The sequence below is a fragment of the Nonomuraea sp. NPDC050404 genome (assembly GCF_040655495.1).
In the GTDB taxonomy this organism is placed as follows: Bacteria; Actinomycetota; Actinomycetes; order Streptosporangiales; family Streptosporangiaceae; genus Nonomuraea.
This window is the reverse complement of record NZ_JBFAKB010000011.1, coordinates 1-53131: the sequence shown is the minus strand read 5'-3', so window position 1 is coordinate 53131 and position 53131 is coordinate 1. Positions and strand designations below refer to the sequence as shown.

61 protein-coding genes and 4 tRNA genes are annotated in these 53131 nt (G+C 71.6%); 24 read left to right on the top strand and 41 right to left on the bottom strand.

Annotation, left to right across the window (positions count from 1 at the left end):
- Window positions 1–111 precede the first annotated feature (111 nt).
- Window positions 112–957 (bottom strand): PHP domain-containing protein, encoded by an 846-nt coding sequence (locus AB0I81_RS29285; protein ID WP_360662926.1) that lies wholly within the window; start codon window positions 955–957, stop codon window positions 112–114.
- A 161-nt stretch (window positions 958–1118) separates the two neighbouring features.
- Here AB0I81_RS29285 and AB0I81_RS29280 point away from each other — a divergent pair, with 161 nt between their 5' ends.
- Window positions 1119–1832 (top strand): helix-turn-helix domain-containing protein, encoded by a 714-nt coding sequence (locus AB0I81_RS29280; protein ID WP_360662924.1) that lies wholly within the window; start codon window positions 1119–1121, stop codon window positions 1830–1832.
- 119 nt (window positions 1833–1951) lie between these two features.
- Complete coding sequence (locus AB0I81_RS29275) at window positions 1952–2656, top strand: hypothetical protein (RefSeq protein ID WP_360662922.1); 705 nt, start codon at window positions 1952–1954, stop codon at window positions 2654–2656.
- A gap of 12 nt (window positions 2657–2668) precedes the next feature.
- Here the strand turns inward: AB0I81_RS29275 and AB0I81_RS29270 are convergent, their stop codons facing one another.
- From AB0I81_RS29270 to AB0I81_RS29260, 3 genes are read right to left on the bottom strand one after another with little or no spacing between them, the layout of a single operon-like run.
- Entirely contained in the window at window positions 2669–3313 is a 645-nt protein-coding gene (locus AB0I81_RS29270; protein ID WP_360662920.1) for a response regulator transcription factor, read from the bottom strand.
- Window positions 3304–4407, bottom strand: a complete 1104-nt coding sequence (locus AB0I81_RS29265; RefSeq protein WP_360662918.1) for a histidine kinase — start codon at window positions 4405–4407, stop codon at window positions 3304–3306. The genes AB0I81_RS29270 and AB0I81_RS29265 overlap by 10 nt, the downstream gene beginning before the upstream one ends.
- Window positions 4391–5008 (bottom strand): DedA family protein, encoded by a 618-nt coding sequence (locus AB0I81_RS29260; RefSeq protein ID WP_360662916.1) that lies wholly within the window; start codon window positions 5006–5008, stop codon window positions 4391–4393. Before AB0I81_RS29260 ends, AB0I81_RS29265 begins: the two co-directional genes overlap by 17 nt.
- Before the next feature lie 103 nt (window positions 5009–5111).
- Here AB0I81_RS29260 and AB0I81_RS29255 point away from each other — a divergent pair, with 103 nt between their 5' ends.
- The 4 genes from AB0I81_RS29255 to AB0I81_RS29240 all read left to right on the top strand — a co-directional run bounded on the left by AB0I81_RS29255 (window position 5112) and on the right by AB0I81_RS29240 (window position 11459).
- Window positions 5112–7877, top strand: a complete 2766-nt coding sequence (locus AB0I81_RS29255) for a DEAD/DEAH box helicase (protein WP_360662914.1) — start codon at window positions 5112–5114, stop codon at window positions 7875–7877.
- Window positions 7878–7893: 16 nt separating this feature from the next.
- Window positions 7894–9012: a hypothetical protein gene (locus AB0I81_RS29250; protein ID WP_360662912.1), complete on the top strand. Its 1119-nt coding sequence runs from the start codon at window positions 7894–7896 to the stop codon at window positions 9010–9012.
- A gap of 167 nt (window positions 9013–9179) precedes the next feature.
- Window positions 9180–9977: an alpha/beta hydrolase gene (locus tag AB0I81_RS29245; protein WP_360662910.1), complete on the top strand. Its 798-nt coding sequence runs from the start codon at window positions 9180–9182 to the stop codon at window positions 9975–9977.
- Between the two features lie 261 nt (window positions 9978–10238).
- A complete protein-coding gene (locus AB0I81_RS29240; protein ID WP_360662908.1) occupies window positions 10239–11459 on the top strand; it encodes an FAD-dependent oxidoreductase in 1221 nt (406 codons plus the stop codon).
- Window positions 11460–11474: 15 nt separating this feature from the next.
- Here AB0I81_RS29240 and AB0I81_RS29235 read toward each other — a convergent pair whose 3' ends face one another.
- Entirely contained in the window at window positions 11475–12926 is a 1452-nt protein-coding gene (locus AB0I81_RS29235; protein ID WP_360662906.1) for an amidase, read from the bottom strand.
- 267 nt (window positions 12927–13193) lie between these two features.
- On the bottom strand, window positions 13194–13832 hold the full coding sequence (locus AB0I81_RS29230; protein ID WP_360662904.1) for an NAD(P)H-binding protein: 639 nt from the start codon (window positions 13830–13832) through the stop codon (window positions 13194–13196).
- Between the two features lie 200 nt (window positions 13833–14032).
- On the opposite strand from AB0I81_RS29230, the gene AB0I81_RS29225 reads away from it, so the two are divergent.
- Window positions 14033–14752, top strand: coding sequence for a GAF and ANTAR domain-containing protein (locus tag AB0I81_RS29225; protein ID WP_360662902.1), 720 nt, complete (start codon window positions 14033–14035; stop codon window positions 14750–14752).
- Window positions 14753–14816: 64 nt separating this feature from the next.
- The gene (locus tag AB0I81_RS29220) at window positions 14817–15590 is read left to right on the top strand and encodes a GAF and ANTAR domain-containing protein (protein ID WP_360662900.1); all 774 of its coding nucleotides are present in this window, start codon (window positions 14817–14819) and stop codon (window positions 15588–15590) included.
- A 31-nt stretch (window positions 15591–15621) separates the two neighbouring features.
- Here AB0I81_RS29220 and AB0I81_RS29215 read toward each other — a convergent pair whose 3' ends face one another.
- Together AB0I81_RS29215 and AB0I81_RS29210 are read right to left on the bottom strand one after the other, a co-directional pair.
- Window positions 15622–16062 (bottom strand): ATP-binding protein, encoded by a 441-nt coding sequence (locus AB0I81_RS29215; protein ID WP_360662898.1) that lies wholly within the window; start codon window positions 16060–16062, stop codon window positions 15622–15624.
- A 490-nt stretch (window positions 16063–16552) separates the two neighbouring features.
- Window positions 16553–16753: a hypothetical protein gene (locus tag AB0I81_RS29210; RefSeq protein ID WP_360662897.1), complete on the bottom strand. Its 201-nt coding sequence runs from the start codon at window positions 16751–16753 to the stop codon at window positions 16553–16555.
- Here AB0I81_RS29210 and AB0I81_RS29205 point away from each other — a divergent pair.
- Together AB0I81_RS29205 and AB0I81_RS29200 are read left to right on the top strand one after the other, a co-directional pair.
- Complete coding sequence (locus AB0I81_RS29205; RefSeq protein WP_360662896.1) at window positions 16724–16888, top strand: hypothetical protein; 165 nt, start codon at window positions 16724–16726, stop codon at window positions 16886–16888. The genes AB0I81_RS29210 and AB0I81_RS29205 overlap by 30 nt on opposite strands.
- A gap of 142 nt (window positions 16889–17030) precedes the next feature.
- The gene (locus tag AB0I81_RS29200) at window positions 17031–17153 is read left to right on the top strand and encodes a hypothetical protein (protein WP_360662894.1); all 123 of its coding nucleotides are present in this window, start codon (window positions 17031–17033) and stop codon (window positions 17151–17153) included.
- A 73-nt stretch (window positions 17154–17226) separates the two neighbouring features.
- Here the strand turns inward: AB0I81_RS29200 and AB0I81_RS29195 are convergent, their stop codons facing one another.
- Both AB0I81_RS29195 and AB0I81_RS29190 read right to left on the bottom strand, forming a co-directional pair.
- Entirely contained in the window at window positions 17227–18684 is a 1458-nt protein-coding gene (locus AB0I81_RS29195) for an MFS transporter (RefSeq protein ID WP_360662892.1), read from the bottom strand.
- Between the two features lie 484 nt (window positions 18685–19168).
- Window positions 19169–20047 carry a hypothetical protein gene (locus tag AB0I81_RS29190; protein WP_360662890.1) on the bottom strand — a complete coding sequence of 293 codons (879 nt, stop codon included), beginning with the start codon at window positions 20045–20047 and terminating at the stop codon, window positions 19169–19171.
- A gap of 347 nt (window positions 20048–20394) precedes the next feature.
- Here AB0I81_RS29190 and AB0I81_RS29185 point away from each other — a divergent pair, with 347 nt between their 5' ends.
- The 3 genes from AB0I81_RS29185 to AB0I81_RS29175 are packed head-to-tail and all read left to right on the top strand — an operon-like array spanning window position 20395 to window position 21960.
- Window positions 20395–20838, top strand: a complete 444-nt coding sequence (locus AB0I81_RS29185) for a hypothetical protein (RefSeq protein ID WP_360662888.1) — start codon at window positions 20395–20397, stop codon at window positions 20836–20838.
- A complete protein-coding gene (locus AB0I81_RS29180; RefSeq protein ID WP_360662886.1) occupies window positions 20835–21182 on the top strand; it encodes a transcriptional regulator in 348 nt (115 codons plus the stop codon). Before AB0I81_RS29185 ends, AB0I81_RS29180 begins: the two co-directional genes overlap by 4 nt.
- A 31-nt stretch (window positions 21183–21213) precedes the next feature.
- On the top strand, window positions 21214–21960 hold the full coding sequence (locus AB0I81_RS29175; protein WP_360662884.1) for a Clp protease N-terminal domain-containing protein: 747 nt from the start codon (window positions 21214–21216) through the stop codon (window positions 21958–21960).
- Here the strand turns inward: AB0I81_RS29175 and AB0I81_RS29170 are convergent.
- Both AB0I81_RS29170 and AB0I81_RS29165 read right to left on the bottom strand, forming a co-directional pair.
- A complete protein-coding gene (locus tag AB0I81_RS29170; protein WP_360662882.1) occupies window positions 21930–22550 on the bottom strand; it encodes an SRPBCC family protein in 621 nt (206 codons plus the stop codon). The genes AB0I81_RS29175 and AB0I81_RS29170 overlap by 31 nt on opposite strands.
- Complete coding sequence (locus tag AB0I81_RS29165; RefSeq protein WP_360662880.1) at window positions 22547–22900, bottom strand: metalloregulator ArsR/SmtB family transcription factor; 354 nt, start codon at window positions 22898–22900, stop codon at window positions 22547–22549. The genes AB0I81_RS29170 and AB0I81_RS29165 overlap by 4 nt, the downstream gene beginning before the upstream one ends.
- Before the next feature lie 86 nt (window positions 22901–22986).
- On the opposite strand from AB0I81_RS29165, the gene AB0I81_RS29160 reads away from it, so the two are divergent.
- Window positions 22987–23277, top strand: coding sequence for a hypothetical protein (locus tag AB0I81_RS29160; protein WP_360662878.1), 291 nt, complete (start codon window positions 22987–22989; stop codon window positions 23275–23277).
- Window positions 23277–24731, top strand: a complete 1455-nt coding sequence (locus tag AB0I81_RS29155) for a M14 family zinc carboxypeptidase (protein ID WP_360662876.1) — start codon at window positions 23277–23279, stop codon at window positions 24729–24731. The genes AB0I81_RS29160 and AB0I81_RS29155 overlap by 1 nt, the downstream gene beginning before the upstream one ends.
- Before the next feature lie 9 nt (window positions 24732–24740).
- Here AB0I81_RS29155 and AB0I81_RS29150 read toward each other — a convergent pair whose 3' ends face one another.
- The 7 genes from AB0I81_RS29150 to thrC form a co-directional block, all read right to left on the bottom strand.
- Window positions 24741–25346 carry an energy-coupling factor transporter transmembrane protein EcfT gene (locus AB0I81_RS29150; protein WP_360662874.1) on the bottom strand — a complete coding sequence of 202 codons (606 nt, stop codon included), beginning with the start codon at window positions 25344–25346 and terminating at the stop codon, window positions 24741–24743.
- Window positions 25343–26020, bottom strand: coding sequence for an ABC transporter ATP-binding protein (locus AB0I81_RS29145; RefSeq protein WP_360662872.1), 678 nt, complete (start codon window positions 26018–26020; stop codon window positions 25343–25345). Before AB0I81_RS29145 ends, AB0I81_RS29150 begins: the two co-directional genes overlap by 4 nt.
- A gap of 1 nt (window position 26021) precedes the next feature.
- Window positions 26022–27152: a thiolase family protein gene (locus tag AB0I81_RS29140; RefSeq protein ID WP_360662869.1), complete on the bottom strand. Its 1131-nt coding sequence runs from the start codon at window positions 27150–27152 to the stop codon at window positions 26022–26024.
- Between the two features lies 1 nt (window position 27153).
- Window positions 27154–28512, bottom strand: a complete 1359-nt coding sequence (locus tag AB0I81_RS29135) for a class I adenylate-forming enzyme family protein (protein ID WP_360662867.1) — start codon at window positions 28510–28512, stop codon at window positions 27154–27156.
- A gap of 7 nt (window positions 28513–28519) precedes the next feature.
- Window positions 28520–29128 carry a biotin transporter BioY gene (locus AB0I81_RS29130; RefSeq protein ID WP_360662865.1) on the bottom strand — a complete coding sequence of 203 codons (609 nt, stop codon included), beginning with the start codon at window positions 29126–29128 and terminating at the stop codon, window positions 28520–28522.
- Window positions 29129–29219: 91 nt separating this feature from the next.
- Window positions 29220–29849 (bottom strand): DNA/RNA non-specific endonuclease, encoded by a 630-nt coding sequence (locus AB0I81_RS29125; RefSeq protein WP_360662863.1) that lies wholly within the window; start codon window positions 29847–29849, stop codon window positions 29220–29222.
- 160 nt (window positions 29850–30009) lie between these two features.
- Complete coding sequence (thrC, locus tag AB0I81_RS29120) at window positions 30010–31074, bottom strand: threonine synthase (protein WP_360662861.1); 1065 nt, start codon at window positions 31072–31074, stop codon at window positions 30010–30012.
- A gap of 64 nt (window positions 31075–31138) precedes the next feature.
- Here thrC and AB0I81_RS29115 point away from each other — a divergent pair, with 64 nt between their 5' ends.
- Window positions 31139–31957 (top strand): MurR/RpiR family transcriptional regulator, encoded by an 819-nt coding sequence (locus tag AB0I81_RS29115; protein WP_360662859.1) that lies wholly within the window; start codon window positions 31139–31141, stop codon window positions 31955–31957.
- Window positions 31958–31975: 18 nt separating this feature from the next.
- On the opposite strand, the gene AB0I81_RS29110 is transcribed toward AB0I81_RS29115, so the two are convergent.
- The 5 genes from AB0I81_RS29110 to AB0I81_RS29090 all read right to left on the bottom strand — a co-directional run bounded on the left by AB0I81_RS29110 (window position 31976) and on the right by AB0I81_RS29090 (window position 34286).
- Window positions 31976–32509 carry a GNAT family N-acetyltransferase gene (locus tag AB0I81_RS29110; RefSeq protein WP_360662857.1) on the bottom strand — a complete coding sequence of 178 codons (534 nt, stop codon included), beginning with the start codon at window positions 32507–32509 and terminating at the stop codon, window positions 31976–31978.
- Window positions 32510–32530: 21 nt separating this feature from the next.
- Window positions 32531–33097, bottom strand: coding sequence for an XRE family transcriptional regulator (locus tag AB0I81_RS29105; protein ID WP_360662855.1), 567 nt, complete (start codon window positions 33095–33097; stop codon window positions 32531–32533).
- A gap of 37 nt (window positions 33098–33134) precedes the next feature.
- Window positions 33135–33278, bottom strand: coding sequence for a hypothetical protein (locus AB0I81_RS29100; RefSeq protein ID WP_360662853.1), 144 nt, complete (start codon window positions 33276–33278; stop codon window positions 33135–33137).
- A gap of 71 nt (window positions 33279–33349) precedes the next feature.
- The gene (locus AB0I81_RS29095) at window positions 33350–33643 is read right to left on the bottom strand and encodes a DUF6204 family protein (RefSeq protein ID WP_360662851.1); all 294 of its coding nucleotides are present in this window, start codon (window positions 33641–33643) and stop codon (window positions 33350–33352) included.
- A 4-nt stretch (window positions 33644–33647) separates the two neighbouring features.
- Window positions 33648–34286, bottom strand: coding sequence for a TetR/AcrR family transcriptional regulator (locus AB0I81_RS29090; RefSeq protein ID WP_360662849.1), 639 nt, complete (start codon window positions 34284–34286; stop codon window positions 33648–33650).
- Between the two features lie 67 nt (window positions 34287–34353).
- Here AB0I81_RS29090 and AB0I81_RS29085 point away from each other — a divergent pair, with 67 nt between their 5' ends.
- Window positions 34354–35133 (top strand): ATP-binding cassette domain-containing protein, encoded by a 780-nt coding sequence (locus AB0I81_RS29085; protein WP_360662847.1) that lies wholly within the window; start codon window positions 34354–34356, stop codon window positions 35131–35133.
- Window positions 35134–35148: 15 nt separating this feature from the next.
- Window positions 35149–35904 carry an ABC transporter permease gene (locus AB0I81_RS29080; protein WP_360662845.1) on the top strand — a complete coding sequence of 252 codons (756 nt, stop codon included), beginning with the start codon at window positions 35149–35151 and terminating at the stop codon, window positions 35902–35904.
- Between the two features lie 82 nt (window positions 35905–35986).
- Here the strand turns inward: AB0I81_RS29080 and AB0I81_RS29075 are convergent, their stop codons facing one another.
- The gene (locus AB0I81_RS29075; protein WP_360662843.1) at window positions 35987–37222 is read right to left on the bottom strand and encodes a serine hydrolase domain-containing protein; all 1236 of its coding nucleotides are present in this window, start codon (window positions 37220–37222) and stop codon (window positions 35987–35989) included.
- Window positions 37223–37368: 146 nt separating this feature from the next.
- On the opposite strand from AB0I81_RS29075, the gene AB0I81_RS29070 reads away from it, so the two are divergent.
- Window positions 37369–37911 (top strand): MOSC domain-containing protein, encoded by a 543-nt coding sequence (locus AB0I81_RS29070; protein ID WP_360662841.1) that lies wholly within the window; start codon window positions 37369–37371, stop codon window positions 37909–37911.
- A 4-nt stretch (window positions 37912–37915) separates the two neighbouring features.
- Here AB0I81_RS29070 and AB0I81_RS29065 read toward each other — a convergent pair whose 3' ends face one another.
- The 3 genes from AB0I81_RS29065 to AB0I81_RS29055 all read right to left on the bottom strand — a co-directional run bounded on the left by AB0I81_RS29065 (window position 37916) and on the right by AB0I81_RS29055 (window position 39347).
- Complete coding sequence (locus AB0I81_RS29065; protein WP_360662839.1) at window positions 37916–38152, bottom strand: hypothetical protein; 237 nt, start codon at window positions 38150–38152, stop codon at window positions 37916–37918.
- A gap of 83 nt (window positions 38153–38235) precedes the next feature.
- Window positions 38236–38712 carry a GDSL-type esterase/lipase family protein gene (locus tag AB0I81_RS29060; protein ID WP_360662837.1) on the bottom strand — a complete coding sequence of 159 codons (477 nt, stop codon included), beginning with the start codon at window positions 38710–38712 and terminating at the stop codon, window positions 38236–38238.
- A gap of 2 nt (window positions 38713–38714) precedes the next feature.
- Window positions 38715–39347, bottom strand: coding sequence for an SDR family oxidoreductase (locus tag AB0I81_RS29055; RefSeq protein WP_360662835.1), 633 nt, complete (start codon window positions 39345–39347; stop codon window positions 38715–38717).
- 90 nt (window positions 39348–39437) lie between these two features.
- Here AB0I81_RS29055 and AB0I81_RS29050 point away from each other — a divergent pair, with 90 nt between their 5' ends.
- Entirely contained in the window at window positions 39438–40019 is a 582-nt protein-coding gene (locus AB0I81_RS29050; RefSeq protein ID WP_360662833.1) for a helix-turn-helix domain-containing protein, read from the top strand.
- Here the strand turns inward: AB0I81_RS29050 and AB0I81_RS29045 are convergent.
- A complete protein-coding gene (locus AB0I81_RS29045) occupies window positions 40016–41662 on the bottom strand; it encodes a serine hydrolase (protein ID WP_360662831.1) in 1647 nt (548 codons plus the stop codon). The two genes, AB0I81_RS29050 and AB0I81_RS29045, sit on opposite strands and share 4 nt — an antisense overlap.
- Before the next feature lie 187 nt (window positions 41663–41849).
- On the opposite strand from AB0I81_RS29045, the gene AB0I81_RS29040 reads away from it, so the two are divergent.
- Window positions 41850–42767 carry a helix-turn-helix domain-containing protein gene (locus AB0I81_RS29040; RefSeq protein ID WP_360662829.1) on the top strand — a complete coding sequence of 306 codons (918 nt, stop codon included), beginning with the start codon at window positions 41850–41852 and terminating at the stop codon, window positions 42765–42767.
- 124 nt (window positions 42768–42891) lie between these two features.
- Here the strand turns inward: AB0I81_RS29040 and AB0I81_RS29035 are convergent, their stop codons facing one another.
- The 4 genes from AB0I81_RS29035 to AB0I81_RS29020 form a co-directional block, all read right to left on the bottom strand.
- On the bottom strand, window positions 42892–43659 hold the full coding sequence (locus AB0I81_RS29035; RefSeq protein ID WP_360662827.1) for an rRNA methyltransferase: 768 nt from the start codon (window positions 43657–43659) through the stop codon (window positions 42892–42894).
- Window positions 43659–44492: a TrmH family RNA methyltransferase gene (locus tag AB0I81_RS29030; protein WP_360662825.1), complete on the bottom strand. Its 834-nt coding sequence runs from the start codon at window positions 44490–44492 to the stop codon at window positions 43659–43661. Before AB0I81_RS29030 ends, AB0I81_RS29035 begins: the two co-directional genes overlap by 1 nt.
- Window positions 44493–44677: 185 nt before the next feature.
- Window positions 44678–45079, bottom strand: coding sequence for a VOC family protein (locus AB0I81_RS29025; protein WP_360662823.1), 402 nt, complete (start codon window positions 45077–45079; stop codon window positions 44678–44680).
- 45 nt (window positions 45080–45124) lie between these two features.
- On the bottom strand, window positions 45125–45667 hold the full coding sequence (locus tag AB0I81_RS29020) for a GNAT family N-acetyltransferase (protein ID WP_360662821.1): 543 nt from the start codon (window positions 45665–45667) through the stop codon (window positions 45125–45127).
- Window positions 45668–45746: 79 nt separating this feature from the next.
- Between AB0I81_RS29020 and AB0I81_RS29015 the strand changes: the two genes are divergently transcribed.
- Window positions 45747–46244 (top strand): MarR family transcriptional regulator, encoded by a 498-nt coding sequence (locus AB0I81_RS29015; protein WP_360662819.1) that lies wholly within the window; start codon window positions 45747–45749, stop codon window positions 46242–46244.
- A 76-nt stretch (window positions 46245–46320) separates the two neighbouring features.
- Here AB0I81_RS29015 and AB0I81_RS29010 read toward each other — a convergent pair whose 3' ends face one another.
- Entirely contained in the window at window positions 46321–46749 is a 429-nt protein-coding gene (locus tag AB0I81_RS29010) for a MerR family transcriptional regulator (RefSeq protein WP_360662817.1), read from the bottom strand.
- Window positions 46750–46810: 61 nt separating this feature from the next.
- On the opposite strand from AB0I81_RS29010, the gene AB0I81_RS29005 reads away from it, so the two are divergent.
- Together AB0I81_RS29005 and AB0I81_RS29000 are read left to right on the top strand one after the other, a co-directional pair.
- Window positions 46811–47755: an NAD(P)/FAD-dependent oxidoreductase gene (locus AB0I81_RS29005; protein WP_360662815.1), complete on the top strand. Its 945-nt coding sequence runs from the start codon at window positions 46811–46813 to the stop codon at window positions 47753–47755.
- Between the two features lie 5 nt (window positions 47756–47760).
- Entirely contained in the window at window positions 47761–49200 is a 1440-nt protein-coding gene (locus tag AB0I81_RS29000) for an MDR family MFS transporter (protein WP_360662813.1), read from the top strand.
- On the opposite strand, the gene AB0I81_RS28995 is transcribed toward AB0I81_RS29000, so the two are convergent.
- The 7 genes from AB0I81_RS28995 to AB0I81_RS28965 form a co-directional block, all read right to left on the bottom strand.
- Window positions 49190–50236: a LacI family DNA-binding transcriptional regulator gene (locus AB0I81_RS28995; RefSeq protein WP_360662811.1), complete on the bottom strand. Its 1047-nt coding sequence runs from the start codon at window positions 50234–50236 to the stop codon at window positions 49190–49192. The genes AB0I81_RS29000 and AB0I81_RS28995 overlap by 11 nt on opposite strands.
- A 93-nt stretch (window positions 50237–50329) precedes the next feature.
- Window positions 50330–51427 carry a hypothetical protein gene (locus tag AB0I81_RS28990; protein WP_360662809.1) on the bottom strand — a complete coding sequence of 366 codons (1098 nt, stop codon included), beginning with the start codon at window positions 51425–51427 and terminating at the stop codon, window positions 50330–50332.
- A 215-nt stretch (window positions 51428–51642) separates the two neighbouring features.
- Complete coding sequence (locus AB0I81_RS28985; protein WP_360662807.1) at window positions 51643–52461, bottom strand: nitroreductase/quinone reductase family protein; 819 nt, start codon at window positions 52459–52461, stop codon at window positions 51643–51645.
- A gap of 277 nt (window positions 52462–52738) precedes the next feature.
- Window positions 52739–52811 (bottom strand) — tRNA-Cys (locus tag AB0I81_RS28980).
- Between the two features lie 4 nt (window positions 52812–52815).
- Window positions 52816–52890: transfer RNA gene (locus AB0I81_RS28975), tRNA-Arg, on the bottom strand.
- Between the two features lie 9 nt (window positions 52891–52899).
- Window positions 52900–52972 (bottom strand) — tRNA-Glu (locus tag AB0I81_RS28970).
- A gap of 8 nt (window positions 52973–52980) precedes the next feature.
- Window positions 52981–53052: transfer RNA gene (locus AB0I81_RS28965), tRNA-Leu, on the bottom strand.
- Window positions 53053–53131 lie beyond the last annotated feature (79 nt).

Below are 53131 nucleotides of genomic sequence, written 5' to 3'. Positions count from 1 at the left end.
CGGCGGGAAGCAGGCACTTCGAGGTGCGTAAGACACCCGCGGGTCAGTCCGTGCGGGGCACCGGCCTGCGGCTGCACGAGCCCGTGGCCGACGCGGTAAGACACCCGCGGGTCAGTCCGTGCGGGCCCAGAAGTCGTACGGATCGCTCCCCGGCCGGAATCCGCAGGCCCCGGCCATGGCCGCCGCCTCCCGGAATCCGTGGGCGACCAGGTCGGGCGCGTGGGCGTCGCTGCCGAACGCGACCGCCTCCCCGCCCTCCTCGTGCCACCACCGCAGGATGGCCGGATCCAGCGGCAGCCTCGTGTTGATCTCCAGGACCCGGCCGGAGCGGGCGGTCGCCCGCAGCGCGGCCCGGAACTCCTCCTCAAAAGCCCGCGGCTCGAACGGCCCGGCCGTCCGCTCCGGCCAGGACCGCACCGGGTAGTCGATGTGGGCCAGCACGGCGAACACCTCGCTCTGCGCGACGAGCGTGACGATCTCGGCCAGATACTCCCGCACGACCTCGGCCGCGGCCCGCCGCCCGTACTGGCCGGGTGGTTCGGCGAAGCCATCACCTGAGGGGAACGGCAGGCAGTGCAGGGAGCCGAGCACCCGATCGAAACGTCCCGCGCCGAGCAGTTTGGCCACGGCCTCGGCGTGCCAGTGCGGCTCGCCCACCTCCATCCCGCTCAAGATGCGCAGGTCGGGGAAACGTTCGCGGCACCTCTCGATCGCCTCCAGATAGCCGCTCGCGTCGAACGCCGGAGGGGTCAGCAGCCCTCCGGAGGTGAAGGACGCCAGGTGCGCGTCGCCGAGGACGTCGGGGGTGACGGACCAGACCGTGTGATCCACGTGCTCGGTGAAGGCGATCGACGGCAGCCCGAGCTCCCGCGCCCGCGCGCAGGAACGCTCCATCGCGCCCACCGGAGTGTCCCAGGACCACTCGCTGTGCACGTGGCCGTCCGAAGGTAACGTCACCGATCCTCCATCGTCTCCGGTACGCGTTGATCATCCCGTCCCTGGTCATGCCCGCCTCGGGCCCCGCCCATTCCGGGCCTTCCTCTCGGGTGGCGCGTTCGCCTGACATGTGGCGCGAAGATGATGACGCGAAGATGATGACACTGGCCAAAGGAGGTGCGATGGCGCTGGAGAACGAGAACCGGACGTCGGACTCGCCGTACATCGAGCGGGTCTACCGCAGTGAGGGCGCCATCACGGCCGCGCGGATGCGTTCGGTCGCGAACCCGAACTGGGAGCTGGTGATCTGGGAGGATCGCGGGCGCGTGCACGCCGCGATCCGGGGGCCGGAGACCAGGCCGACCACGGTGGGGTACATCCCCGAGGGGCGCACGTTCGGCATCGTCTTCGCCCATGGCACGTCCATGCCCCACCTGCCGGTCCCGCGCCTGGTCGACTCGGCCGTACTGGCCCGGCACGCCACCTCGGACCTGCTGGTGCTGCGCGGCCAGGAGTGGGAGCTGCCGGACTACGGCAACGCCGAGGACTTCGTGGAACATATCGTGCGCGCCGGGATCCTGGTGCGCGACCCGCTGGTGAGCGACGTGGTCGCGGGCGATGACGTGCCCAAACCGAGCGCCCGCTCGGTGCAGCGCCGCGTGGTCGCCGCGACCGGGCTGACGCAGGGGGCGATCCGGCAGATCGAGCGCGCCCGGCAGGCGGCCGTGCTGCTCGCGGAGGGCGTGCCGGCGCTGGAGGTGGTGCACCGGCTCGGATACTACGACCAGCCGCACCTGGCCCGCTCACTCACCCGCTTCCTCGGCCGCACCGCCACCGAACTGCAGCGCCCGGATCCTGACGAGCCGCTGTCGCTGCTGTACGAGAACCTCCCGTAGAGGGGTTCAATGCCCGGCCGTGGCCGGTAATCAACGGGGGTCATCGCGCCACGCCTGGTGGGTCATCGTGGGCCGGTCTATCCAGGTCGCAGAGTCACGCGACCGATGAGGAGCCGACCATGAACCCCATCTCCCGCCTCGCCCGGCGCAGGCGCCCGCTGGCGATCGCCGCCGCCGTCACCGTCATCGGCGGCGGCTTCCTGGCCGTCCACCCCGCCCTGGCCGATCGGTGCGAACCGGAACAGGAGATCGTCTGCCCCGACGAGGGATCCGAACCCGTCTGGGAGGAGACCGGCGGCACAGAGCCGGAGGAGGAGCCCACCGTCGAAGAGCCCACTGCCGAAGATTCTCCCGGGGACTACGATTCCGTCCTGGACGCCGCCCCCGCCGTCCAGGACGAGCCGGGCCCGTGGGGGCCGAAGATCCGCGCCGCGATCAACCTCACCGGCTGGGCGCTGGAGAACAGGCGCGAATGCGACGACGCCGTGAGCGGCCGCGCGGGCCGCGCATCCACCGTCTTCGCCGCCCTGGTCGAAGACCGGCGCATCCTCAACTACACCGATCGCACCAACAGCGAACGCCCGGGAAGCCCGGCGAGCGCGGCCGGAAGGGGCACCGGCGGCACCATCTACCTCTTCCGCCCGTGGCTGTCGGCGCAGGCGGCCACGGACTTCCACCGCGGCTCGGGCGTCAGGCTGAACGACGACGGCTGGCGCGCGGTGATCCTGCTGCACGAACTGGGCCACCTGACCCGCGGGCTCGCCTCCGACCACTCCAACATGCGCACGTGGGAGCCCCGGGCCCTGGCCAGGTGCCTGCTGTAAAACCTGCGGGTCTCAGGACTCCAGGAAGTGCAGGACGGCCAGCACCCGGCGGCTGTAGCCGGACGCGTGCGACAGGTTCAGCTTGTCGAACAGGGAGTTGACGTGCTTCTCCACCGCGCTCTGCGACACGTGCAGCGCCTGCGCGATCGAGGCGTTGGTCAGCCCCTGGGCCATGCGTTCCAGCACCTCACGCTCGCGCGCCGTCAACCGGGCCAGCGGGTCCACCTGCGTCGTACGCGCCAGCAACTGCCGCACCACCTCCGGGTCGAACGCCGCCCCGCCCGCGCCCACCCGCTCCAGCGCGTCCAGGAAGTCGCCGACCTGCCCGACCCGGTCCTTCAGCAGGTAGCCCACGCCTTCGACGTCGGAGCTGATCAGCTCGGTGGCGTAGCGTTTCTCGACGTACTGCGACAGGACCAGCACCTTGACCGCCGGCCAGCGGCGCCGGATCTCCAGCGCCGCCCGCAGCCCTTCGTCGGTGTGGGTCGGCGGCATGCGCACGTCCACCACCACGATGTCCGGCTCGTGCTCGGCCACCGCCGCGACCAGTGCCTGCCCGTCGCTGACGGCGGCGGGCACCTGGTGGCCCTCCTCCAGCAGCAGCCGTACCAGGCCCTCGCGCAGCAGCGTGGAGTCCTCGGCGAGGATCACCCGCACGGCAGCACCGCCGTGATCGTCGTGGGCCCGCCGGCCGGGCTGTCCACCGCGAAGCTGCCGTCCAAGGCCGCAGCCCGCCCGGCCAGCCCCGACAGGCCGCTCCCGCTCGCGCGGGCGCCGCCCACGCCGTCGTCGCGCACCCGTACGAGCACCGCCGCGTCCTCCTCGTGCACCTCGACCGTGATGAGCGTGGCGCCGGAGTGTTTGGCCGCGTTCGTCACCGCCTCGCACACCACGAAGTAGGCCGCCGTCTCCACCGCCATCGGCGGCCGCCCCTGGAGCCGGCAATCCACCCTGACCGGCACGCCGGAGCGTTCCGCCACCCCGGCCAGCGCCTCGGCCAGGCCGAGCGAGTCCAGCCCGCTCGGGTAGGCGCGCCAGGCCACCTCGCGCAGCTCGGCCAGCGCCCGCTGGGCCTCCTCGTGGGCCTGTTCCAGCAGTTCCGGCCGGCCGCGCCGGGAGCGGCCGATCAGCATCGACAGCGCCACCAGCCGCTGCTGCAGCCCGTCGTGCAGGTCACGCTCGATCCTGCGCCGCTCGGAGTCCACGGCGGCGACGATCCCGGCCCGGCTCTCCGCCAGTTCGGTGATGCGGCGCTGCAGCGCCTCGGTGGGGTCGGGGCCGAGCATGCGCAGCGCCAGCAGGCGTTCCAGCGCGTGCACCCCGACCAGGCCGGACAGGACCAGGAACAGCGCCACGACGCCGGTGATGCCCAGGTAGGCGGCCAGCGGCGCCGAGGGCGCCATCCCGTCGTACGGCAGGCCCTGCCCCCAGGCGAGCGTGAAGCGCACCCCGGTCCAGATCCCGAACCCCAGCACCGTGAGCACCAGGCCGCCCAGCACCCCGACGGGCGCCCGCGCGGCCAGGTACCCGGTCGCCCGGTGGCCGCGCCCCTCCGCCAGCGCGTCCAGCGCCGTCAGGTCCAGGCGCAGGCGGCGGGCCTCCAGGCGGGCCAGCCGCCGGGCGGAGGCCCGCACGTTCGGGTTGCCCAGGAAGGGCAGGGTGAGCAGCAGGTACACCAGGTCGACCAGTGCGGTGAGTGCGCCCAGCGCCACCGCGCCGGCCAGGCGCAGCCCCTCAGCGGCGGTGCGCATGCCTCCCCTTGCGCCGCTCGGCCAGACGAACCACGACGAAGATCACGACCGCGAGCACCACCAGGCCGAGCACCACCTTGCTGCCGACGCCGACGTAGGTCTCCACCAGGTGCCACTGCTCGCCGAGCAGGTAGCCGGCCATCACGAAGATGGTGTTCCAGATGAGGCTTCCGGCGGTCGTGAGCAGCGTGAACATGGGCAGCGGCATCCGTTCCACCCCCGCGGGGATGGAGATGAGGCTGCGGAAGATGGGGATCATCCGGCCGAAGAAGACGGTCTTACCGCCGTGACGGTGGAAGAACGCCTCCGTCTTCTCGATGTCGGAGAGCTTGATGAGGGGGAGCTTACCGGCGATGGCCAGCGTGCGTTCGCGCCCGAGCAGGGCGCCGACCCAGTACAACGCCAGCGCTCCGATCACGGAGCCCAGCGTGGTGAAGATGAGCACCTCGACCAGGTCCATCTCGCCCTGGCTCGCGGTGAAGCCGGCGAGCGGCAGGATCACCTCGCTGGGCAGGGGCGGGAACAGGTTCTCCAGCGCGATCGCGAGACCCGCCCCGGGTGCCCCGAGGCTCTCCATTAGTCCAACCAGCCAATCAGTCATGAGATCAAGGCTATGGAAGATCCTGGAAAATGCGGAATGAAGCTACTGCCCGATATAGCACTGTGGTAAACCACACCCCCCATGTACCGTACACTGTACGGCCGTGAGCTCTTCAACGGATCTGGTACGGCATGCGGCAGTGTTCCAACCCGGCGACCCACCCAGGTCAGGGCACATCGCCTTCCTCAACACCGACAGAGGTCCCGGCGGAGGTCCCGGCGGCGACGGGCGGGTCACGATAGCCGAAGAACACGACGGCCGGATCATCGTCCGGCCCGCGGCAGCCACCCTCGTCCCGATCGCCGACGCGGTCGCCGCGCTGGCCAGAGCCCGGATGGATCCGGCGGCCCACCCAGCCGCCCGTTTCTGGGGCGCGGCGGCGCTCATCGCGCTGCAACTCGTGACCCGGGGCCGCATCCTGCCGGGGGTGACGCCGGGCGGGCACGACTCGTGGCGCGCGGGGCCGCTGGACGCCGCCGACGCCCAGCGCGTACGCGAACTGGCCGCCGCCATGCCCGCCACCGCCCGCGCCATCCCCCTCGACCCCGCACCGGCCCCCGACGACCTGCTGCTGCCGGACGCCGAGACCCTGCTGCGCGCCTTCCTGGACGCCGTGGCCGACGCCATGCCGCGCTCCCCCGGCGCCGTGCGCGCCACCGGCACCACCGCCTTCGCCGCCGTCAAACCCGTCAAGGTCCCCCACCTACGCCGCTGGGCCGAGGAGGTCTCGGCCGGGCTCGACGCCGGCGTGCGGCTGTCGCTGCGCCTGGAGGCGGAGTTCGGGGAGGGCGGCCCCGACACCGAGTTCCGTGCCGTCGCCCAGTTCCACAGCCTGGCCGACCCCTCCCTCGTCGTGGACGCGGCCGACCTGTGGCAGGGCCGCGACCCCGGCCTCGGTGCCCGCGCCAGGATCGAGGCCACCCTCGCCGTACGCCGCGCCGCCCGCGCCTGGCCCCGCCTGGAACGGCTGCTCGACAGCGCCGTGCCCGACGAGCTCACCCTCACCGACGCCGACGTCGAAGACCTCCTGGCCGGCGCCGCCGACCGGCTGGCCGCCGCCGGCGTGGACGTGCACTGGCCCAAGTCCCTCGTACGCGGCCTCAGCGCCCGCGCCGTCGTCGGCGAGCGCGACGCCGCACCCTCCGACCTGCCCTCCTTCCTCGGCGGCCAGCACCTGACCAGCTTCGACTGGCAGCTCGCCCTCGGCGGCGAACGCCTGACCGCCGAGGAGATGGACCGCCTCGCCGAGGCCCACCGCCCCGTCGTACGGCTGCGCGACCAGTGGCTGCTCATCGACCCCGACCTGGCCCGCAAGGCCCGCCGGCGCGACCTCAAGCCGCTGACCGGCATCGAGGCCCTCGGCGCCGCGCTGACCGGCACGGTCGAGGTCGAGGGCGAGCAGGTGCCCGTCGAGCCCACCGCCTGGCTGCGGGACCTGCGCGAACGCCTGGCCGAGCCCGCCGACGTCGGCCCGCCGCCGGGCCTGGCCGCCACCCTGCGCGACTACCAGCTCGCCGGGCTGCGCTGGCTGGCCAGGATGACCTCGCTCGGTTTGGGCGCCTGCCTGGCCGACGACATGGGCCTGGGCAAGACGATCACGCTGATCGCGCTGCAGCTGCACCGCGCCGCCGAGGGGGCCGGGCCCGCGCTCGTGGTCTGTCCCGCCTCGCTGCTGGGCAACTGGGAGCGCGAGATCACCAGGTTCGCGCCGGGGGTGCCGGTACGCCGCTACCACGGCAGCAGCCGCGAACCGGCCGCCGAGGGCTTCGTGCTCACCACGTACGCCACCATGCGCCTGGACGCGGCCCGCCTGGCCGCCCACCCGTGGGGGCTGCTGGTCGCCGACGAGGCGCAGCACGTCAAGAACCCCGCCTCCGGCACCGCCAAGGCGCTGCGCGAGATCCCCGCCGCCGCCCGCGTCGCCCTGACCGGCACCCCCGTGGAGAACAACCTGTCGGAGCTGTGGGCCATCCTCGACTGGACCACGCCGGGCCTGCTCGGCCCGCTGGCCAGGTTCAGGTCGCGGTGGGCCAAACCCGTCGAGTCCGGCGACGGCGAGACGGCCGGGCGGCTGTCGCGGCTGGTCGGGCCGTTCCTGCTGCGCCGCCGCAAGAGCGACCCCGGCATCGCCCCCGAACTGCCGCCCAAGACCGAGACCGACCGGCCCGTCGCGCTCACCACCGAGCAGGCCGGCCTGTACGAGGCCGTCGTACGCGAGATCATGACCCAGATCGCCTCCGCGAGCGGCATGGCCAGGCGCGGCCTGATCGTCAAGCTGCTGACCGGCCTCAAACAGATCTGCAACCACCCCGCCCAGTATCTGCACGAGAGCGGCCCGCGCCTGCCCGGCCGCTCGGGCAAGCTCGAACTGCTCGACGAGCTGATCGACACCATCGTGGCCGAGGACGGCGCCGTGCTGGTCTTCACCCAGTACGTCGCCATGGCCCGCCTGCTGGAACGCCACCTGGCCGAGCGCGGCGTGACCACCCAGCTCCTGCACGGCGGCACCCCCGTGCCCCGCCGCGAGGAGATGGTCCAGCGCTTCCAGGACGGCCGCGTCCCGGTGTTCCTGCTGTCGCTCAAGGCCGCCGGCACCGGGCTGAACCTCACCCGCGCCGACCACGTCATCCACTACGACCGCTGGTGGAACCCGGCCGTGGAGGACCAGGCCACCGACCGCGCCTACCGCATCGGCCAGACCAGGCCCGTGCAGGTGCACCGCCTCATCGCCGAGGGCACGATCGAGGACCGCATCGCCGAGATGCTGGTCGCCAAGCGTTCGCTCGCCGACGCCGTGCTGGCCTCGGGCGAGGCGGCGCTCACCGAGCTGACCGACGCCGAACTCGCCGCCCTGGTGGAGCTGCGATGACCCCCCTGGAGCCCCGATGACCGACGCCCGCGGATTCGCCGCCTTCCCCCGCCAGCGCGCCGGCGCCCGTTTCGCCACCTCCTGGTGGGGACGCGCCTGGGTGCAGGCCATGGAGGACACCTCCCTGGACCACAACCTGCTGCGCAAGGGCCGCGCGTACGCCAAGACCGGCCGGCTCGGCCCCATCACCGTCAGCCCCGGCCGCATCGCCGCCGTCGCCGAGACCGAGTACGACGTCGTGGTCCGCGTCGAGCAGCTCACCGAAGCCGCCTGGGAACGCTTCCTGGATCAGGTGGCCGCCAAGGCCGGGCACATCGCCGCGCTGCTCGACCGGGACATGCCGCACGAACTGGTCGAGGCCGCCGAGGACGCCGCCGTGCCGCTGTTGCCCGCCGTCGGCGACCTGGAGCCCGAATGTCCCTGCCCCGACTGGGGGCACCCGTGCGAGCACGCCGCCGCCCTGTGCTATCAGGCGTCGTGGCTGCTGGACGCCGACCCGTTCGTGCTGCTGCTGATGCGCGGACGCGGCGAGCGCGACCTCATCGACGCCCTCCAGCTACGCCAGGCCCCCGCCGCCGAACCGGCCGGGGTGCCGGTCGTGCCGGCGTATGCGGTGGGGGTGCCGCCGCTGCCCGGGCCGCCCCCGTACGACGTCGCCTACACCCCACCCGCCCTGGAACCGTCCCTTTCCACGAACGCCGCTGTGGACGTCGCGGCCCTGGCCGTGCTGGCCGCCTCGGCCGCCGCCCGGGCCCGCGACCTGCTGCTGCGCGGCGAACTGCCGGACCTGACCGAACACCAGGACCACATCAGGCTGGCCGCCGACCACGACCTCGCCACCGGCCCCGAGCAGGCCGTCCAGGCGTGGCGGTACGGCGGCGCCGACGGCCTGGACGCCCTCGAACGCGCCTGGACCCCGCCCCGCCGCGACCTGGCCAGGGCGCAGGCGCTGCTGGAGTCCGGCTGGGAGGGCGAGAGCCCGCCACGGGTGGAGGCGTGGCGCAACCGCTGGACCCTCGGCCCCCTGCAACTGCGCTACGGCCGCGACGGCCGCTGGTACCCCTTCACGCTGCGCGAGGGCGAGTGGTGCCCGTCGGGCCCGCCGGAACGCGACCCCTCGGCCCTGCTCACCTGACCGGAACCGCCCCGGGAGCGGCCAGGACGCGCCGCTCACCCGGGGCGGGGACCCTGGTCAGGGCGATGGCCGCCTCATACGCTCAGGGTCCGGCGGAAGGGGCGGAGGTGACCGGCAGCGGCCTGCAAGGTGATCCCGCCCATCTGGCCACCCGATTAGGAGCAGCCATGAAACCCGACACGATCGTCCTGATCCACGGCTTCTGGGTCACCCCACGGAGCTGGGAGCACTGGATCACCCGCTACGAGGCCAGGGGCTTCCGTGTCCTGGCCCCCGCCTACCCCGGCTTCGAGGTCGAGGTGGAAGCGCTCAACGCCGACCCCTCGCCGATCGAGCGGGTCACCGTGCCGCAGATCATCGAGTCCCTGGAGACGTTGATTCGCGGTCTGGAGAACCCGCCGATCATCATGGGCCACTCCGCCGGGGGCGTGTTCACCCAGATCCTGCTCGACCACGGCTTCGGGGCCGCCGGGGTGGCCATCAACTCCGCACCGACCGAAGGCGTGCAGGTGATCCCGCTGTCGCAGATCAAGGCCACCTTCCCGGTGCTGAAGAACCCGGCCAACCGGCACAAGGCGGTCGGCTTCACCTACGACCAGTGGCGTTACGCCTTCACCAACACCTTCCCCGAGGAGGAGGCTCGCGCCACCTACGAGCGCTACCACATCCCGGCCTCCGGGCACATCTTCTGGGGCAGCGCTCTGGCCAACATCCACCCGGGCAAGGACGACAACTGGGTCAACTACCACAACGACCAGCGCAAGCCGCTGCTGTTCATCGCCGGCGAGCACGACAACCTCATGCCGCCCAAGATCCAGCGGTCCAACGCCAAGCACTACAAGGCGGCCGGCACGCTCACCGAGGTGGTCGAGTATCCGGGCCGGGCGCACCTCATGCCCGCCGAGAAGGGCTGGGAGGAGATCGCCGACCACGCCCTGGACTGGGCGCTCAAACACGCCGGCTGAGTGAGCGGGAGGTCCGGCGCGGCCCTGCCGCCCCGCCGGACCTCCGCCCATGCCCGGGACCCGGGGGCGCTGCGCGACAGCCTGCGCCGGCTCCCCGCAGGCGTCCCCGCAGGCGTCGCCGTGTGGCCACCGTCCGCCGAGTTCCGGGCACAGTCGGCGTGTGACCGTCGGCCGCCGAATCCCGGTCACATCTGCCCCCGCCCGCGTGTCTCCCTGTCGGACCCCCCATGTTGACCGGGGGCGAGACTGAGAGGGCAGGACATGGCACACGTTGTGATCATCGGAGGCGGTTTCGCGGGCGTGTGGAGCGCGGCGGGGGCGGCCCTGGCCCGCGCGAAAGCGGAAACCGAAGCGGAAGCGGCGCGGCGCCACGGAGACGCCGCAGCCGCCCGGGCCGCGTCGGCTCGCGCAGGCGCTGACCTGCGCATCACGCTCATCGCGCCGAACGAGCACCTGGTGCTCCGGCCCCGCCTGTACGAGCCGGAACCCGACCAGGCCAAGGTGGACCTCCGCAGAATCCTCGGACCGATCGGCGTCGAGCACCTGCGGGCCTCGGTGAGCACGATCGACACCGGCCGCCGGGTGGTGGTGGCCGGTGGCGAGGAGATCGCCTACGACCGCCTGGTGCTGGCGGCGGGCAGCAAGCTGGCGCGCCCCCGCGCCCTGCCCGGCGCCGAACGGCTCTTCGACATCGACACCCTGGACGGAGCCCGGCGGCTCACCGACCACCTGCGCGACCGGGAGGGCTACTCCGCCGTGGTCGTCGGCGCCGGATTCACCGGCCTGGAGGCGGCGACCGCGCTGGCCGCACGCGGCCGGGTGCTGCTGGTGGACCGCTCGCGGGTGGTCGGCGCGCAACTCGGTCCCGGCCCGCGCGAGGAGATCGAGGCGGCGCTGGACGAGCTGGGCATCGAACGCCGCCTCGGGACGACGGTGACGGAGGTGGGCGACGGGTACGCCCTGCTCTCCGACGGAACCCGGGCCGAGGCGGACGTGGTGGTCTGGTCGGCGGGCATGCGGGCCAGCGAGCTCACCCGGCAGATCTCCGCCGAAGCCGGACTCGACCACCTCGGCCGGGTGCCGGTGGACCGCCACCTGCGCGCCCTCCCCGGCGTGTTCGCCGCCGGGGACACCGCCGCGGCGGCGTTCGACGCCGAGCACACGGTCATGCAGGCGTGCCAGCACGCCACCCCGCTCGGCAAGGTCGCCGGGTACAACGCGGCGGCCGACCTGCTCGGCGTGCCGCCGCGCGACTTCACCCCCGGCCCGTACGTCACCTGCCTGGACCTGGGCGGCGCCGGCGCGGTCTTCACCCGGGGCTGGGACCGCAGGGTGATGGCCTCGGGGGCGGCGGGCGCGGACATCAAGAAGCTGGTCAACCAGTACATCCATCCGCCGGTGGACGACGCCTCGCAGATCCTCGCCGCCGCCGATCGGGTCAGCATCGAGCTGCCGTTCTTCCCCCGTTCCGAAGCCGCTTGAAGAACGGGGAACAGGCTAGTTCGGTGCCCGGAAGCCGCCGATCCGCTGCTCGAGCAGTTCGGCCAGCCGCAGCGGGGTGCGGTCCTCGAACATCGGGCCGATGAGCTGCACGCCGACCGGCAGGCCCTCGGGGGACCGATCCGCGGGTATGGCGGTGGCGGGCAGGCCGGGCATGGTGGCCAGGCCGGCCCAGGCGAGCTGGTCGAAGTACGGGTACCCGGCGCCGTCGATGTCGAGCCGCCGCTCCATGGGATTGGGGCTGTGGTCGTGCGGGAACGCGGGTGTCGGCGTGATCGGGCACACCACGGCGTCGAACTCGGCGAACAACTGCCGCCAGCCGTGGCGGTGGGCCTCACGGCGGTTGTCCGCCTCCATCCAGTCGCGGTGGCTGAAGACCAGGGCGCGCTGCCGTACGGCGTCAAGGCTCTGGTCGTCCGCGCTCAGTGCGGCGGCGCGGGTCCGTAGCCGCTCGTACGAATCGATGGGAAAACGCGCGACGGAGCCGGAGATCAGCAACCGCATGTAGAGCGTCGCGGCTTCGGCCAGATCGGGCAGCAGCGGACTGTGCCGTTCGACGCGGGCGCCGCCATCGGCGAGCGCGGCGGCCACCCGGTTCACGCCCGCCCGCACGGCGGAGCCGGTCGGCAGGAGCGGATGCTCGTCGAGGATCAGGACCCGGAAGTCGCGCAGCCGTTCGTGACGGGCGGGCGGCAGCGCCAGACGGTGCGCCATGCCGTGCGTCAGCGGGTCCGGTCCGGCCATGACGTCGAGCAGGAGCGTGAGGTCGCGGGCGGTGCGCGCCATCGGGCCGACGACGGCGAGGTCGAGGTCGACCGGCCATGCCGGTTCCGACGGCGCGACCATACCGCGGGTGGCCGCCAGTCCGAGCGTCGGCTTGTGGGCGTACACGCCGCAGAAATGCGCGGGGGTGCGCAGCGAGCCGGCGAGGTCGGAGCCGATGGACAGCGCGCCGAACCCGGACGCCAGGGCCGCCGCCGACCCGCCGGAGGATCCGCCCGCCGTGCGCCCGTGGTCCCACGGGTTGGCGGTGGTGCCGTAGATCTCGTTGAAGCTCTGGATGTCCTGCAGCCCCAGCGGCACATTGGTCTTGCCGAGCACCACCGCGCCCGCGGCCTTGAGCCGCGACACCTGTACGGCGTCCTCGGCCGGCATGTAGTCCCGGTGCGCCGGCATGCCCCAGGTCGTGGGCAGGCCTGCGATGTTGTACGACTCCTTGACCGTCACCGGGATGCCGAGCAGCGGCCGGTCCTCACCACGCGCGCGGGCCCGGTCGGCCTGGTGTGCGGCGGCCCGCGCACGGTCGAAGTCCGGCACGCAGATCGCGTTGATCGCCTCGTCGTCCCGCTCGATACGGGCGATCGCCCCCTCGGTCAGTTCGACCGAGCTCACTTCACCGGTACGCAATGCGGCCGCGAGATCTTCGGCCGCCTTGAAATCCCATTCCATGAAGTGGACTCTAACGGCCTGCCTTAAGTCGCCCGAATCCCCCGGAAAGTCGAAACGGCTGCCTTCACCGGCCGAGACCACCCACCAATTTTGCATAACCCCAGCTCAGCGAGTCAAACGCATGGGCAAGGGCATGAAACCCCGCTTCGCGCAACGAGATGAACGTCTCTTTCTCTCCGGCCATCGACTATTCGCTTGGCCATAGCGCGCGAGGATTGTCCAGTAAGCGGGGTGAAGAGTTTTGAATTTCTTCTGCCTTTCGGGGCGTCAGGAGGCGACGGAGATGACGTGCCGGATGGAGGCGCGGTCGCCCATCAACGCCAGCATGCAGTCGGCCAGGTCGGCGCGGGTCGTGCTCAGCCCGCCCCGCACGGCGAGGTCCCTGGCCGTGCGGTAGCGGTTCGTCCGGCCCGCGTCGGTCAGGCGCGCCGGCCGCACGATCGTCCAGTCGGCGCCGCTGGCCCGCAGCAGCCCCTCCGCCCTGGCCAGGTCGGCGTAGGAGTGGCGGAACAGGCGCTGGATGAGGAAGGGCTTGAGCACGTACCGGGTGAAGGGGCCGTCGCCCGCGTCCGCCTCCAGGCCGCCGGCGCTGACCAGCAGCAGACGGCGGCAGCCCGCCCCGTCCATGGCGGCCAGGATGGCGGCGGTGCTGGCCGAGTGCACGGTGGTGGGGCCGCTGTCGCGGGCGCCCATCGCGCTCAGCACCGCGTCGCGGCCCCGTACGGCCGGCGCGATGGCCTCGGGGTCCATCACGTCGGCCTCGACGACGTCGAGACGGTCGCGCAGTTCGGCGGGCAGGCGGGCGGCGTCGCGTACGACGGCGGTGACCTCGTGGGCCAGGTCCAGCCCCTGCCGCAGGAGCTCCAGGCCGGTGCCGCCGGTCGCTCCGAAGACCGTGATCCTCACGGGTCTGCTCCCTCCAGGACAAGACAGGTAAGTGATCGCTCACCCTATCCGGCGGGTAAGCCGGTCCTTCCTCCGGGCGGCAGGCCGGATCAGGGCGGGGGAAGCCGTCGCACGCTCTGCGGGCCGCTCCGGGCGGGCGTAGGGTGAGGGGAGTACGCGTCCTCGGGATGCGAGGGTTGCGAGGCGGGTGGTCATGGCCGGTGAGCGATGAACGAGCGCTGCGGGTCTGGACGCTGATCGGCGAAGCCGCGGCGGACCGCCATGGCACGGTCGCGGTGCAGGACGCCTGCGTGGCGTGCGTACGGGCGCTGCGGGTGAGCGGGGCCGGGTTGTCGGCGGTCAGCGGCGTACCCGGGCTGCGGCTGGAGCCGGTGCACGTGGTCGGTGAGCTGAGCCGCGGTCTGGCGGAGGCGGAGCTGACCAGCGGGGACGGGCCGTGCGTGGACGCGGTCAGCGAGCGCCGGCCGGTGCTGGTGGCCGACCTGCTCACGGTGGAGGCACAGGCGCGCTGGCCCCTGTTCACCACCCTGGGGCAGGCCGCGCGGGTGCGCGCGGTGTTCGCCTTCCCGTTGCTGGCCGGCACGGTCGTGGCCGGGATATTGGTGTTGTGCCAGGACCGGCCGCGGATGCTGGATGAGGCCGAACAGGCGCGGGCCGGGCTTTTCGCCTCGGCGGCGCTGGCCCTGCTGCTGAGCATGGTCACCATGGACGGCGACGGCGAGGTGCTGGCCGTCGCGGCGCTGGCGCTGGGCCCGCAGATCCACCAGGCCAGCGGCATCGTCGCGATCCAGGCCGACTGCACCGTGGAGCAGGCGCTGCTGCGGCTGCGTGCGTACGCGCTGGCCGCCGACGAGCCGCTGACCGAGGTGGCGCGCCGGGTGGTCGCGCACAGGCTGCGGTTCTCCCCGGCCGGCGGCTGAGGTACGGCGGGCCGACCATTCCCCCCTCTACTTCACGGCGGGAGGGCGGCGTAGGCTGCCGAAGGTGGAAAGTTCCGTGGCTCGCGGCCCGGAACGCCAGGTGGCCGAGGCGTTCATCGCCCTGGCCGACACGCTGGTAACCGGGTTCGACATCATCGAGTTCATGCACAGCCTCGCCGAGCGGTGCGTCGGCCTGCTCGGCGTGAACGCCGCCGGCCTGCTGCTCACCGATCAGCACGACCACCTGCGACTGATGGGCGCCTCCAGCGAGCAGACCCGGCTGCTGGAGCTGTTCCAGCTGCAAAACGACCAAGGGCCGTGCCTGGACTGCTTCCGCACCGGCCGGGCGGTGCACTGCGCCGACCTGACCAGCCCGCCGGCCACGCCCTGGCCGCAGTTCGCCGAACAAGCGGACCGGGCGGGTTTTCGCGCGGTCAGCGCGCTGCCGATGCGGCTGCGCGGCCAGGTCATCGGCGCGATGAACCTGTTCCGCGCCGAGCCCGGCGAGCTGGATGCCGGCACCGCCGCGCTGGCGCAGGCGATGGCCGACATCGCCACCATCGGCCTGTTGCAGGAACGCGCCATCCGCGAGGGCCAGATGTTGTCCGAGCAGCTGCAGCGCGCGCTGTCCAGCCGGGTGGTCATCGAGCAGGCCAAGGGCATGCTCGGCGAGCGGCACACGCTGCCCCTGGAAGATGCCTTCGCGTTGCTGCGCCGGCACGCCCGCAGCCACCGCCTGAACCTGACCGAGCTGGCCCAGGCCGTGGTGGCGCGCACCGCCGACCCGCCGCCGGACGCGGGCGGCAGTCCCGCTCCCCCATCCGCGCAGGGCCCCTGACCCGGCAGTCCGGCGCCCCGCGGTGGCCTGATCAGTGCGGCAACAGGAAGGCCAGCTGCACGATCGTGCCGTGAGGGCCACTGGACAGGCTGCTGTCATCGGCCAACCGGCCGATCAGCCACAGGCCGCGCCCGCCGGTCTCGCGGGGTTCCGGCCGACGGCCGATCGGCCCGCGCAGCCGCGCCCATCTGCGGTATGCCGGCAGCCCCGGCCCGTCGTCGCTGATCTGACAGCACAACAACGTCCGGGTACGCCACAGCCGCACCCGGCCGGACCCGCCGCCATGGTCAACGGCATTGACCGCGCCCTCGTGCACGGCCAGCACGAAATCGTCTCCACGCGCGCCGACCAGTCCGGCCCGCGCGGCCTGCCCGGCCACCGCGTCCCGCAGGCCGGCCAGTTCGTCGAGGGTGAAGTCGCAGGCCAGCAACGCGTGCCGGTCACTGTGGGAAAAAACGGACCAAATGGTCATGTTCCACCACCCTCACATCGGCAGGTCGCCGACGACCCAAGCGTGCCCGCCACAATGCCCACCACAATGCCCGCCACAATGCCCGCCACGGGGTCGCGCCCGGGAGGGGAGACGGCGCATGTCCGTCAACTGGGCCTCGGCGCCGGCCGGCGGCATGGCGACACACCGCGCCGACGCCATCGGCGAGCAGAAAGCAAGAGGGTCGGCTGGCCACCACGCTCACGGTCTTTCGCTGGACAAGGATGAGAGACCGCCGGGGTCTGGGGCAGCCGGACTCCAAGTTCTGCTTCTACCCCTGCCGGCAGAGGCAGCACGCACCGCCAAGTCAGATTTGCCTGACCGTGCGGTCACACGAGGCGACGGCGGCTGGGCGGGGCGGTGGGATCGCGCGCCGGCGGGCTGCTCACCGGCATCGTGCTGCCCGGCGTGCTCATCACCGGCGGGATGGGCCTGCGCCGATCGCCATGGTCGCCACGGCCGGGGTCGGCCCTCAGGCCAGGGTGCCGGCTATCAGGGTGGTCACCAGCGCCCGCAGGGCGGGGGCGAAGTCCATCTTCATCGCGGCCAGCGTCGGGTCGGCCGCGTAGGCGGCGAGCATGGCCGCCGAGGGCCGGGCGTGCGTCCACACGGCGCCGATCACCATGATCACCGATGCGGCCAGTTGCTCGCTGCGCTCACCGAGCTCGGGCACCTGCCGGCGGGCCAGTACGGCGAGGGCGCCGCCGCCAACTCCGCCGACCCGGCCCGGATCGCGCAGATCATCGGCGACCTCGCCGGCCGCGACGACGCGCCCACCCGGATCCTGCTCGGGCGCGACGCCCTGTAGTACTGGGACGCCGCCGGCGCCGCCCAGGCCGACTCCGACGCCAAGTGGCGCGAGGTCTCCGAGTCAGCCTGGGCCTGACCTCTCCCCGGTGCCGCCCGACCCACCCCAGCCCGCCCCGTCATCAGGCCGGCGATGTAGCAGCTTGTTCGCGGCCGCCAACGACGTCCGGCCGCGCCTCGAACGCCTGTCGCTGGAGCAGGCCGGCCTCGCGGTGCGCCGGCTGCGCGAAGGACGGGCCCGCTACCGGGTCGTGCTGGAGCCCTGATCCCGATTTGCACGATCGGGATCTTTCCTTCGAGGCGCCCAGGGCCCGAACTTGCGCGAATCGGATGAGTGGCTCAGTCGGCCTGTTTGGGCAGGCAGAACATGAGGGCCCACATCAGGGCGAGGGGGCTGCCGACCCACCACAGCACGGTGATGAACGCGTCGCGGTTGAGTCCGGCGTCGGGTGAGCCGCCGGTGGTGGTGAAGAACAGCAGGACGGTCAGCGCGGTACCGAGGGCGATGCCCAGGTGCATGACGGCGTTGAACAGGCCCGAGGCGGCCCCGGCGGCCTGATGCGGGATCCTGGCCAGCGACATGTCGGCGAGCGGGCCGCCCACCATGCCGAGGCCGAAGCCGATCAGTACCACCGGGGCGGTCATCGCCGGCAGGGTCAGGCCGGCCTGGCCTGCGTCGGCCTGGAGCCCGTAGGCGGCCATCGAGGCGAGCGTGATGAGGGCTCCGGCCTGGGGCAGGCGGCGGGCGAAGCGCCCGGCGCTCTTCGCCGCGACCGTCGCGCCGGCCAGCTCTCCGAGGGAGAGCAGCACGAAGGCCAGGGCCGCGTGGAAGGGGCTCATGCCCAGCCCGTGCTGGAGGTAGAGGGTCCAGGTCATGAAGAACAGCCCGCACAGCAGGCCGTGCATCAGCTGCGCGGCCATGCCGCCGGAGAACTGCCGGCTCCGGAAGAGGGACAGGGGCACGAGTGGGGCGTTGCCCTGCTTGCGCTGCTGGTGGCGCAGGAAGACGCCGAGGATGAGGAGGCCCGCGGTGAGCAGGGCGAAGCACCACAGCGGCCAGTGATGGAGGTGCCCCTCGGTGAGCGGGAAGACGATCAGGACGATGGCCGGCGCGGACAGCAGCACGCCGGTCAGGTCGAGCCGGTCGGCCTTCCGAGCGGTCGACTCGGGGATGTACCTGCGTCCCAGGAGGATGACGGCGAGGCCGACGGGCACGTTGACCAGGAAGATCGGCCGCCAGGACAGCCCGAACAGGTCTGCCTGGGTCAGCAGGCCGCCCATCACCGGGCCCAGGACGTTGGCGAGTGACATGACGGCCCCGTACAGACCGAACACCTTGCTGCGGTTCTGTCCCTCGAAGGTGACATGGAGGGTGGCCAGGATCTGCGGGATCATCAGGGCCGCTCCCAGGCCCTGGAGCGCGCGGGCGGCGATCAGCGCGCCCGGCCCGGTGGCCAGGCCGCACAGCAGCGAGGCCGTGGTGAACACGGCGGTGCCGATGAGCAGGATCCTGCGTCTGCCGTAGAGGTCGCCGAGGCGTCCGCCGGTGATCAGCCCGAGGGCGATGGGCAGTGAGTAGCCGGTGGTCAGCCACTGCACCGCGTCCGGTCCGGCGCCGGTCGACTCCTGGATCGCGGGCAGGGCGGTCAGGACGACCGACTGGTCGATCATGTCCATCAGCTCGGCGCCCAGCAGCACCAGGAGGGCGATCCAGGCCGCCAGGCCCATCTTCGACAGCCCAGGTGCCGGGGGCTGGGTGGTGTGGTGCGGCTCGTTGCCGAGCGCGGAGGAAGACACGACAGGGGACTCCTGATCCAAAGAAATCGGGGGGCCCTGCCGGCAGCCGTACCGGGGCCGGAGAACACGAAACCCGGGGCAGATGGCAGAGCTGCACCCGGGAAGGAAACTGCGGGGAAGGGTGACGCAACTCAGGCCGGCGCGACGTCCGCCCCCGGACACGTGCGACAAAGCAGCACGTGGGGAACGCGGACGACTACATGGCCTGGTTAATAGGACGTCACCTCAAGATCGACGCAGATGGAGCAGGAGATCCGGTCACTGCCACCGACGCCTCGGCACAGGAACCCGTCCACGATACAACACCCTCGGGGTGAGCCAGCGGGACGCCCGTTTTGTGGTGCCAGTCCAAGAAGCGCTGGGCGGCGCCGTCCGTTCCGGCAGACGCCGGGCGCCGCAAGGAGAGCGCCGACGAGACCCGCGCGGTGGCCAAGACCACCATCCACCGGGCCGGGTAGCCGGGCAGGTGCTCCCAGCCCGGTTCTCAGGTCTCGGCCGAGCGATCGTTCGCGAGCTCGATGTTCTGCTTCAGGTGTCTGGCCCGGCGGCAGTTCGCCGCCGCCTTCTCGCGGATCTGCCTGGCGCGCCGGATACTGGCCGCCACGTCCTCGCGGGTGTCGCGCACTCCTGCGAGGAACTCGGCCTGCCAGCCGCCCCAGCTCGCGTCGCCGGCCTCCGGCAGGGGCAGCCTCACCAGCTGGTGTTCGATGTCGGCCTGCTCCCGATCGGCCACGACCGCCTCCCGATCATGCCCGGCAGCGGCCCGATCGGCCGCGGCCGCCTGGCGGTCCACCCGCGCCTGCAGCCGATCCTGATGAGCGGCCTCCTCATCGGCCTGGGCCGCCGCCCGCTCCCGGCGTACCGTCCCCCATTCCTGGCGCAGCGCCGCACGATCCTTGCGGCCCTGTTCGCGGGCGTCGTGCCATTGTTGTTCCAGTACGCCGAAGCCCCGGTCGCCATCCGGCTCGCCGGTGTCCTCTCGCCGGCCGCCGGCTTGATCACGCAGTTCGGCCTCCCACAACACGTCGTGGAAGGCCCGATCAGCAGCCTCAGCCGCCGTTCGGCCCTGCTGCGCCTGCACGCCCCGCTCGACGGCGGCGCTGTCACGCTGCTCGGCCGTCAGATCACGCAGATCGGCGGCATGGTCGCGCCGCTCGGCCGCCTGCTCCCGGGCAGCCGCCTTGTCCTGGCGGGCCTCGGCGCTCTCACCGGGCACCACCCCGTCCCGTCCGCCGCCGGCGAGGCGCTCACGCAGCGCCCTGGCCATCCGCCGGGCATCATTGCTCAGCCGGTCGTCCCCGACCTGGTCGGCCAGGTCCCGCAACAGTGCCGCGAGCGCCGCCATCTCCTGCTCATCCAGCATCTCCAGACACCTCCCCGGCGGGTAGGGGCCGCCATGGCTGGAGCTTATGCGGCGGATCCCCAGGGACACAGCTGTCTCGGCTGGTCAACCGGCTGTTTTTCTTGACAACCCAGGATAACGATGACGCCATGGGCGGGCTGCCGGCCGGACCGCGCCCGCTACTTCGCCAGAAGTTCACCGCGCCGGGCTCCCGATCGGGGAGTCCGGCCGTCGCCGGTGGACAGCGGGTGGTCCTTCACGCCGGCCTGAAAAGCGCAAGCTCACAGAAACTGCCCGGTCACCCCTAGACACTTGAACGAGAGTTGAGTACTCTCGTGAGAGTAAACAAAATGAGCAGGAGGAAATTCATGTCGGATCACGACCGGATGTCAGCGGAAGCCGCCCTTCGTGAGATGGACCGCGCGCAGGACGCCGTCCGCCAGTCCAGCAAGTGGGGCGCGCGCTTCTATGTGGGGATGTGGCTCGGGGTCACCGTCTTCTGGCTGATCACGTTCCTCGGCACGGACACGGCCAGGAACTACGCGATGCTGGGCCTGCTCGCCCTGAGCGTGGCCGGCATGGTCTACATCTCCCGTCAGCGGGCCTACAACCGGCTGCAGTTCCGGCTCTCCTCCCCCATCGCCGCGACATTCGTGGGGGCGACCGTGCTCGGGGCGCTCTATAACGGACTCCTGCGCCCGCAGCAGCCTGGCCCGCTGTGGCTGGTGGCCGACGTGCTGGTCGCGCTGGCCGCGTCCGCGCCCCTGCTGTACGGCGCGCTACGCATTCACCGCGCAGCCGGTGACCGATGAGCCATCCACGGCACGGGCTCGACGACATCATCCACGCTCCGGTGCGGCTGTCGATCATGGCGATGCTCGCGGCGACGGAGACGGTCGAGTTCCGCTTCCTGAAGGACACGATCGAGGTCAGCGACTCGTTGTTGTCCAAACACATCCTGACGCTGGAGAACGCGGGCTACGTACGGGTGACGAAGGTCTTCGTCGGCAAACGCCCCCGGACCTGGCTGGCGCTGACCGACGAGGGGCGCGACGCCTTCCGGACCTACACCGCCACACTCCGGCAGATCACCGAGGGACTCCATGCACCCGCGACGGAAGGCTCCGCTCACGATGAGTCGTCAACCAAGGGTTGACGGTGCCCATGCGTCAACTTATGGTTGACGCATGGAAAAGACCGTACGCCTTGACGACCTCATCACCGCGATCAAGAGCCGCAACCCCGACAACGACCCGCTCAACCAGCTCACCGACGCCGTCACGCTGGCCGAGCACATCGGCGAGGTGGCCGACCACCTCATCGGCCACTTCGTCGACCAGGCCAGACGCTCCGGCGCCTCCTGGACCGACATCGGCCGCAGCATGGGCGTCACCAAGCAGGCGGCGCAGAAGCGCTTCGTGCCCAAGAACGGCGGCAGCTCGCTCGACGTCGATCTGCAGACCTTCGCCCGCTACACCGACCGCGCACGCAGCGCCGTCGTGCACGCGCAGGAGGAGGCCCGTGCGGGCGGGCACGGCCACATCGAGGTCGGCCACCTGGTGCTGGGGCTGCTGCACGAGCCCGAGGCGCTGGCCGCCACGACCATGGTGGCGCTGGGCGTCCCGTTGCGGAACGTCAGGGACGCGGTCGCCGCCGAGCTCGGCCCCGGCGGCGGGCGGCACGGCCAGCTGACGCCGTTCTCGGCGCAGAGCAAGAAGGCGCTGGACCTGGCCACGCGCGAGTCACTGCGGCTGGGGCACGACTTCCTCGGCACCGAGCACATCCTGCTGGGCGTCCTGTCGCTGGACGACGTGCCGGTGGTGCGGACGCTGGCCGGGCTCGGCGTGGTCAAGCAGCCGGCCGAGCAGCGGATCGTGACCGCGCTGGCGGAGATCCTGCGGCGTCAGGAGCCTTCCCCCTCCTCCGAGGTGTAGAAGGCGGTGTTCGCGGCGACGATGGCGGCGGCCTGCTCGGGGGTGGCGCCGGCGGCCTCGTACACCTCTCCCCAGGCGCGGGCGCTGGCGAAGACGAAGTCCCGGCCCTCCTCGGTGTGGATGAAGTCGGCGTCGTCGGGCTTCTCGCCGCCGCGCAGGTGCAGGCCCAGGCCCAGCAGCGACAGGTCCCAGCCCACGCCGACCGCGCCGGGGCCGAACTGCGACCAGAACTCCGGCGGCACCTCGGCCGTGTGGATCAGCTCGAACAGGGTGCCGCCGTCCTTGGCGCTCAGGCGTACCTCGACCTCCGAGAAGCCGGGGTCAGGGCCGTAGAGCCAGCTCACCCGCAGCAGGCTCGGCGGCTCGCAGCGCAGGATCTCCCCGCCCGCGTTGCCTTCGAGCTGGTACTTCCCGCCCAGCTTGAGGTCGCCGGAGACGGGCAGGAACCAGCGGCTGAGCCGGTCGCCGTCGGTGCAGGCCTGCCAGACGTCGTCCACCTCGGCGTCGTAGTGACGCCGCAGCGTCACGGTCTTGCGGGTCCCGTCGAGCAGTTCGCGGTGCGCCTGGTTGAGATCGTCAACGAATGTCATGGGGTTTCCTCCCTCTCGTTCTTCATGCGGCGTTCGCGCTTGCCGCGGGCCAGTTCCGTGCCCAGCGCGTCCAGGCGCTGGTTCCAGAAACCCCGGAAGCGCTCCAGCCAGAGATCGACCTCCTGCAGCGGCCCCGGCTCCACGACGTAAAGCCGCCGGGTGCCTTCGGCCCGCACGCTGGCGAAGCCGTTGTCGCGCAACACCCGCAGGTGCTGGGAGACGGCCGGCTGGGAGATCCCGAACTCCTGCCGGATGGCGGCGGTGACCTCTCCGGAGCTGCGCTCACCGCCGGCGAGCAGCTCCAGGATCCGGCGGCGGACCGGATCGCCGAGGACGTCGAATGCGTGCACGCCCCGCAGTGTTTCAGTACGTGCTTATATAAGTCAAGGCTGAAATAGAGCGTTGACCGGTACGCACCCCGAGCGTACGTTGAGTCATGACCGATGGATTTAGGTTCGAGGCGACCGTTCACCCGAAAGACGATCTCGCCGCCGACACCGCCAGGATGGTGGCCGACCTCGATCTGGACCGGGTGCCCGACCCCACCGACGACGTCCGCATGCTGGTCGACCTGAACGACTGCGTGCGCCTGCTGGAGCTCGGACTGGAGGTGCGGCTGCAGGCCGCCGTGCCCGTCCGGCCCCTCGATCCCACGCTCCTCATGTCGGACGACGCCGCGTCGGCCCGGCTGCGCGAGCGCATCCCACCGCCGGGCGGAGCGACCTGATGTACCGGACCGTCGAGCAGATCGACGCACTGGCCGCCCAGCTCGCCGCCCAGCATCCGGCCCTCTGCACCCTGGTGCGGTTACCGAACCCCTCCATCAAGGGCCGGACGATCCACGCGCTGCGGCTGCGCTCCGCCGACGCCACCGGCGAACGGCGCGGGGTGCTGCTCATCGGCGGTACGCACGCCCGCGAGCTGATGAACCCCGACCTCCTCATCGAACTGGCCGTGGACCTGGTCGCCGCCACCGTCAACGGCACCGACGTGGTCCTCGGCGCGAGGCGATGGCCGGCCGCCGACCTGCAGCTGATGCTCCGGGCCCTGGACGTCTACCTCCTGCCGTGCGTCAACCCGGACGGCCGCACCCACGTGCTGACCGTGGACGACATGTGGCGCAAGAACCGCCGCGACAACCCGGGCACCACGTGTGACGGCGTCGACCTCAACCGCAACGCCGACCTGCTGTGGGGCGTCGCCCAGGGCCAGACCTCGTGCCGGCCCTGCACCGACATCTACGCCGGCTCCGCCGCCTTCAGCGAGCCCGAGACCCGCAACGTCAAGCACCTGCTCGACTCCTTCAGGATCCACTGCTTCGCCGACGTGCACTCCTACTCCGAGCTCGTACTGCACCCCTGGGGACACGCCGCGACCCAGACCACCGACCCGGCCAAACGGTTCACCACCCTGCCCACGGGCACCTGCCAGCCCCTCGCCGACAGCGGCTACGCGGAGTACATGCCCGCGCAGGACCAGTTCCGGTTCCGGACCGTCGGACAACGGATCGTGGACGCCATCGCCGACGTACGCGGGCACGTCTACGCGAACCAGACCGGCTTCGACCTCTACCCCACCACCGGGACGCAGAGCGACTACGCCTACAGCCGCCACATCGCCCGGCCCGCGCTGGGCAAGGTCTACGGGTACACGATCGAGACCGGCCCCTGGATGGGCAATGCCCGCGACTCCTTCCACCCGGCCAATCCCGAGCCCGTCAAGGACGAGGCCGAGTCCGGGCTGCTGGCCTTCATCCAGCAGTGCATCTGCGCCATCGACCTGCTCGGGGCCGCACAGCCGGCCGGGGCGTTCGACCGACTCGTCCGCGTGCGCGACGACTTCCTGGCCACCACCGCGGCGGGCCGCGCGTGGATCGCCCTGTTCGACCGCGCGCAGATCCCGCTCCTGGCCGCCGTCCTCGCCGACGAGCGGCTGCGCGCTCGCGCGACCCAGACGCTGAGCGCCGTCGCCGCCCTGCTCGCCGATCCGGGCAACCGGCTCGGCCGGGACCTGACGGATCCGGCCGCCGCCCTGCTGCGCGACCTCGCGACCGGCGACGTGGCCGACGACGTGGCCGACGACGTGCGGGCGGTCATCACCCGGCTGGAGCGGCTCGCCGGCCGTACCGTCGAGGAGAGCCTGCGCGACCTGATGGGGGAAGGACCGCGCGGGGAAAGCTGAAGGCCGCGGTCAGTCGTCCAGGCCGCGGGCGCTCATCGCCTCCCCGAGCGCGTCGGCGTGCCGCAACGAGCTGACCACCAGCGGCACGGCGAAGGCCCGCAGGCTGCGCTCGACCCCCCTGGCCCGCTGCGCCTCCCGTACGCGGGTGGCCAGCGAGGCCACGACCGGCACGCTCCGCACGGTCAGCGACAACAACAACGACAACCGGAACGGATCCAGCCCCAGGAACCTGACCGGCGACAGGCAGCGCTCCAGCGCCGCCATCATGGCCGCGGCCCGGGTCGTGAGCGTGACCAGCCCGGCCAGCGCCACCGCCAGCACCACCCGCAGCGTCGTGGCGATCGCCGAGTCCAGGTCGGCGAAGATCAGCTGCATCACGAACAGCGCCACCGCGAACCAGCGCACCGGCTTGACCTGCGCCCACGCCGCCGCCACGCCCACCCGCGCCAGCGCGTACAGGGCGGCCACCGCGACCCCGGCCACGGCCAGCGCCCATGGCGGGCGCAGCAGCACCAGCCCCGTGCAGGCCAGGGCGAGCGCGGCCAGCTTGACGCCGGCCGGCAGGCGGTGCAGGAACGAGGTGCCGGGCACGTAGGCGCCGGTCAGGCTGTTCACGCCATGAGTTTTCTGTAGTGGCCGATGGCCTCCTGAGGGGTGCCGTCGGCGACCACGCGGCCCTCGTCCAGCACCAGCACCCGGTCGAAGTCGTCCAGCAGCGGCAGGTCGTGGGTGACCACCAGCACCTGCTGCGGCATCTCGCGCAGCAGGGCGGCGACCTCGCGCGAGTGGCGCAGGTCGAGCAGCGTGGTCGGCTCGTCCATGACCAGGATGTCCGGCTCCAGCACCATGATCGCGCACAGCGCCAGAAGCTGTTTCTGGCCGCCCGACAGGTGGTGCGCGGGGTGGTCGGCGTGGCCGGCCAGGCCGTACCTGGACAGGACCTCCGTCACGCGCCGCTCGACCTCCTCGCGCGACAGGCCCTTGCGGCGCAGCGAGAAGGCCACGTCCTCGGCCACCGTGGGCATCACGATCTGCGCGTCCGGGTCGGTGAACAGGAACCCGACGCCGCGCCTGATCTTGGCGGCGTTCTTGCGGGTGTCCAGGCCGAGCACGGTGACGCTGCCCGAGGTGGGCAGCGCCAGGCCGTTGATCAGGCGGGCCAGCGTGCTCTTGCCGGAGCCGTTGGCGCCGACCACGCCGACCCGCCGCTCGGGCAGGGCGGCGGTGATGCCGCGCAACACGTCGCGCTGCCCGAGGCGGACGTGCACGTCCGCGAACTCGATCGTCATCTCACGCCACCTCGAACAGCGCGGCCACGCCCAGCCCGCCGCCGACCGCGGCCGCCGCCAGGCCCAGCGTCCCCGGCGGGGCGGCGGCGCGTACGAGCCTGCTGAACAGCCTGGTCACCACGACCGCGCCGGTGGCGCCCCACGGGTGGCCCAGGGCCAGCGCGCCGCCGTCCGGGCACACCCGCCCGTCGTCGGCGCCCAGCGGGTCCAGCCCGAGCGCGTCGGTCACCGCCAGCACCTGCGCCGCGAACGCCTCCACGATCTCCACCGCCGCGACCCGCTCCAAGTCCACCCCCGTACGTGACAACACCCGCCTGATCGCGGGCACCGGCCCCCACCCGGGCAGCGCGGGATCGCACCCGACGACGGCCCCGGCGACCAGCCGCATCCCCGGCCGTCCCGCGCGCAGCCGCTCGGGCACGATGGCCACGGCCGCCGCGCCGTCGCTGACCGGGGAGGAATTACCGGCCGTCACTGTACCTTCCGCCACGAACGCCGCAGGCAGCCGGGCCAGCGACGCCGCCCGCAGCGGGCGCGGGCGCTGGTCCTCCGACCTGCCGCCGACCGGGACGATCTCCGCCTCGAACCGCCCCGCCCGCCCGGCGGCCACCGCGCGGGCGTGGCTGCAGCAGGCGTAGGCGTCCTGCCGTTCACGATCGATGCCGTACGCCGCCGCCAGCGCCTCCGCCGCCGGGCCCATGTCGGGGTCGGGATGGCCGTCGGGGGCGAAGGCCGCCCGCTCGTACGGCGTCGCGGCCCCCCGGAGCGTACGCAGCGGCGCGGTCGAGGCGCTCTCCGCCCCGCCCGCGATCACCAGATCCATCTCCCCCGCGCGCACCGCCTGCCCGGCCACCAGGATCGCGGCCAGGCCGCTGCCGCACTGCCGGTCCACCGTCACCCCGGGCACCCCGTGCCCCAGCCCGGCGGCCAGCGCCGACACGCGCGCCACGTTGCCGCCGGGCCCCATGCAGTTGCCCAGCACCACGTCATCCACGCGATCAGCGGGCAGGCCGGCGGCGACGGCCGCGATCACGGGGGCGGCCAGCCGGTCCACGGTCAGTTCCTTGTAGGCGTGCCCGGCCGTGCCGATGGGCGTGCGCAGGGCCGCCACCACCACAGGTGTGTCACTCATGTCAGACCAGCCGCCTGATCCCCGGATCGCCGTCCGCCAGCCGCGCCGCCACCAGCGCACGCGCCGGCTTGCCCGTCGGGGTACGCGGCAGGCTCGGCACCGCGTACCAGCGGCGGGGCCGCTGCGCCGCGTCCAGCCCGCCCCTGGCCATCGCCTCCAGCACGGCGCGCGGCGGCGCCGGCTCCGCCTCGACGATCGCCGTCACCACGGAGCCCAGGGACGGATGCGGCGACCCGATCACCACGATGTCGCCCACCCCGGGCACCTTCCTGAGCACCTCCTCGACGTCCTCGGGCACGACGGTCGCGCCGCCGGTCTGGATCGCGCCGCCGCCGCGCCCGCGCAGCCGCAGCACCTGTCCTACCCGGTACGGCTCCGCCACGTCGCCCACGGTCACCCAACCGTCACCGTCACGGCGCAACGGCCCGGCCGCACCCCCCAGATAACCCTCGGCCAGCCACGGCGAGCGCGCCCACACCTCGCCGAACGGCTCCGCCGCGCGGACCTCGATCTCGACGCCGGGAAAGGGACGCAGCCCGCCCCCGTCCACGTCCACGGCCACGAACGACAACTCGGTGGCCCCGTAGTACGACACCACGCGCACCCCGGCGCGGGCCGCCGCCTCCCGTGCGTCCGTGGCCAGGGCCGCGCCGCCGACCACGGCCACGCGCAGCCTTCCCGGCCGCCGCAGCACGTCGGGCAGCCGGTGCGGCACCACGTGCACGGCGGTGGCGCCGGCCAGGTGGGCGGCCAGCGTTTCCCCGCCCAGCCAGCGTCCCGGCACGACGGCGGTCGCGCCGATGGCCAGGGTGTGCAGGGCGGCGAAGGCGTACAGGGAGGAGACCAGCGGGCCGGGCACCAGCACGACGTCGTCGGGCCCGAGGCCGGTCAGCTCGCCCAGGTGCGGGTAGGAGCCGGTCCAGGAGGCGCGGGTGCGCACGATGGCGCGGGGCCTGCCGGTGCTGCCGGAGCTGAAGCAGGCCCAGGCCAGATCGCCGGGCCGGGCACGGCCTCGTACGGCGGGGCCCGCCACGTACGGCAGCGGCCCGTCCACGTGAACATCGGCGCTCAGCGGGCTCATCACCTGACCCCAGCGCCCGCGATCCCAGGCATGGTCGCCGACCAGCGGCGTCGCCCCCGCCAGGTCGGCCGCCAGCACGGCGGTGAGCAGGTCGGCGGGGTCGGCCAGGCCGATCGCGACCAGCGCGCCGGGCCGCAGGCCCCGCCGCAGCAGGTGCCGGGCCGCACCGTTGACCTTGTCGGCGAGCTCGGCGTAGGTGAGCTCGGCCGCCGGCCCGCGCACCGCGAGCCGCGAGGGGCGCTCGGCGGCGTGCGTCATCACATGTCGCGCAACAGGCATGGAAGGGTCAACGCTCCCGGGCCGCGCGCATACGTTCGGCGTGCACGGCGGGCACCGCGTCCGGGTAGGCGCGCTGCGTGCCCCTGACCACGGCGGCCGCCAGCACCGCCTTGATCAGGTCACCCGGCAGGAAGCCCAGGCTGAGCCAGGCCGCCTGCCCGAGCGACACCCCGGTGATCATCGACTGCACGGGCACGCCGAACAGGTAGACCACCCCGATGCCGCCCACCACACACGCCACGAACAGGCTGATCAGGCCCGGGTCGCGCCCGGCCCGCTCGACGAGCCAGCCGGTGGCCGCCGCGCCGAACAACCAGCCGGCCAGGTATCCGGCCGACGGACCGACGAACACACCGAGCCCGCCCCGGCCGCCGGCCAGCAGCGGCAACCCCACGGCCACCAGGACGAGCAGCACGAGGACGGCCAGCGCCGCCCGCCACGAGCCGAGGATCGCCCCGGCGAGCATCACGCCCAGCGTCTGCAGCGTGATCGGGACCACGTTGCCGAAGACGGTCAGCTGGCCGGGCAGGCCGAGGACCGCGATGAGCGCCGCGAACACGGCCACCCTCGCCAGCGTCTGCGTCGGGAGCCTGCGCTGTTTCCCATCATCCTTCATGCGGTCGATCCCACACCAGAACGGTATCGCCCAGGGATGGAGGTATCCCACAACTTTGCCCCCGATCATCTGCCAGCGATCGATACCTCTGTTACGGGCGATCGCTGCCGCAGCGGGCCTCCTGGAAGGTCCTGGTGATGCCATCCTGCCGTTCGCGCAGGTCTTTCGCGGTCAGTGTGCGGTTCGGGAAGGCGAAGGCGGCCTGCCGGGGCGCGCCCTTGGGGGACAGGCTGATCTCGATGTGGTCCGGTACGAGCGTCGTACGGTCGGGATAGCGCAGGCGGACCCGGTAATCGCGCACCGGGCCGGTGCGCTCCAGGCAGTTCCTGGCGCCGTCCTCGACGCGTTTCATCAGGCCCTGGTTGATCTGCCTGCCCCGCATGGGGACCAGGTTGTAGCGCATGCTGACGCCGTTGAAGGAGGCGGCGATGAGGTGGCCGCCGTTCCAGTCGCCCTCCCCGCCCCAGTTACCCACCGTGCCCTGGCAGCCGCCGCGCGGGGCGGATCTGTCCACGAGCTGGTCGGCGCGGGCTTCGACGGGACGTCCCACGTCGTCGGTGGTGAAGGTCTGCCGGTTGGCCTGGTAGGTGTGGGCGGGTCTCAGGTGGGGGTGGCAGGAGACGGTGTCGGGCTTGTACACGGGCGCGGCCGCCCCGGCGGTGAGCAGCAGGGCGGCGGCGCCGGCGCGTCGCAGGACGGAGAGCGGTCTGGTCGTGGGCACGGAGGCGTTCCTCTCGCAAGGGGGATCGCCGGACCGCCAATGGAGGGGACGGCAAATAGCCGTATCGGCCGCCTCTTCGGCTTTGTCGCGATATTCGTGCCCGTGACGTGAATCACATAACGTCGCCATATGGCTACTCTTTGTGATTGTCGCAGGTAGGTCAGGCGGCCAGCCTCAGCGCGCGGGCCACGTCGGCGGTGGCGGAGGAGGTCTCGGTCGGGGTGTAGCCGTCGCGCATCGACGCGTCGAGGTCCTTCAGGCCGTTGCCGCTGAGTGTGATCACGACGCGCAGGCCGGGCTCCAGCTCGCCCTTGGCGTGCCGGTCGAGCAGCCCCGCCACCCCGGCGGCCGAGGCGGGCTCGGCGAAGACGCCGTCGCGGCGGGCCAGCATCCGGTACGCGGCGAAGATCTGCTCGTCGCTCACCGCGCCGATCAGCCCGCCGGACTCGTCGCGGGCGGCGATGGCGCCGTCCCAGGTGGCCGGATGGCCGATGTTGATCGCGGTGGCCGCCGTGACCGGCGCGGCGATGGGCCCGCCGTGCACGAAGGGGGCCGCGCCGGCCGCCTGGAAGCCCCACAGGCGCGGCAGCGTGTCCGACAGCCCTGCCTCGTGGTACTCACGGTAACCGCCCCACACGGCGGTGATGTTGCCGCCGTTGCCGACCGGCAGGCAGTGCACGTCGGGCGCCCGGCCGAGGGCGTCCACGATCTCGTAGGCCACGGTGCGCTGCCCGGCCAGGCGCAGCTCGTTGTTCACCGAGTTGACCAGGGCGATCGGGTGGTGGGCGGCCAGTTCGCGGGCCACGCGCAGGCAGTCGTCGAAGGTGCCGTCGATCTCGATGATCTCGGCGCCGTACCGTACGGACTGGCTCAGCTTGCCCAGCGGGACGCCACCCCTGGGCACCAGCACGGCGGCGGTCAGCCCGGCGCGGGCGGCGTAGGCGGCGGCCGAGGCGCTGGTGTTGCCGGTGGAGGCGCAGATGACGGCCTGCGCGCCGGCTTCGGCCGCGCGGCTGATCGCCACCGTCATGCCGCGGTCCTTGAACGAGCCGGTCGGGTTGGCGCCCTCGACCTTGAGCCAGACCTCGCAGCCGGTGAGGCCGGACAGGTGCGCCGAGCGCAGCAGCGGGGTGTTGCCCTCGTTGAGCGAGATGGACGGGGTCTCGTCGGTGACCGGCAACCAGCGCCGGTAGGGGCTGTCGATCAGGCCATGCCACGTTGTCATGCCCGAACCGTAACATTTGTTTCTTACATTTCGCGAAATAGTGGGTGATGTAACATTTGTCAGTGTGGAAACCGATCCGATCGTGGCCCGTCTCAGCGCCGCCTACCCCGAGTTGCCGCCCGCGGAGCGGGCCGTGGTGCGGGTGCTGCTCGACGACCATCCGTTCGCGGCGCTGAGCTCACTGCGGGCGCTGGCCGAACGGGCCGGGGTGAGCCCGCCGACGGCCTCGCGGCTGTTCGACCGCCTGGGGTACGGCGGCTTCGCCGACTTCCAGGCGGCGGTGCGCGACGGGGCACGCGACCGGTCCCGCCTGCAGGAGTTCGTCGCCGGCGACGCCCATTCCGAACTGGGACGGGCCGCCGACGACCTGCGTGCGGGGCTCGACGGCACCCTGGCGGCCGTCCCCGAGCCGCTCTGCCACCAGGTGGCCGCGCTGCTGGCCGGCGCGGGAACCGTGTGGGCGCTGGGCGGCCCCCTCAGCGAACTGGCCGCCGAATACCTGATCCGGCAGCTCGCCAGCCTGCGCCCCGGCGCGCACCGCGTGCCCGACTCGGTGCAGGAGCGCGCCCGTACCGTGCTCGACCTGGGGGAATCGGACGTGATCGTGGCCTACGACTTCCGCCGCTACTCCCCCGGCACCGCCCGTTTCGTCCGGGCGGCCCGCGCGCGGGGCGCGCGCCTGGTGCTGGTCACCGACGCCTGGCAGTCGCCGCTGGCGGCCGAGGCGGAGGTGCTGGTCGGCCTGCCGCGCGAGGCGGCGGGCCCGATCGCGCCGCTCGCCCACGAGATCGCCGTCACCGAACTGCTGCTCGTCGCCACCGCCGCGCGCCTGGCCCCCGCCGGGCGCCTGGCCGAGCTCGACGAGCTCACGCAGAGCCTGTGACATCCGGCCGCGATGGACTCAGGCAGAGGCGGTGGCGTCCAGGCGCTTGAAGAAGAAGCTGCAGTCGCGCAGGACGCCGTCCGGGGAGGCGGCGTACTCCGGGACGATGCCGTAGCGGGTCCAGCCGCCGGTCAGGTAGACGCGCTCGGCCGTGCTGCCGGTCTCGGTGTCCAGCATCAGCAGGTCGGCCCCCAGGTCCAGGGCCGCCCGCTCGGCCGTGGCCAGCAGGGCCCGCGACAGGCCCCTGCCCCGGGCGTCGCGGTGCACCATCAGCTTGACGACCTCGGCGCGGTGGCGGGAGTTGGGCTTGGCCGGGAGCACCAGGCCGATGGTGGCGACCATGGCCCCGTCCACGCGGCAGCCCCACACGAGGAAGCTGCCCGCGGCGACCGCCGGGGCCTGCGCCCGCCACCACGCGGCGGCGGCCTCGTGGTCGAAAGGCGCCACGAAGCCCACGGAGGCCCCGTCGGCCACGGCGTCGACCAGCAGGTCGGCGAGCTCCTTGACGCAGTGTGCGAAGTCCCCGGCGGACAGGCGGGCGATGGTGTGCATGGAGGCGGGTTCCTTCGCTGGTCAGGGCAGGACGACGAGGAGGACGTAGCGGACCGGATCGGGGCCGGGGCAGCGGAAACGCGAGCGCCCCCACAACCGGAAGCGCAGGCATTCCCCGGCCCGCACGGTGTGCGTGTGGCCGTTGGCGGTGATCTCCACCGCGCCGTCCAGCACCCAGATGTGCTGCTCCAGCCCCGCCACCGGCGGCGTGTCGTAGCCGATGTCGGCGCCCGGCCGCAGCCGCCCTTCGACGACCTCGCCGCGCAGCCCCGGATGGGGCGGGGATACCGAGCGGCGCACGAACCCCGACTCCTCGTCCCGCCACACCGGCTGCGCCGTGGCCGTCATGAGCTGCGGCGGCTCGGACTCCACCTCGGCCAGCAGGCGTGACATCGTGCGCTCGTAGACCGCGCACAACCTGCCGAGCAGGGCCGCCGTGGGGCTGATCTCGCCGCGTTCCAGCCGCGACAACGTCGAACGGCTGATGCCCGCACGGCTCGCCAGGTCATCCAGTGACCAGTTCCGCTCGACGCGCAACTCCGCCAGCCGGTCGGCGAGCCGCGCGTCCACGTCGTCCAGTTGTCTCACATTCGGGACTATATCCCACATGCGAGACAAGGGGCCATCAGCAGGAGGTGGCCGCCGGCGGCGTGGACTTCTCGCCGGGCTTGGGCCCGACCAGCAGCAACGCCTGCCCGTCGGCGCTCATGACGCCGTCCCGCACGTACCGGTCCGCCTCGAAGCGCCGGTTTCTCTCATGATGGTCCACGCTGTCTCTTTCATCCGGTGGGCTGGCACCTCGTACGTGTCCGGACGCACTGGATGGTTTCAGCTGGCTTTCTAGATTTTTCTCCGGTTCCGAATCTTGATGTCGCGCATGTCGGTAACCGCGATACGCAGGATCTCATGCGGCTGCCCGTACGCCTCCAGCGCCGCCATCGCCGCCAGGGTCGCCTCGTCCTCCCCGTCGTCGGGCCCGGCGGGCACCTGGCAGCGGAACGTGAACACCGACACGCTCTGGTCGTGGGTGAACGTGCCCGCCTCGGTGTAGCCGGCGCCGGCCGCCGCCCGCACGACCTCCCGGCCGGCGTCGTCGAGCCCCTTGAACTTGCCACTCATCGTCACTCTGAACACGGAGTCAGTCCTTTCGTACGGCGTAGCCCAGGACGTGCTCGCCGAGCACGCTCTCGGCGGCGTCCATGAGTTCCAGCACGGCCCCGGCGATGGCGTCGGGCCGCTCCCCCGCCGCCGTGCGCCGGCCGATCTCGGCCAGCACCAGCGAGTGCAGGCAGCCGATGTGCCAGGCCACCACGCGCACCAGCGGATCGTCCCGGCCCGTGCCGCCCTCCTCGGCCAGCACCGCCTCCAGCGCGTCGGTCATCTGGGCGCCCAGGTCCTGCAGCCGGGCGGTCAGCGTGGGCGCGGCCCGCATCATGTCGAGCACCCGCCCGAAACCCGAGCTCAGGCCCACCTGGCGCTCCCGCCCGCGCACCTCGCGGCGCAGCCGCGCCAGCACGGCCCCGGCCGCCGACTCGCCGGGGGCGCGCTCCCGCACGATGGCGGCCAGGCGCTGCGCGGAGCCCTCGTCGGGCGACAGGACCAGGTCCTCCTTGGCCTGGAAGTAGTTGTAGACGGTGTTCACCGACACCTCCGCGGCGGCGGCGACCTCGGCGATCGTCACGTTGTCGAAGCCGCGCTCCACGAACAGGCCGATGGCCACGTCGGAGATGCGCTGCCGGGTCTGGCGCTTCTTGCGCTCCCGAAGTCCTTCCGTCATTCCTGAAGTCTACTGCAAACTTTAAGTCGATTGCATTTTTGCAGCGGGCTGTGGTTTCCTTCCCGGCATGTCCATCGAAGTCATCCGCGCCCGGGGCCTGACCCGGACGTACACCTTGAAAAGCGGGCCCGTGCACGCCGTACGAGGCATCGACCTGACCGTCCAACGCGGTGAGATCCTCGGCTTCCTCGGCCCCAACGGCGCGGGCAAGACCACCACACTGCGCATGCTCGTCACCCTCCTGCCACCCACCGGCGGCACGGTCGAGATCGCCGGGCACGACCTGCTGCGCGACCCGGCCGGGGTGCGCAGGCGGATCGGTTACGTCGCCCAGTCCGGTGGCCTGGACCCGGCCTGCGGCGTACGCGAGGAGCTCATCACCCAGGGCAGGCTGCACCGCCTGTCCAAGCCCGAGGCCGCCGCGCGGGCCGCGGAACTGGCCCGCGACCTGGCACTCGACGACCTCATGGACCGGCCCACCGCCGCGCTGTCCGGCGGCCAGCGGCGGCGCCTGGAGATCGCGCTCGGCCTGGTCAACCGGCCGGAAGTGCTCTTCCTCGACGAGCCCACCACCGGCCTCGACCCCGGCAGCCGGGCCGACCTGTGGGCGCTGGTGCGCCGCATCAGGGCCGAGCACGGCACCACCGTGTTCCTGACCACGCACTACCTGGACGAGGCCGACGCGCTCGCCGACCGCATCGTGGTCGTCGACGCCGGCACGGTCGTCGCGGAAGGCACCCCCGCCGGCCTCAAGGACCGCTACACCGGCGACCCCGGCGCGAGCCTCCAGGACGCCTTCCTCGCCATCACCGGCCGCACCGAGACCGACGAACCACTCGCCGTCTGACCACTGGATCTCCTGATGAACTTGCTGCACGACACCGGCGTCGTCTTCGGCCGCTACCTGCGCGCCACGCTTCGCTCCAAGACCAACCTGCTGTTCGGCATGCTGCAGCCGCTGCTGTTCCTGGCGCTGTTCGGCCCCCTGCTGACCAGACTCGACTTCGGCACCGGCGGCTCCTCCTGGCAGATGCTGGTGCCCGGCGTGCTGATCCAGCTCGCCCTGCTCGGCGGCACCTTCGTCGGCCTCGGCCTGCTGATGGACCGCAACCTCGGCATCATCGACCGCATGCGGGTCACGCCGGTGCACCCGCTGGCTCTGCTGCTCGGCCGCACGCTGTGCGACGTCGTGCAACTGCTGGCCCAGTCGGTGCTGCTGGTCCTGCTCGGCCTGGTGCTCGGGCTGCGCGCGCCGCTGGCGGGCGTGGTGATCGGGCTGGCGTTCGTCGGTGTGCTCGCGGGGGCGCTGTCGGCGCTGTCGTACGGGCTGGCCATGAACATCGCCACGCCGCCCGAGTTCGCCGCCATCGCCAACACCGCCGGCATGCCGCTCATGTTGCTGTCCGGGTTGCTGCTGCCGATGAGCCTGGCTCCCGGCTGGCTGGACGTGGTCTCGCGGGTGGTGCCGCTGCGTTACACGGTGGACGCCGTACGCGAGGCGTTCCTCGGCCACTACGCCAACACCACCGTCGCCCTCGGCGTCGCGGTCACTCTGGGCCTGGCCCTGCTCTGCCTGTTCGGCGGGGCGCGCCTGTTCAACCGCGCGCCGGGCGCGTGACGGCGCTGAGCGGCTGACGTCGTCGGGCGCGTGACGGCGTCGTGATCGCCACGGAGCCGTGCTCCGTGGCGATCATGGGTGGTCAGCGCCGGGGGATCTGGATCCTGTCGAAGGCGAATGGCCGCTTCGCCTCGGTCATGGACAGGCCGGCCGTCCCGCAGGCCGCGAGCTCGATATGCCGGAGGATCGCCTCATCGATGGGGCTCGGCAGGATGTTGCCGTTCTCGTCGAGCCGCTGGTATCCGACGAGGTTGAAGCCGATGGAGACCTGACGCTCGCCGTCCGGGCCGGTGTACGCCTCGGTGAGCATGCCGATGACGCCTCCGCTGTGCCCCCAGAACCGGCCGCACGGCAGATCGACCGGGTAGATGCCCAGGCCGTAGTCGAACGTGTCGGTGACGCCCGCGCCCGGTGCGACGGGCACGACCTTCCGCATCTCGGCGAGCAGCCCCGCATCGAGCAGTTCGCCGCGCAGCAGCGCCCGGTAGAACCGGTTGACGTCCTCCATCGTCGAGACGAGGCCGCCCGCCGTCCAGGGCGCGGAGTTGTCGTAGACGCTGAAGTCCTTGGGCGGGTCGATCAGCCCGTACAGCGACAGGTAGGCCTTGGAGTGCGGCCCCGGGATGACCGGCGTGCGCGGGAACGACGTGTGCCGCAGCCCGGCCTTGCGGATCACCTGGTCGGTGATGGCCCGCTCGGCGCTGACGCCCGTCACCTTCTCCAGCAGCAGGCCCGCGATGATGTAGTTGGTGTTGGAGTACGAGCCGGGCAGCACCCCGGGCTGCCCGGTCGCCGGGGCCCCGAGCGCCATGTCCACCAGTTCCCGCGGCCGGTAGGTGCGGAAACGGTTGTCCTCGAAGCTCTGGATCGAGGTGTAGATCAGGCTGTCGTAGTCGGCGAGGTGGCTGGTGTGGTTGAGCAGCATGCGTACGGTGATCCGCTGCCCGAGCTCGCCCGGCACCAGGTCGGGCAGGTAGCGGCCGATGGGCGCGTCGAGCTCGATCGCGCCGCGGCCGACCTGCCGCAGGACGGCCGTCGCGGTGAAGGTCTTGGTGACGCTGCCGATCCGGTGCCGCATGTCCGGACGCACCGGGCGGCGCGTCTCCACGTCGGCCACGCCGGCGGCGCCCTTCCAGCTCTGACGGCCGTCGGTCACGTGGGAGTACGTGCCGTACATGCCCGCCTCGTGCACGGCGTTCAGGCTCTGGCGCAGTTCCCGCCGGTCGAGTCCGGGCTGCTGCGCGGCGGCACCCGGGCTGGACAGCAGCACGAGTCCCACGATGATTGCGGTGAGTAACGCGATCAGGTTCCGCTTCAACTTTCTCCCTCTCGATGTGTCTGCCTACATCCAGCCTGAGTCGGTTTCCTCCGGGTGGGCCATGCAGATAGGTCCACGGGCGCATGAACTTTGCTACACGTAGGCTGCTGCAAGCGGACAAACACACAAAGAGGGGGCCAAGCGGGATGAGCGGTGCCGTCGTGGCGGTCAGCAGCAGTGGCGAATACACCTTCACCAAGCCGAACAGGGACAGCGTCACCCTGCTCGCCGGTCTCGGCGTGGAGGGGGACGTGCATGCCGGGGTGACGGTCAAGCACCGCTCGCGGGTCGCGCAGGACCCGACCCAGCCGAACCTGCGTCAGGTGCACCTCATGCACGAGGAACTGTTCGCCGAACTGGGCGAGGCGGGTTTCACCGTCAAGGCGGGCGACCTCGGCGAGAACATCACCACCAAGGGCATCGACCTGCTCGCCCTGCCGGTCGGCACGCTGCTGCGCATCGGCGACGAGGCCGTCGTGGAGCTGACCGGGCTGCGCAACCCGTGCCTGCAGATCGACGGTTTCGCGGGCGGCCTGCTCAAGGAGGTCGTCGGCCGGGACGAGGCGGGGAACGTGGTCCGCAGGGCCGGCGTGATGAGCGTGGTCAAGCTGGGGGGCGTCGTCCGTCCCGGTGACGTGATCCGGGTGGAGCTCCCGGCCGGACCCCACCGGCCTCTCGACCGGGTCTGAGGTCTCACGCGCCGCCGGGCTCGTTCGCGAGCCATCGGCCGACGAGGTCGGTGACGATCGTGCCGCCGCGGTCGCTCAGGTGAACGTGGTCGACGAGCATCTCGCGCCCTCCCGCGCGGGCGATCTCGTCCCAGCTCCGTCCCAGGAGATAGTGCTGGGCGGCGACGGTGAGGGCGAGGGGAAAGCTGAAGTCGTACGGAGTGCGCCTCGCCGGCAGGCCGGCGACCACGCGTTCGTACAAGGGCAGGTAGCCGGCCTGTGCCCGGGCGGCGGCCTGCCGGATCGCGGTGTTGTAGGCGTTGAGGCGCCGGTTGATCTCAGTGTTCAGGTCCTCGCCGAGCGGCGGCAGGGACGCCAGCGCGATCCGGGCGGTGGTGCGGGCCTTGAGATGGTCGACGATCGCGTCGAGGTTGGCACTGAACTGCCGCAGCGGACCTCGTTGCGGACGTCGTTGGTGCCGATGAGGATCGTGACCGCGGCCGGCCGGCAGGCCACGACGTCGGTGTCCATGCGCAGGCGCAGGTCGTCCGTGGTGTTGCCGTTGATGCCCGCGTTGACGAACTCGTAGCCGCCGAGTTCGGGCCGGGCGCGCAGCGCGGCCACCCAGTCGGCGCCGAGCGCGCCCTGCGTCATGCTGGCGCCGGCGGCCACCACCCGGGGGCGCTGCCCCGCCTTGCCGGTGCAGGCGTCGGCGGGCGGATTGGCGGGCGGGCGCAGGAAGGTGAGATAGCCGACCGTGCCGGTCAGGCCGAGCAGGACGGTCAGGAACAGGCTCAGGCCGATGACGATGCGCTTTTTCATGATCAGTACCCCAGTGAGATGCCGTGGCCGACGGTGGCCGGGTCGGTCAAGGCGCCGAGGGTGGCGTGGGCGAGGTCCGCGCGGGCGATCGTGATGCCGCCCCGCACGTTGCGGTCGGTCGAGGTGCGGTACGGCCGGCGCTCGCCGTCGGTGAGCCGGGGTGGCCGCATGATCGTCCAGTCCAGGCCGCTGGTGCGGACGGCCTCGTCGGTACGGGCGAAGTCGGCGAACCCGTCCCGGAGGAAGCGCCGCAGCAGCGGCTTGACCAGCAGGCGGCTGGCCGGTCCGTCGCCCTGGTCGACGACGTGGCCGCTGGCGGTGATGACGATGAGGCGGCGGGTGCCCGCGGCGCGCATCGCGGTGATGATCGCGCGGGAGCCGTCGGCGCACACCGATCCGGTGGTTCCCGGGCGGGGTCCCAGGGCCGAGATCACCGCGTCCCTGCCGGTCACCGTGGCAGTGATGGCGTCGGCGTTCATCACGTCGGCGGTCACGGGTTCGAGCCGGGGGTGATCCGCCTGGGGCAACCGGCCCGGGTCGCGTACCACCGCGGTGACGTGATGGCCCAGGGCGAGAGCCTGATCCACCAGGTGCCGCCCGGTGCCCCCGGTAGCGCCGAAGATGGTCAGCTTCATCTACACTCCAAAGCTAGTAAACGCTCGCTAACTGACGATGGGGAGGTTAGTGAGTGATTACTAACTACGTCAAGCGGGAGAAGGAGGAAGATGGGCACCAGAGATGTGATCCTTGACGCGGCGGCGACCGTGATGGCCGAACGCGGCCTGGCCAACGTCACCACCCGCCAGATCGCGCAGGCCGCCGGGTTCACCGAGGCGGCCCTGTACAAACACTTCGCCAACAAGGCCGACCTGCTCGTGGCGGTGATGCGCGAACGCTCCCCCGCCTTCACGCAACTGATCCAGGCGCTGCAGGGCAGGGCGGGCACGGGAACGCTCGCGGGCAACCTCACCGCCGTGGCGCGGGCCGCGATCTCCTTCTACGGCGCGGGCTTCCCGATGCTGGCCTCCATGTTCGCCGACCCGGCCACGCTGGCCGCCCACAAGGAGGAGTTGCGGCAGCAGGGCGCCGGGCCGCACAAGGCCAACGAGTTCGTCGCCGCGTACCTGCGCGCCGAGCGGGACCTCGGGCGGCTGCGGCCGGAAACCGACGTCACCGCCGCCGCCGGGCTGCTGCTCGGGGCCTGCTTCCAGCACGCGTTCCTGAGCCACATGTCGCCCGCCGGCCTTGACGACGACACGGCCGCGGAGTCCTTCGCCCGTACCCTGCTGCGGCAGCTTGACGGCTAGTTCGCCGGGAGGCCGACCGCGTTGGCCGCGTCGGCTTCGAAGTACTCCGTCGTGGCGAAGGGGGCGACGTGACCCTCGAAGAGGGTTCTGACGCTGTCGAGCGAGTCGTGCACGATGATGTTCACCGCCTTGGTCCCGTCGGTGCTGGCCACCGCGAAGGTCCAGGCGGCACCCTGCGGCAACTGCCCGTGCGCCATCTTCAGCGCGTTCCAGTACGCGCCGCTGTCGGTGATCGTGGAAACCGCCATGACATGCATTCCCGGGTTCTCCTTGTTCGTTCTCGGACTTACTCGGCAGTTGGTGTGCAGGTATTGCGCGACTCCGTCTTGGAAGTCGTAGATGGCGACGGTCTGCGGGTCCTCCGGCGGGCTTTGCGGGGGCATCAGGAAATGCGTCTCGCTGATCGCGTGCAGCTCGTACGTGAGGCGCTCCGGCATTCCGGCGAATTGCGCCTCCACGGGATTCACCGTGAAGTCGAGGCGCAGTTGCCCGCCTTGCGCCGAGACTTCGTAGCGGGAGCCGGGCCGCTCGTAGACGCCTTCGTACCTCGCCAGGTCGAGGGACTGCGCCGGATCCGGTTCCGGCAGGTCAGGGACCGTGGGCGCGCCAAATTCGGGAAGGATCTCGTTGAACACCCGCTTGTAGAAGCTGTCGCGCGGCCCGGCGTTGGTCAGCAGCACGAGGGCGAGACCCGAATCCGGCAGAATGCGCAGGCGGGCGTTCTGGCCGATGGTGCTGCCGTCGTGCGCGTAGACGGTCTCGCCGTGCCAGTCGCACACGATCAGGCCGAGAGCCCATTCCGGCCCGAACGTATAAGGGTCGGGGACGGGTACGCGCGATTCCATCATTTCGCGGACGGCCTCGGCCGAGACGATTCTGGTGCCGTCCGGCGCCTTCCCGCCGTCGAGGAAGACGTGCGCCATCGTGAGCACGTCCCGTGCCGTCGAACTGATGTTTCCGCCGGGGCCGAAGGAACGCGGCAGATGAGCCAGCGGTGAGACGACGGGCCCCTCGTCGAGGGAGCGGATCAGGTGCCCGGTCGCGGCGCGACGCGGGTCGACCCGGTCCTGCCAGGTGCTCGTGCCGGTCAGTCCGAGCGGGTCGAAGAGGCGGTCCCGCATGATGTCGTCCCACCGTTTGCCGTCGATCACCTCCATGACGCGGGCGAGGATCGCGTAACCCAGGGCGGCGCTGTAGCCGTGGGTGTGGCCCAGGGGATGCACCTGGGGCGCGCCGGCGATGTTCGCGATCATGCGCTCGTACACGTCGTCGTCCTCGCCGGGATCGCCGTAGACCTCCTCGATGCCGTTGGTGTGGTTCAGGAGATGGCGGGGTGTGAGGCGGGCGCTCACCTCGGGGTCGGCGACGCGGAATCCGGGCAGATAAGTACGCACCGGTTCGTCCAGGGCGGCCCGGCCCTCGTCTATGCATTGCATGAAGGCGAGGGCGGTCCACGTCTTGGTCATGGAGCCGCACTGGTAAATGGTGTCGGTCGTCGCGGGCTCACGCGTCGCCGCATTCTTGATGCCGGCCGCGAAGTCAGTGATCTCCCCGTTGTGGAGGATTCCGAGCGCGGCGCTCGGGATCCGGTATTCGGCGAGGAGTTCGGTGATTCGCGTTCGTGCTCGCGTGACATCAAACATCTGCATGTCCTTTCCAGACGAGGAAAGGCTACGTTGCGTTTCATGGTCGGTCAACTGAAATCGGCCCTATTCGGCGAGGTAGCGACGCATTGTTGCAATGGCAATGTCGATAAATGCAATTCGGGCTGCGGCTTCGTTGCAATGTACTGTGGAGAAACGCACGCACGTGTCAGAGAGGAGACGTCCGGTGCCCGGGAGCAGGCTGACCCACGAGGACCGTCGGCAGATCGAGACCTGGTTGTCCGACGGCCTGGGCACCGCCGAGATGGGCAGACGGCTCGGCAGGCCCACCTCCACGATCACCCGCGAGATCGCGCGCAACGGCGGGCTCGCCGGCTATCTGGCCGACCGCGCCCAGCAGGCCGGCGAACAACGCGCCCGCCGCAACAGGAGCATGAAGAGCCCCGAGCCCGACGACCGGCAGACCGAGGCGGCGCGCCGCTTCGTGGAGGAGTACGCGACCCTGCTGGCCGGGACCGGCCTGCCGCGGATGGCCTCCCGGGTGTTCGTCTGCCTGCTCACCTCCGACTCCGCCAGCCTGACCTCCGCCGACCTCGTACGCCGGCTCCGGGTCAGCCCGGCCTCGGTGTCCAAGGCCATCGGCTACCTCGAATCGATCGACCTGGTCGGACGTGGCCAGGACCCGGACGGTCGCCGCGAACGGTACGTGATCGACGGCGACGTCTGGTTCCGCGCGTGGAAGACGGACGCCAGCGCGCACGCCGAGGTGGCGGCCGCCGCCCGGCGCGGAACGGACATCTTCGGCCCTGACACTGCCGCCGGGATCCGGCTGAGCAAGATGGGCCGCTTCTTCGCCCGCCTCAGCGACCAGATGGACGGCAGCGGCCTCACCCACGCGATCGTGGCCGACGCCCTGACGCTGATCGCCGCACTCGTGCACGCCGCCCGCCCGCTCACCCCGGACGACCTCGCCACGGCACTGGGCTGGAATGTCCAGCGGGTGGCCGACGCCCTGGACGCGATCAGCCGGCGTCCGGTCCTCTCCGACCCGCTCGCCGTGCAGCGGTCGGAGCAGGGGACGTACACCATCGTCCCGAGGCCGGACCGCCTGAGCGACGCCCAACGCGACGCGCTGAACGGTTAAATGATCTGGCCGTGGGCAGCGGGGCGACATCGGCAGCACACTCTGCCGGAGGCCACGCGTCCTCGTCACTCACCATCGTGCACTGCCCGACATGAAGGAGCGCCCAGGGTGGCGGGCTCACGAGCTAGCGATCGGTCGGCGGCGTCGTCTCCTCCGAGGGCGGCGTGGTCTGGAACAGCGCGACGGCCCTGGTGCCGATCTTGAATGAGGTGCGGGGACGTGGTCCGCCCTCGACAGGGACTTTGCGGCCCCGTACCGTCACCGCGATCACACTGCCTCGGGGAAGCACGGCCGTCAGGGCGGAAAGCATTCCGGCGATTCCGGTCGTGGCCCCGGACCCCTGCCAGTGGGTCTGTTCGCCGTAGGGGACGTCGGTGATCACGATGTCGGGCGCGAGCCCGTCAAGTGCCCGCCGGAGCCGGTCGGGGTCGAACACATCGGCCTGGCGCACCGCGTACGGCACATCGCCTCCGGAAGCGTCGAGCTCGGCGGCGATCCGGCGGGCGGCGTGCGCCGCCGAGGCATGGGACGGCCTGTCGAAGCGGGCCGCCCGCTCGTCGAGTTCAGCGGCGCGAGCCGTCAGGCCGGTCCTGCTCAGCAGGCCGAGATTGCGTTCGGCCAGGGAGATCGCCTCAGGGTCGAGGTCGGAGGCCAGCACCGAGGCGATCTCGCGCCGGTGCAGCAACGCCAGGACGGTCAGCAGGTACCCGCTGCCGCAACACGGGTCCCACACCACGGCGGGCCGGTCGCCGCCGCGCAGTGCCAGCGCGCGCTGGAAGATCTCGCTGACCAGCCGGACAGGAAAGGCGGGAAACCCGGGAGCCGAGTGCAATACCGAGCCGCTGGCCAGGTGCTCGAAGTCCTGCCGGACGGTCGCGTGCCGGTAGGCCATCAGGCGCCGCTCGCGCCGCGGTTGCGCTGGCGGGCGGCCTCGTACAACACCACGGTCGCGGCGTTGGCGGCGTTCAGGGAGCTGGCCGAGCCGACGATCGGGATGCGCGCCATCGTGTCGCAGCTCTGCCGCCATCCCGCACTCAGTCCGGTGGTCTCGTTGCCGATGACCAGCAGGGTAGGGCCGGTCAGGTCCAGGTCGGCGATGTCGGCGGCGCCGCCCTCGTCGGTGCCCACCACCGTCAGCGGCAGACCCTGCGCCCGCAACTCCTCAACCCACGCCAGCACCTCCCGATGCGAGTGGGCCCGGACCACCGGCAGCGCCAGCAGCGACCCGGTGGAGGCCCGCACCGATCGCGGGTCGTACGGGTCCGCCGCGTGCCCGGTGACGATCAGGCCCGCGCCGCCGAACGCGTCCAGCGACCGTGCCATCGTCCCGATGTTGCCAGGGCTGTTCGGCCGGTCGAACACCACGCCCAGGAACGACGGCCCCACCGGGATCCGGGACAGCTCATCGCCCGGCAGCTCGACCACCGCCACCAGCTCGGGCACGTCCTCGTCCTTGCCGCCCAGCTCACGCAGCAGGTCGGGAGCCATGGCCACCCGCTCACCACCGAACGCCTTCAGCATCTGGGCCGCCCATTGCGACGGCTGCCGGTCGGCGTCGTAGATCAGCGTCCGCACCGTCCAGCCGAGCTCGACCGCGAGGCTGATCGGGCGCACACCCTGGACCAGGAACTCCCCGGCCCGTTGCCGCTTGGCACGGTTGCCCAACAGCGCCTGCCACTGCTGGAACCGCGCGTTGGCGCGAGAGATGCGCAGCTCTCCCGTCATCGATCGTCCCCGATTCACCACGGTCTACAGGATAGAATCAGTCTTCCGCTGGCGACGACAGACCGCGACGGCCGGCTCCCCTGCAACCGCCTCAACCCCAGCCGTCCATATGCTGCGCCCGCAATACCAATGGCGGGCGTAGCGGGCCACCACTACCGACGGGGTCACATGACGGCGACTTCCTTCTATGGGGTTGCGGGACTGCGGCGCTGCCCTTCCACGCAGAACCGGTTGCCCTCTGGGTCGGCGAGCACCACGTACGGGGGGATCTCCGGCTGGGCGTCCTCGGGATAGTGCGGCCAGTCGACACGCTGCGCACCCAGGGCGACCAGCCGATCAACCTCCTCGTCGAGATCGCGATCCCCCGCGTTGAGATCGAGATGTATCCGGGGAAACTCTTCGGCGGGGCTCTCGCTCACATCCATCGCAAGGGCGACACCGCCCACGCCGGGCGGAGGCTCCAGGACGATCCAGTCGTCGCCCTCGAAACGTGGCGGCCGTCGCACGTATCCGAGCGCCTGGCGCCAGAATTCTCCGGCCCGCACATCATCCGTGACGCCCACAGAAAGCTGCCCGATCGCGGTCATCCGCCGAGGCTACCAAGCCGCCCGGCCGCCACGATCAAACGCTTGTCAGGCAGGTTGAAGATGGCGGATGCGTACGCTGTTGAGCGCTGTCCGTCCGTCGTCATTCACCTCGTACTCTCCCACCTTGACGTATCCGTGCTTGTCGTAGACGCGGTCGAGATCGGCGTTTCCCGCCCAATGGTCGAGCCCCACACCTGGAGCTTGGCGCGCTTCGGCGCGGCGGGACGCTTCCGCGAGGAGGGCCTGGCCGACGCCCTGGCCGGCGGGGCCGCGGTCGGACATGATGACGTGCACGAACAGGGCGCCCCGGGGAAGTAATCCGGACGGGATGTGCGGTGGGACGGCGGGCGCGAGGGCCAGGAGCCCAACGGGATTGCCGCCCCGCTCGGCCACGGTGATGGCGCCCTGCGACGTCCACTCCGTGAATCTTTCGGGGAAACCCGGCATCTGGCTGAACGGCACGGCGCCCCACTGCTCCGTCCGGCCTCGTGCGACGAGCCAGCCGAGGATCGAGTCCATGAGAGCGAGCAGGGCGGTGAGGTCTTGCGCGGTCGCCGGGCGCAAGATGAGGTGTTGATCGTCGGGCATGCTCGCTCGTCCTCCTTGGAGGTAAGATGCTGGCAGCAGAAACTTTAGTTTTCTAAGGGTTAGATTGTCAAAGCAAAGCTTGATCGAAGCCGTCACCAAGGCCGTGCAGAATCTGCAGGACGCCACCGACGTCATGGACGAACGCGCCGCGCGCCGCCTGGGCGTCAACCGCACCGATCTGCGCTGCCTGAGCCGGTTGAGTGCGCGAGGGCCGCTGACGGCCAGCGAACTGGCGACCGCCGCGGGACTGACCGGAGGTGCCATGACCACCGTGATCGACCGGCTGGAACGAGCGGGCCTGGCCCAGCGCATCCGCGACTCCGCCGACCGCCGCCGCGTCCTCGTCCATCTGACCGAGCGGGCCGAACGATTGACCGCGGAGATATGGGGGCCGGTCCTGGGTGACGCCCGGATCGAGCTGGGCAAGTTCAGTCTGGCCGAACTGGGCGTGATCGAACGGTTCCTGGCGCTGGCGTTGAAGAACCAGCAGGATCATGCGGCTCGCCTGCGCTCCCCAAGCCCACACAGCCCACCAAGCCCACACAGCCCACCAAGCCCACACAGCCCACCGAACTGATGGAGCCCACCCAGACGACGCATCCCATCGAACCTCCCGACTGAACGGCCTCTGGTGGGAGGCGGAGGCGGTGTTCTCAGATCGCGCAGCCGCCCTTGTCGAGGTTGTGGAGCCCGGCCGTGCTCTCCGCCATCCGCCGGTAGTCGGGGCATTGGGTGAAGTCGTCCGCGGTGCACTGCATCAGGTGCTCGATCAACGCCTTGGACGCCGATATCTCCTGGAGCCGATGCTCCAGTTCCGCGTGGTGCCGCTGGAGGAGGGCATGGCGCTCGGCCTGGCCGGAGACGGTGAGGACCTCCCGGATCTGCTCCAGGCTCATGCCCGCCGCCTTGGCACGGACGATCGTCAGGACGCGTACGACATGATCGCGGGTGTAGCGGCGGCGGCCGTTGACCCTGGCGGCGGGGGCCAGCAGGCCCATGGCCTCCCAGTGGCGCAGGACATGCGGGGCGAGCCCGAACTGGTCCGCGAGTTCTCCGATCTGCATCCAGTCGCTTGACTTCATGTTGACATTAACTTGCACACTTGCCTCCACGTCAAGCGATCACACTTTATGGAGGCAGGACATGTACGACGTCGTCACCGTCGGAGGGGGCCCGGCCGGCATGGCCGCCGCGCTGGCCCTGGGACGGGTTCACCGCAGGGTGCTGCTGGTCGACGCCGGGGAGGGCCGCAACGCCGCCGCCGAGAACGTGCACAACTTCCTCACCAGGGACGGCACGCCACCCGCCGAGTTGCGCAAGCTCGGCCGCGAGGAACTGGCCGCCTACCCGGCGGTACAGACAAGGACGGGGACGGTCACCGACGTCCACGTGCTGGACGGGGACGGCTTCCAGCTGGACCTGTCCGAAGGCGGGACGGTGGCGGCACGGCGGCTGCTGCTGGCCACCGGGCTGGCCGACGAGCTTCCCGGCCCGCGCGGAGTACAGGCGCTGTGGGGCCGTTCCGCCTTCCACTGCCCCTACTGCCATGGTTATGAATGCACCGGCAAACGGATCGCGGTGCTCGGCACGGACCCGCCCCGAGTACGGCTGGCGCTGCAACTGAGCCGCTTCGCGGCCGACGTCACACTCTGCGGCGGCGGCCATCCGCTCGACCCCGCGGCGCGGGCCACGCTGGAAACGTACGGCGTCGGCGTGCGCTGCGAGGCCATCACCCGCCTGGAGGGCACGGACGGACGGCTGGAACAGATCGTGTTCGAGACCGGCCCGCCCCTGGCCAGAGACGCGGTGTTCGTCGTCAACGTGCCACGCCAGCGCTCCGACCTCGCCGCCCGCCTCGGCTGCGTGAACTTCGCCGACGGGTGCGTGGAGGTGAACGAGTTCGGCCGGACCAGCGTGCCGGGTGTGTACGCCGCAGGCGACATGGCGCGCCGGGCAAGCATGCCGGTGCCGATGGCCGCGGTCATCGCCGCGGCGGCCGGCGGCACCGTCGCCGCGGCGGTCATCGACCAGGACCTGCTGAGCGCCGACTTCGGCCTGCCCGACCCGTTCGCGCGGGCAGGGGGCTGATCACGGTGTCCGCGGATCTCACGCAGACCGCCTCCGGCGTCCCGTCCAAGAGCGGCAATGTGCCGCTCGCCACGGCCGGCCTGCTGATCGGCATGCTGCTGTCGGTGCTGGACCAGACGGTGGTGGCCATCGCCCTGCCCGACATCGCCGCCGATCTGGGCGGCATGGACGCGATCGGCTGGGTCGTCACCTCCTACGTGCTGGCCTCGACCGCGACCGGCGCGCTGTACGGCCGCCTCAGTGACCGGTTCGGCCGGCGTACGGTGTTCCTCGCCGCGGTCGCCGTCTTCGTCGCGGGCTCCGCACTGTGCGGACTGGCCCAGACGATGCCCCAGCTGATCGCCACCAGGACCGTGCAGGGCATCGGCGCGGGCGCGCTGTTCGTGTTGCCCACCATCGCGTTGTCCGAGCTGTACCCACCCCGCCTGCGCAGCCGGATCCAGGGTTTCACCGGCGGCGTCTTCGCCCTGGCCAGCGTGGGCGGCCCGCTCGCCGGCGGCGCGATCACCGACGCCTGGGGCTGGCGCTGGATCTTCTACATCAACCTCCCGCTCGGCCTGCTCGCCCTGGCGCTGGTCGCGTTCGCGCTGCGGTTGCCCAGGACCGGCGGGGACGGCAGGGTCGACCTCGCCGGGGCCGTGCTGATCGCCGGCGCGACCGTGAGCCTGCTGCTGGTCGCCGAATGGGGCGGACAAGCGTACGCCTGGAACTCCGGCATGATACTCACGCTGCTCGCCGCCCTGGTGGTGCTGGGAGCGCTGTTCGTGTGGCGGGAACGTCGCGCGGCCAACCCGCTGCTGCCACTGCGGCTGTTCTCCGACCCCACCCTGCGTGTCGCACTGCCCGCCACCGCGCTGCTCGGCGCACTGCTCGGCGGATCGATCGTCTACCTGCCCACCTACCTGCAGGCCGCCTACGGCATGGGAGCCACCCAGGCGGGCCTGGCCCTCAACCCGTACGTCCTGACCTTCATGGCGGTCTCCTCCCTCGCCGGCGCCCGCATCGGCGCCAGCGGCCGGTTCAAGCCCTACCTGATCGCCGGCTCACTGATCGCGGTACTGGGATTCGTCCTGCTGGGCCTGCTCCGGCCCGACACCCCGTACGCCCTGCTCGCCGTGGTGCTCGGCGTGCTCGGCGTCGGCTTCGGGCTGCTGATGCAGAACCTCATGGTCGTCGCCCAGAACGCCGTCTCCCCCGCGGACCTGGCCGCCACCACCTCCGCCGCGGTGTCCGTCCGCGGCCTGGGCCTCTCGCTCGGTGTGGCGATCTTCGGCAGCCTCCTCACCCGCGAACTCCAGGGGCGGCCCCCGGGCCCGCAAGCGACCGCCGCCGCCCTCCCCGACGTGCTGTTCTGGGGCGCCCCGGCTGCCCTCGTGCTGGTGGCGTTGCTGGCCCTGCTTCCTCAAGGCGGCAGCGAAGGACAGGCGCAGGCCGTCAGGGGTTGAGGTCGCGGGGCCGGGCCGTGGAGGAGCGGGGTACCAGGCTCGGCGTCTGTACGGAGCGGGTCGCGGCCTCGATGCCGTTCATGACATCGAACAGCGTGTTGGTGACCTCGACGCCGAAAGCGAACACGTCGTGGCTCATCGCCGACAGGGCGGGCCGGGCGAGCTGGCAGAGCTGGGAGTCGTCCCAGGCCAGGATCGACAGGTCGCCGGGAACGGACAGGCCGAACTCGTCCGCGACGGTGAGCGCGGCCACGGCCATGATGTCGTTGTCGAAGACGATGGCGGTGGGCCGGTCGGGCGCCAGCAGCAGGCTGCGGCACGCACGGCTGCCCTGGTCGGCGGTGAAGTCCGCGACGGCGGTACGCCCTTCGAGCCCGAGCGCGCCGATCACCTCGTCGAAGGCCGCGGTCCTGATCGCGGTGTGGCCGAGCTCGACCGGCCCGCTGACCCTGCCGATCCTGCGATGCCCCAGCGCCGCGAGGTAACGTACGGCCTCGCCCATGCCCGCCGCGTCGTCGGTCCACACCGAGGTGAACGGCCCCGCCAGCGACGGATGGCCGACCACGACGGCGGGCAGCCCGACCTCGGCCAGGGCGGGGATCCTGGGGTCGTCGGTCCGCAGGTCGACCAGGATGCTGCCGTTGACCCGGCCGCCCTGCCACCACTCCGTGTGCACCTCGGCCTCGTCGCCCGCCTCGGTGACCCGCAGCAGCAGCGAGCAGGATCGCCTGCTCAGCACGCTCTCGACCCCCGAGATGAACTCCATGTAGAACGGCTCCAGGCCAAGCAGCCGGGCGGGCCTGGCGATGGCCAGGCCGACGGTGTGCACCGCGCGGCCCGACAGCGCGGCGGCGGCGAGGTTGGGCCGCCAGCCCAGGTCCTGCGCCGCCTTGAGTATGCGTTGCCTGGTCGCCGCGGAGACTCCGGGACGGTCGTGCAGCGCGAGGGTCACCGCCGCCGGCGACACTCCCGCCCGCGCCGCGACGTCCTTGATGGTCGACCTGCGGTGTTGTCCTGCCGCGTTCGTCCCCGCCACGGACACACCTTACTGTCTCGGCATCTGTTGAACGTGCAAGTCCGGCGGTCCGGGCTGTTCCACGTCACATATCAGTCCGTCAGCTAAAACGTTTCATGGCGCTTCCAGCAGAGCTTCCAGGCCCTCGTCCCACCGCCGGGGCACCTCGCGGCCGCTCAGATGCACCCCGCCGATCCAGCGGTCCACGCCGTTCAGCCGCACGTGGTCCTCCTCCCCCGCGAGCACCCGCGCGCCGGTGGCGGTCAGCCGCACCCGGGTGGTGTGATCGACGGGAACGTCGGCGGGCCGGAGCTCCAGCAGCGGGTACGGGGCCCGTGCCAGGCGGTCCATCACCGCGAAGCACCAGGTGTCCCCGAGATAGGGGCGGGCCTCCCTGGCGGCGGCACGCACGAAGACGTCCCCGGCGCTCTCCGCCCCGGCGGCCACCGCGGCGAGCACACGGCGTTCGGTGAGGGAGAGCCCGTCGCGGGTGGAGGGGTACTCGCGGCAGAGCCGTTCAAAGGCCTCACCGAGGAAACGCAGCTCGACGGAGCGGACGGCGGCGATGGCGGGCAGGCCATCGGGCGCCGGGGCGCGGAAGGCCGCCCACGCCCGGGTGGCCAGGTCGAGCGCGGCCGGCGTGAGCCGCGCGCACGCCCCGGTCTCGGGCAACTCGCGCAACTGCTCGGCGCGGAGCTCCCCGAGGCCGCCGAAGCGGGCGATGCCGGGATGTTCCCCGATGCAGATCAGCGTGACGCGCTCGGCCGGCACCTCCAGCTCGGCGAGGCGGGCGAGGATCTCGATGATCTGCAACTGGTCGTAGAGGTCGGCCTCGAACCACAACACGTACTCGCCGTCGCGGTTGGCCTCCAGCTCGGCGTCGCGCCGCCGGAACATCCGCAGGCCCTCGGCATGGTCGTCCGCGTCCGCCCCGATGAGGAAGTCGGCCCTGATCCGCCGCAGCTCCTCGTACCCCACCGCGGGAACCGGCCCTTCGTGCAGCGTGTCGCGCCAGTACACGATGTTCCTGGCCAGCCCCGTCCCCGCCAGGTCGGTGCAGTCGCCGTTGCTGACGTGCAGCGCCGCCGCCATCAGCTCCTCGACGGGGGTGGGCCGCTCGCCGAGCAGCCGCCTGCGCGCGATCGCGTACGACTCGCCGGTCTCCGCCATGCGGGCGCGTACCCGCCGGTCGAAGTCTTCCTGCTTGGTCATGTACGTCTCCCGCGCGCCGGAGGCTGGGGCGCGGACGTCAGCCCTGCACTCATGCTATCCCGGACCGGGGCGGTGGCCGGCGCGCTCAAAGCCGGTCCGCCGGATCAGGACGCACCTGTCCGCGTGACGGCATTTGATGGATGTGGCGCCGGGCCCGGACGCCCTATCATCATACGTCCCACCTGTCCCTTCTGCCACAGAGACACCCCGGAAGATCAGTTCAGCAGCGGTACGAGCTGCTCCTCCTCATAGTCCAGGTGCGCCTCCAGCTCAGAGGTGAGCCGGTTCACCTCGGCGAGCAGGACCTGCGGGTCGGGGTCCGCGGCGGACAGGAGCGTCCTGAGCTCGCCGAGCAGCCGCGCGACCACCTCGTGCTCGGCCTGCAGCCGGTCCAGCACCGGGGTCAGCTCCGGATAGCGGTGCTTCAGCCCGGGAAACAGGTGTTCGTCCTCGTGCGAGTGGTGCACGTGCAGGTTCTGGCACATGGTCAGGCAGTTGACGCGGAGCTGCGCGGCCAGGCGCGGGCCCGAGGTGGCCGCTTCCCTGCGGATCAGCGCCAGCTCCCGGCGGAAGACGTCGTGGATGGTGATCAGCGCGTCACCGAACCGGCCGGGAGGCGGTCCCGCGTGGATCGCGTGCAGCGCCACGACGGGCAGCGTACGGCCGGAGCTCTCCTCGTAGGCGCCCCAGCCGGGGTCGGTCTCGACGGCGCGGGCGAACAGGCGCTCCCGCTCGTCGCCTTCGAGCACGACGGCCTTGGCCTGGTACGTCATCAGGCCGTCCTCCACGGTGACCTGCGGGTTGGCGCGCAGGTTGTGGTACCAGGCCGGGTGCCTGGGCGAGCCGCCGGCCGAGGCGATGACGAGCAGGCGGTCGCCGTCGGGCAGGTAGCCGAGCGGCGTGGTGTGGGCGGCGCCCGTCCTGGCGCCGACGGTGGTCAGCAGGATCAGCCTGCCTCCCTCGAAGGGGCCGCCGACCCGGCCTTTGTTGGCGCGGAATTCATCGATGATCTGCTGGTTGAAGTCCATGGGCATGCTGGTGGATCGCTCCTTGCGGGTGGGGTGTCAATGACAACGAGAAACCCGCACGGGCATGCCGGCGTGCGTGGGTGCTACTACACCACCACGGGCATGGGACGACGCGCGGGCGCGGTGTGCTCAGGCACTACCGGCGGTGAGAGTGGTCACGGCGTCATCCCCTTTGAAACGGCGCCTCCATGCCCCACCGTTCTCATGGTGGGCGACACGCGACGCGACGGCCATTACGCCCAGATTCCGCAAAGGCTGTCAAGTCACTCCGCGGCGGAACACGTGGAGACGCAGGCGAGAGTCGAACTCGCGCGTACGGGCTTTGCAGGCCCGTCCCCGCACCGGCGGACTGCGCCAAAGTGGCCCCAGCAGGATTCGAACCTGCAACTGACCCGGCTTCGTAGGCCGGCGCTCTCTCCATTGAGCTATAGGGCCGCGGACAAGTACCCCGTACCGGACTCGAACCGGCGATTTCCCGGGTGAAAGCCGGGCGTCCTGACCGCTGGACCAACGGGGCGCGCGTACGTCCGGCGGGATTTGAACCCGCACCGTCCGGTTCCTGAAACCGGTGCCTCTGCCATCCTCGGGTATTCAGCCGAGGGAGTCGGCTCTTCCTGAAACATGAGAAAAGGTGCCCCTGACCTGCAAGGATTTGGGTGTCGACGCCATATCCAGT

Excerpts from the sequence above, each read along its gene's own strand:
- AB0I81_RS29280 (WP_360662924.1), top strand. The coding sequence starts at position 1,119 with ATGGCGCTGGAGAACGAGAACCGGACGTCGGACTCGCCGTACATCGAG.
- AB0I81_RS29275 (WP_360662922.1), top strand. The coding sequence starts at position 1,952 with ATGAACCCCATCTCCCGCCTCGCCCGGCGCAGGCGCCCGCTGGCGATC.
- AB0I81_RS29265 (WP_360662918.1), bottom strand. The coding sequence starts at position 4,407 with ATGCGCACCGCCGCTGAGGGGCTGCGCCTGGCCGGCGCGGTGGCGCTG.
- AB0I81_RS29260 (WP_360662916.1), bottom strand. The coding sequence starts at position 5,008 with ATGACTGATTGGCTGGTTGGACTAATGGAGAGCCTCGGGGCACCCGGG.
- AB0I81_RS29250 (WP_360662912.1), top strand. The coding sequence starts at position 7,894 with ATGACCGACGCCCGCGGATTCGCCGCCTTCCCCCGCCAGCGCGCCGGC.
- AB0I81_RS29245 (WP_360662910.1), top strand. The coding sequence starts at position 9,180 with ATGAAACCCGACACGATCGTCCTGATCCACGGCTTCTGGGTCACCCCA.
- AB0I81_RS29240 (WP_360662908.1), top strand. The coding sequence starts at position 10,239 with ATGGCACACGTTGTGATCATCGGAGGCGGTTTCGCGGGCGTGTGGAGC.
- AB0I81_RS29235 (WP_360662906.1), bottom strand. The coding sequence starts at position 12,926 with ATGGAATGGGATTTCAAGGCGGCCGAAGATCTCGCGGCCGCATTGCGT.
- AB0I81_RS29215 (WP_360662898.1), bottom strand. The coding sequence starts at position 16,062 with ATGACCATTTGGTCCGTTTTTTCCCACAGTGACCGGCACGCGTTGCTG.
- AB0I81_RS29190 (WP_360662890.1), bottom strand. The coding sequence starts at position 20,047 with ATGCTGGATGAGCAGGAGATGGCGGCGCTCGCGGCACTGTTGCGGGAC.
- AB0I81_RS29185 (WP_360662888.1), top strand. The coding sequence starts at position 20,395 with ATGTCGGATCACGACCGGATGTCAGCGGAAGCCGCCCTTCGTGAGATG.
- AB0I81_RS29180 (WP_360662886.1), top strand. The coding sequence starts at position 20,835 with ATGAGCCATCCACGGCACGGGCTCGACGACATCATCCACGCTCCGGTG.
- AB0I81_RS29175 (WP_360662884.1), top strand. The coding sequence starts at position 21,214 with ATGGAAAAGACCGTACGCCTTGACGACCTCATCACCGCGATCAAGAGC.
- AB0I81_RS29170 (WP_360662882.1), bottom strand. The coding sequence starts at position 22,550 with ATGACATTCGTTGACGATCTCAACCAGGCGCACCGCGAACTGCTCGAC.
- AB0I81_RS29160 (WP_360662878.1), top strand. The coding sequence starts at position 22,987 with ATGACCGATGGATTTAGGTTCGAGGCGACCGTTCACCCGAAAGACGAT.
- AB0I81_RS29155 (WP_360662876.1), top strand. The coding sequence starts at position 23,277 with ATGTACCGGACCGTCGAGCAGATCGACGCACTGGCCGCCCAGCTCGCC.
- AB0I81_RS29145 (WP_360662872.1), bottom strand. The coding sequence starts at position 26,020 with ATGACGATCGAGTTCGCGGACGTGCACGTCCGCCTCGGGCAGCGCGAC.
- AB0I81_RS29140 (WP_360662869.1), bottom strand. The coding sequence starts at position 27,152 with ATGAGTGACACACCTGTGGTGGTGGCGGCCCTGCGCACGCCCATCGGC.
- AB0I81_RS29135 (WP_360662867.1), bottom strand. The coding sequence starts at position 28,512 with ATGCCTGTTGCGCGACATGTGATGACGCACGCCGCCGAGCGCCCCTCG.
- AB0I81_RS29130 (WP_360662865.1), bottom strand. The coding sequence starts at position 29,128 with ATGAAGGATGATGGGAAACAGCGCAGGCTCCCGACGCAGACGCTGGCG.
- thrC (WP_360662861.1), bottom strand. The coding sequence starts at position 31,074 with ATGACAACGTGGCATGGCCTGATCGACAGCCCCTACCGGCGCTGGTTG.
- AB0I81_RS29110 (WP_360662857.1), bottom strand. The coding sequence starts at position 32,509 with ATGCACACCATCGCCCGCCTGTCCGCCGGGGACTTCGCACACTGCGTC.
- AB0I81_RS29090 (WP_360662849.1), bottom strand. The coding sequence starts at position 34,286 with ATGACGGAAGGACTTCGGGAGCGCAAGAAGCGCCAGACCCGGCAGCGC.
- AB0I81_RS29085 (WP_360662847.1), top strand. The coding sequence starts at position 34,354 with ATGTCCATCGAAGTCATCCGCGCCCGGGGCCTGACCCGGACGTACACC.
- AB0I81_RS29080 (WP_360662845.1), top strand. The coding sequence starts at position 35,149 with ATGAACTTGCTGCACGACACCGGCGTCGTCTTCGGCCGCTACCTGCGC.
- AB0I81_RS29070 (WP_360662841.1), top strand. The coding sequence starts at position 37,369 with ATGAGCGGTGCCGTCGTGGCGGTCAGCAGCAGTGGCGAATACACCTTC.
- AB0I81_RS29060 (WP_360662837.1), bottom strand. The coding sequence starts at position 38,712 with ATGAAAAAGCGCATCGTCATCGGCCTGAGCCTGTTCCTGACCGTCCTG.
- AB0I81_RS29055 (WP_360662835.1), bottom strand. The coding sequence starts at position 39,347 with ATGAAGCTGACCATCTTCGGCGCTACCGGGGGCACCGGGCGGCACCTG.
- AB0I81_RS29050 (WP_360662833.1), top strand. The coding sequence starts at position 39,438 with ATGGGCACCAGAGATGTGATCCTTGACGCGGCGGCGACCGTGATGGCC.
- AB0I81_RS29045 (WP_360662831.1), bottom strand. The coding sequence starts at position 41,662 with ATGTTTGATGTCACGCGAGCACGAACGCGAATCACCGAACTCCTCGCC.
- AB0I81_RS29035 (WP_360662827.1), bottom strand. The coding sequence starts at position 43,659 with ATGGCCTACCGGCACGCGACCGTCCGGCAGGACTTCGAGCACCTGGCC.
- AB0I81_RS29030 (WP_360662825.1), bottom strand. The coding sequence starts at position 44,492 with ATGACGGGAGAGCTGCGCATCTCTCGCGCCAACGCGCGGTTCCAGCAG.
- AB0I81_RS29025 (WP_360662823.1), bottom strand. The coding sequence starts at position 45,079 with ATGACCGCGATCGGGCAGCTTTCTGTGGGCGTCACGGATGATGTGCGG.
- AB0I81_RS29020 (WP_360662821.1), bottom strand. The coding sequence starts at position 45,667 with ATGCCCGACGATCAACACCTCATCTTGCGCCCGGCGACCGCGCAAGAC.
- AB0I81_RS29010 (WP_360662817.1), bottom strand. The coding sequence starts at position 46,749 with ATGAAGTCAAGCGACTGGATGCAGATCGGAGAACTCGCGGACCAGTTC.
- AB0I81_RS29005 (WP_360662815.1), top strand. The coding sequence starts at position 46,811 with ATGTACGACGTCGTCACCGTCGGAGGGGGCCCGGCCGGCATGGCCGCC.
- AB0I81_RS28990 (WP_360662809.1), bottom strand. The coding sequence starts at position 51,427 with ATGACCAAGCAGGAAGACTTCGACCGGCGGGTACGCGCCCGCATGGCG.
- AB0I81_RS28985 (WP_360662807.1), bottom strand. The coding sequence starts at position 52,461 with ATGCCCATGGACTTCAACCAGCAGATCATCGATGAATTCCGCGCCAAC.